The following is a 57,671-nucleotide window of genomic DNA, read 5'->3' as shown; positions in this document are numbered from 1 at the left end:
CAGGTCCCACAGCGCGCCGTGCAAAGCGGACTGGTTGATGAGTTTGGCACCATTGACGACACCGTGGGGGGTGACACCTCACGCTTTAGTTTGTCGGGTAGCTGGCATCAAGATTTCGCTAACGGCAGTTTGCGTGCCCGAGGTTACTGGATCGACTACGAGTTGGACTTGTTTTCGAATTTCACGTATTTCCTGGACGATCCGGTCAATGGCGATCAGTTTGAGCAGGTCGATGATCGGCAGGTTTTTGGCGGCGATCTGGTTTGGGAATTCCCACGGAAAGGTCGGCATAGTCAAAGCGTCGGGTTGATGATCCGTCACGATGACATTGACGAAGTGGGACTGTTTCGTACCAGCGAACGCCAGCGCCTGAGCACCGTACGTCAAGACACCGTTTCTCAAACGAGCGTGGGTGCGTACTACGATCTGAACACCGAGTGGAACGAACAATGGCGCACAAGTGTTGGACTGCGTGCCGATTACTATCACTTCGACGTAGAGCGCAGCACCCTCGATGTCAACACTGGGAGTGATAGCGAACTATTGATTACCCCTAAACTCAACGTGATTTACGGTTTCAGCGATAGCACAGAGGCATTCTTCAGTGCGGGTCGCGCGTTTCATAGTAACGACGCGCGCGGGGTTACGATTGTGACGGATCCGGTCACAGGGGATCCAGCGGAACGGGTTGATCCACTGGTTGCGTCGGACGGTGCAGAGATCGGGTTTCGCACGGTGCTGGATCAACGTTTGAATGTATCCGCGTCGCTTTGGTACTTAGAGCTTGAATCCGAGCTGCTATTTGTCGGCGATGCAGGTAACACCGAAGCCAGCCGTCCAAGCCGGCGCTACGGTCTCGAGATTCCGCTTTACTATCGATTCAACGATATCTGGACAGTGGATGTCGAGCTCTCGCTAAGCCGAGCACAATTTAAAGGAGACGATCCCGGTGGGGACGAAATTCCAGGGTCGCTCGATCGCGTGGTGTCAGCCGGTATATCGGCGCAAACCCGAACCGGCTGGTACGGCAGCGCGCGTATGCGTCATTTTGGAAAGCGACCGCTGATCGAAGACAACAGTGTGCAATCCGATCCATCCACCGTGTTTAATATGAGCGTCGGCTACCGCGTCAATAACTGGGACTTGAGACTCGACGTGCTCAATCTCTTTGATGAGACCGACGATGACATCACCTACTTCTACACATCCCGTCTCCCCGGAGAGCCAGCCGAGGGCGTAGACGATATTCACTACCACCCTATGGAATCGCGTTCACTGCGTGCCCATATCACCTGGCGTTTTTAAGCTCGAAACGGCTTTACTGGGCCTAGTCAGTGCGCCGTAACAGGGCCGGCAACCCGGCTTGCCGTCTGAACAGGATTCGGCCCCTGCGCGTTGATCACGCGCAGGGGTCGGTTTCGTTTGGAAGATCACCGCGATTTCAGCCATCCTACCCGCGCGAACACACCGTTCTGCGGTTTAGGCTACACTTTGCCAATGAGGCAAAAAATTCTTCTTACTATAGTTTGTGTGCTTACCGTGCTGGCGGCCAGCACAGGCCATCTCGACGCGCTTGGCAAAGAGACGGCTGAAAACGCCTTTCAACGAGCGCTGGTGACATTCGCCGCGGCCCGTACGCTTAACGGCGTCATTTCTGTTGCGCAGGGCACAGAAGTGGCGATTGAGCCGGCCGGTGTTGGCGTCAATTTTTCCGTTGGCCAAATACTCGATCCGGTTAATGATTTGGTCGAGCGATTTTCGTCCGTCATGCTCGTTGCGACCAGTGCGCTGGGTTTGCAGAACATTCTGTTGAATATCAGTAAGTGGTGGGTGGTCACCGGCTTTTTGGTGGCGTCGGCCCTGTTTTTGTTGATCTCCACCTGGTCGTCAGGCGTTGGTCGTTGGAAGGCAGTGGCACTGCGCGTGTTGCTGGTATCGGTGGCGATTCGATTTGCCTTACCAGTTATGATCATTGGCACCAATATGGTGTTTGATCTGTTTTTGGATCAGCAGCACCAGGCTGCTACGCAGGCGCTTGAAACGACGAGTGTCGAAGTGCGTGAATTTAGCGAACAAAGCCGTCCACCACCCCCGGCCGATCAGTCCCTTCGTGAAAAAATCGGTACTTTTCTCGACGACTCGTTGGACCGAGTGAACGTGACCGAAAAACTTGAGCAGCTACGAGACCGCTTATCGAATGCGAGCGAGCACATCATCAATCTCATTGTGATCTTTGTGCTACAAACCATCATTTTGCCCATTTTGTTCCTGTATCTGCTGGTCAATGGGCTTAAAGCGATTGGTGTGCGAACGTTCGGACACTGAAATAGGAGAATACGGCATGAAATTTTTTAAGGAATGGGTGGCACTGGCTGTGATGTTGGCGATAACCATCCCGTTAACTGCCGACAATAGTGCACCCAAGGAACCGTCGGCTGTTGTTCGTTTATCCGAACCGGTGGAGTCCGATGAACACGCCGAAACATTTGGCGACAAATTGGATAAATCGATGGTCGTGCAATCACTGCATTCGGTGCTCGAGGCGGCTGACCATCATCTCGATAATCCATTCGCCTTGCGCGTGGCCGTAAAAAAGGTGTGTCAGAAAAAAGGTTGCTTTTTCGTTGCTCAAGACGGTGAAGCCACGATTCGAGTTGCGTTTAAAGACTATGGTTTTTTCGTACCGACCGACATCGCGGGTAAAACGGTCACGTTAGTTGGTGTGCTCAAAGCGCGGGCATTGACCGAAGACGAGGCGGCGCACTATTCGAGCGATCTTGGCGAGGAAGGCAGTATTCGGGCGGGGCTCATGCATGAAATTGAAGCTACCCTCGTGCAGGTTCCACGCGGCTAACGTTTTCGCGGCATGCCGCGCACACTTAGTCCGTATGATCGCCGGTCCAGCGTGCGCCCACAATGTGACCATCGTGCCGCCCTGTGACATCGCGCGCAGTGCCCCCTTTCCCCTCATTGAACGACCAGGCGGCCGATAACCCTTCAACATTGGACGACAGCGCGCTCGACAGAGAGTGTTGTATATCGCGTTCTGAACGCGCCTGTGACCAGACGCGCACTTCATCGATGCGTCCATAGAAACTTGACGGTGTGTGCTGCCGACCGCCGATACGAAACTCGTTCTTGTAGCGGTGGGCGTCGCCAATGACGGATGAAACCGGTTGCGATTGAATACGTACGCCATTGATATAAAAATGGATCTGATCGGGTGTTCTTACCATGGCGAGGTGAGACCACGTGTGGTGAGCAAGTCGGTAACGAGTAGGCACCCATCCCATCCAGCCGTGTTCTGTTGCCAAGGTCCAGTGGAGCGAGCCATCGGGACGCACCGCGATTTGGTATTCGCCTTCTTTATTTACCAGCATGCGCAAATCGAGTGGTGTTTGTCCATACTCAAATGGTTTTGGCCACACCCACATTTCAAGGGTAAAGGACGACCGCATGGCGAGCCCCTGCGGTTGCGCACACAGCACATGATCATCATTGCCTGCAAAGATCAGGGCGCCACGGCTAAGGTGACCGGGAGTGGGCAGAGTCTCTATCGGTGGTGGATGAAGCGCCAGGGCGAGTCGCGCGCGCCGTCCGATGTGGTCAAATGACCGGTCACCGCGCAAACTACGAGCGACAGACTGTGCGTCAGGTTGATTTTGGAACAGTTTGGCGACGGGTTCGCGCAGCGTGTTCTTGGCTTGGTGAAACGCGAGACGATGCGCCACCTGTTCGCGTAAGGCGCGGCTATCGAAACGCTGGACGGTTCCATCCGCAAAGCTGGCGACCAACTGACGTGGGTCACTCGAAAAGTACAGGTCCACAACCGATGCGTCGCTAACCGGCTGCAAATTGAGGACCGGTCGGCGCGTCGCGACATTCCATATCCAAAGTTCGGCGTCGGACGATCCGGCGGCAATCAGGCTTGCATCGGGTGAGAAGGCGAGAGCGGACACGCTGCCCATCCGCTCGGAAAATGGCCCGACTGGCGCCAGCGAATGCGCATCCAGGATCTCTATGGAGCCGTCGCTCCACCCTGTGGCCAGTTTTTCGCCAGATTTAGTGAGCGCGAGCGAGCGTATCGTCGCGTCTGTGCGTTCGAATACGTGCTCAACCTGATCGGAACCGATGTTTTGCCTGAAGAGCGTGTGCGAATCTGCGAAGATGATCGCGAACGTGTCAGGCGTAAAGCGCGCATGACGAATCGGAGAACTCAATGGCAGCGTGCGGTGCTCGCCCGAGTGCAGGTCAGTGACAGTGAGCTTGCCATTATCCGTTAGCGTCGACAGAAATTGACTGTCATGGGAAAAACTCAGCGCCCTCACGTCCACATCGTCGACAGTCAAAGTATCCGTATGCTCAAGAGTGAGCGCATCCAGTATCAACACACGACCCCGCTCACCCATTGCCAGGTACCGGCCGTCGCCGGACCGCGTGAACGTGGTGGCGTCCATGGCGCCAATGGGCGCCTGATCGAACAATGCCAAGGTGCTGCTATCGTAACGACGCAGCAGGCCAAACTCGTCGAGCGTGTCAATGTAATCCGAATTGGTTTGGTGTGATAGCCATCGCCCCTTTGCATGGTCGTGTCGCGTAATCGACGAATCGAATAACCGAGTGCCATCAGCAAACTGTACGGCAATCCAACGACCAGAGCGATCTGTGTGCACGTGTATAGGTGTGGACTGTATACCAAGTAAAACGGTTGGTTCTGTCACGCCACGCGTGTCGTGAATTCGCAGCGAGCCATCCTCGCTGGCAACGACCAAGCGCTGTCCGTCCGCGCTAAACACGATGGCGGGCGCGCCTTTTCGATGGCCGCTGAATCGTTCAAGCACACGCGTCGATGCGGCTTCTCGCAGCCGTATCGTATTGCCGCTTTCGGACGTGGCAACCTGTGTGCCGTTTGGGGAAAGGGCAATAGCGTGGAGCGAATACGCATCGGCTCGTGAAATACGCTCACCGGTGCCGGCGTAGAGGTGATACGCAGTTTGACTTGTGGGCAAAAACACAACACCAATAAAATTGCCTTCGCCGGTCATCGTGATGCGCTTGCCGCCTGCCGGTAGCGGAATTTCGATGCGCTCGCGGTTTGCGCCGACATTGATCTCAAGCAGGTTGTCGTACAAAATCGCCGCGCGGCGACCATCGCGTGTCACGGCAACATCGATTGGTTTTCGTCGGAGCGGCTGAGTGTCCCGTAGAACCGGCGGGCCGGCACGCGACAACTGCCAAAATTCCAATTGTTGCGATGGTCGTGCAATCACTGCATGTTGGGCGTCCAAGGATAGCGCGGCTGCTTGGATTTTCGATTCACCCAAACGATCCGTTTTGAAATAGGTCTGGTCGGCTGTGCCTGCACCTTGGTGCCACAGCAGCGTGCTGTCTGTGCGCAATGCAAGTAAGGCACCGTCGGACCGGACACCGGTGGCGAGAATAGTGGAGTCCTTGAGCGAAATCATGGAGTCGTCGAGTTGACTGGCCATTAACGACCAAGCGAAGTGGCGATCATCATTCTCTAGACGCCCGAGCAGGCGCGCCGCACTCGCTCCGTCACGGTTATCGAGTGCTTCTTTTGCGTTTTGCAACGTAGTGCGATGAATTTCGTTAATCGCGATGGCGCGTTCCGCCTCAGCGACACGCTGTGCGTCGATGGCACGCTGCATTTGATAGGTTGAAAAGAGCGTCGCGCCAACCAGCCCGACGCCGGCCAATATTCCCAGGCTGACAGCGATTGGGTTGCGGCTGTAAAAACGCCCGAGTCGATACAGCATCGTGGCGGGACGCGCCTCAACGGGGCGGCGCTCGAGGTGACGATTAAGATCGGCCGCCAAGTCGTCTGCTGAGGCGTAGCGCGCTTCCGGTGCCTTACGCAGCGCCTTGAGAACGATATTATCCAGGTCGCCACGACACGTTGGATGCGTGGTGCTTGGCCGAACGGGCTCATCATCAACAATGGCCTGCGCCAACGCCAACAGCTCATCCGAGTCAGGCGAGTACGGTAGCCGCCCGGTTAGGAGCTTGTTGAGCAGCACTCCCAGTGAATAGATATCGGAGGTCGTCGTAATGGTGCCGTGCTGAACCTGCTCAGGGCTAGCGTACTGGGGAGTGAGCATGCTTTGCCCCAGCACGGTTTGGACGGCTTGCTCTTCCAGTCGCGTACCAATCAGTTTGGCAATACCAAAATCCAGCAATTTGGGCTCGCCGTTTGGTGTTACTAAAATATTGTCCGGCTTAATATCGCGATGCACGATCAGGTTGCGGTGGGCGTATTGCACGGCGCTGCACACCTGACAAAAGAGCGCGATACGTCGCGATGTACTCAACGCGTTCTGCTCGCAATAGGCATCAATGGGTAACCCTTCGACATATTCCATGACGACGTAGGGTGCGCCGTTCGATGTCGTGCCCCCATCGAGTAGGCGCGCAATGTGGGGATGATTGAGGTTCGCGAGCATTTGCCGCTCGGCCAGAAAGCGTTCGCGTAAATGATGGCCTGATAGGCCATGCATGACTTTGATCGCCACCGAACTTTCATAGCTCTCATCACGGCGCGCGGCTAACCAGACGGTACCCATGCCGCCATGCCCAATTTCGCGCACGATCTCATACGCGCCGATACGCGCGCCTGTTTGAATTTCTCGATCAAACAATTGAGAGGCGGTTGCGGTAATCGCTTCGCCCACAAACGTGAGATTTGTCTTTGCAGACTCAGCCTCGAGCAGCGCCTCCAACTCAAGACGCAGTTCGGGGTCATCGGCCAGCTCTGTGCGGATAAAATCCTCGCGCGCCGCGCCGTCAAGACCCGATGCGTGTGCGTAAAGCGATTTGAGGCGCTGCCAGCGTTGAGTACTGTTGCTATTGTCTGCCAATGAACGTCCGTTGTGTTCAAGTAGGGTGGAGCCCTCGAGCGTCGATCAGACAGCTCGATGGCTAAATACTACCCGATTTGGATCGCTTGACCCCGATTCTGGCCATGTGATTCGTTCCTGCTGTCCAATATTCACCGTATTCAGTGCAGCATTTACCACTGCCTGCCGCATCGCCGCTGCTACACTTTTAGGCGTTGCCGCTCATCACACAGTCGTTGAGGATCCGACCATGAGTCAGAAAATTGAACATGCCCGAGCGCTTTACATGGAGGGTATTCGTGATGGCAACGCGCGAGAAGCCGTTACCCGGTACACCGGCGATCGATACACGCAGCATTCCACCGGTGTTCGTGATGGGGTAGAGGGCTTTGTTGAGTTTTTCGAACCGTTTATTGCCCGCAATCCGATTCGCGATATCACTATTCTCAGGGCGTTTGAGGACGGCTCCCATGTGTTTGTTCATGCCTATCAGAGTTTGAATAATGGCGAGGCCGAGTGGGTCACCATGGATTTTTTTGATACGGACGAACACGACAAGATTATCGAACATTGGGACGTCATCGCCGCGTTTGACGGGACCACGCCGTCGGGTCATACGCAAATTGATGGTGAGACGGTCGTCGAGCACGTCGACGAAACCGATGCGAACAAAGAAATTGTGCGAGACATGATTCATGATGTCTTGATGCGCGAGGGGCGTCCGGAGCGCGCGGCTACGTATATTCACCCCGACTGCATCCAGCATAGCTTAACCCTCAAAGATGGATTGCACGCTTTTGAAACCATGCTGGGGGAGGCGGATCGCTCGTGGTATGACGAGGTGGTCTTACTCATCGGCTCTGGTCATTTCGTGGCGACGCTGAGTCGAGTCACTCAGGGCGATCAACTCTATGCGCAAACGGATCTGTACCGACTCGCAGATGGGAAAATAGTCGAGCATTGGGATGCATCTGAGCCCGTTCCGCCGCAGCAAGAATGGGCCAACAGCGGCAAGTTTTGATTTTGTAATTCACAAGGGCATAAAGGGAGAATTCGAATGAACAAGTGGTTGATTATTGTCGGCGCGGTGATGCTGTCGGCGTGTTCGACAATGGAATCTGAGGCACCGATGAAAGCGACAACGCAGAGCGAGCAAACGCTGGCTGTCGCTAAAGCGTTTTTAATGGCGGCAGGATCAGGTGATATGAATACGTTGAACAACCTCATGCGCGACGATTTTGTGTGGCACAACGAGGGTGATACGGCGCTACCTTGGATTGGCACCTGGGCCTCGAAAGAAGTGGTGCTCAATGAGTTCCTTCCAAAATTCGGTGCTGGCCTAAAGGTCACAAGCTGGTCAACCGACTACGAATTTGCCAATGGAGATCAGGCGGTGTTTATCGGGACGATGAACGCCATTGCCAATCACTCTGGCGTGGATACCGATACGTTCAGTTGGGCCGTTCGCGTCCACGTCGTCGACGATAAGGTGAAAAGTTGGAATTGGTTTGAGGACAGCTTCGCGGTGTCGAAGGCCTGGCACGCCACGCCGTAAATGACGACGCGCTGTCGCGCCGTTAGTCCAACCCAGCGCGGTGTCCGGTAACACGGGCATCGCGCTTTTTTTTGCACACTTGGTGCCGGTGACTACGTGCTCTTTGGTTACATCCCGGGCGAGGAGGAATTGGCGACTACACGCTGTATGATCCGTTTTCGAGCGCGGTTACGCCTATAGAATTAGCCATGCACAAAGCCGTATAAGGGGAACGGATGTGATGAATAAGCTACTGATTCTATTGATTTGCGTAAGCGCTATCGGCTTGGTAAAGGCAGATCAGCGGGCACCGGACGGTGGCGGTGTTGTCGAAGGGGTATTGCCACAGGATCACATCAGTCCGGCACAGCGTGATTCGATTCAGACGATGCTCAATCGCCACATCGAGCGACTGAAGCAAGACGGTAAGCTGGCTGAGCGACAGGCCGGCAGCGTGTCCTTCGACTGGCCGCTGGCTGCGGCTCCCTCACTCAATGACTACGGTTTCCACGGCATTTCAAATTTCGTTGATCAAAATCCCACTTTCCCAAATGCCTTATTGGACTACAACTGTGGCGCGCGCTCTTACGACCTGACTTCCGGTTACAATCACCAGGGGGTCGACTTTTTCACTTGGCCGTTTGCCTGGAATAAAATGGACGCCGATCAGGTGGCCGTTGTGGCGGCCGCTGCGGGCACGATCATCGGAAGATCAGACGGCAATTTCGATCGCAACTGCGGGTTTAACAACGATCCCTGGAACGCGGTGTTTATCCAACACGCCGATGGCTCTATTGCGTGGTATGGCCACTTAAAAAATGGCTCGGTGATCGACAAAGCGGTGGGCGAGACGGTGGTGTCGGGCGAAAGGCTGGGTATTATCGGCAGTTCGGGAAGCTCAACCGGGCCGCATTTGCACCTTGAAGTGTACGATGCCAACAATAATTTAATTGAACCGTATGCAGGTGTTTGCAACAGCCTTAACGTGGATTCTTGGTGGGCGGAGCAGCGCGAGTATTACGATTCGGCGATTAATGCAATGCGCACCGGAACGGCACCGCCGGCCTTTCAAACTTGCCCGACGCCGACCATTACCAACACTCGCAACACCTTTATACCGGGTGAGACCATTTACCTGTCGGTCTATTATCGCGATCAACTCAATACACAAACCACGAACTACCGAGTGCGCAAACCGGATGGCAGTTTGCTGTTTAACTGGGATCATAATAGCGATGCGCCACACTATGCCGCGTCCTATTGGTATTGGACGGGTAACTTGATCGGTCAACCCTTGGGCACCTGGACGTTCGAAGCCGATTACGAGGGCGAAACGTATAGTCGCGAATTTGACCTCATCGCCGCTGGCCTCGACAGCGATGGAGACGGTGTAGCGGATCAGGAAGACAACTGCATTGATCGCGCGAATGCCGGCCAGCAAGACAGCAATGGGGATGGGTATGGCAATGCCTGTGACGCCGATCTTAATAACGACGGCATTGTCAATTTCCTGGATATTTCGGCATTCTCCACGGCGTTTTTGTCAACTCTGGAAGACGCGGACTTTAACAGCGATGGCGTGGTGAATTTCCTCGATTTGCCGTTTTTGCAGCAAATGTTCTTAGGACCGCCTGGACCCAGTGCGTACAACTAGCGTCGCGCGATTGCCACCGGCGGCAATCGTCTTTGGTGTCAATCGGATGCACTCAACGAGCCACATTTCGCTGAGTGCATCGATTGTTCAAAGGCTTAGAATCGCGCCTCGAGCTGAAGCGCAAAGGTGCGAGGTGCGCTGGCGCGGGCAAATTCGGGTTCGTTTGAGGTGAGCAGTGGATCAAACGGCGTGAGCGTGAGAATGTTGTCTTCGTCCAGCAGATTTCGGCCGGTTACGTAAATGCCGTATCGTTCGTTTTCCCAACCCGCGCGCAGATTGACCAGCACGCGTCGGTCGATTGCGCGTTCGGTCTGCGGGCGGTCCGCGCGTGGGAACGATGACGAATTGTAGTTAGCATTCAGATTTAAGATGAAGCCATCGTCTGTGCGTCGCGTGTAGCCCAGGGCGACCGTTCGTTTCGGTGCGAAGAAAAATTCATTGCCGGCCAAATCGAGCACCAAACCGTCGACGTTAACGAAAAAATCGTTAAATCGCGTGTCGGCAAAACCGATGGAACCATAGAGTTCGGTGTTGCGATCCAGTTTGTACCGCGATTCCACTTCGAAACCGTAAATCCGCGAGCTACCTGCATTTTGTGTTTCGCGATCAAAGACGTTTCCGGTTAACTGAACGCTGACTTGCTGATCTTCCCAGTCGATGTAAAAGACATTGGCATTGACCGTGAGCGCGCGGTCCAACCATTGACTGCGGTAGGCCAGTTCATAATTCCAAATGAACTCCTGATCGAAATTAAACGACGCTGCACGTGCTGGGTTAACTCCGACGCCGCCCGATCGGTAGCCACGCTGAGCTGTGAGGCTCACGCTTTGATTATCGGCGAAGTCCCAGCCGACGCCGAGCTTTGGCAAAAATGCGTCGAACGATGGCGATTGAGTGGTAACCGGTTCAGAGGTGGCTCGCTCGGCCTCTGCTACCAGAAAATCATTGATGAGGCTCACCAATGGGCCAAACGGATTGCCAATGGCGACCGGGTCAGGCAGCGAGTTGCGGTCTGCGATAATTTCATTACCGGTGGTGATGACCTGTTCTTCTTGATCCAAGCGAAAGCCGCCGTAGAGCGTAAACCGATCGCTCAGTGCATACGAAAAGTCGGCAAAGAGTGCCATCGAATCGATTTCAACGGGGTTGTCGCTGACGGCACGGATGGTCACAGGGTTGGTGTAAAACGCAGACAGGGCTTGTGCTGTGGCTAAATCCACACTGAGAATAGTGACCAACTGATTGACCAAACCCAAATCCTCAATGACATCGAGATTGAGTACCGCGTCAGCAATACGATTTGGTGTATCGATGTTGGCAAAGTAGCCACCGAACACGGCCTTAAGGCGGTCGCCATCATACGCAAATCGGAGCTCTTGTGTTGTGGTGGTGGTATCGGAGTCGGAAACGCTAAACTCGGTATCGACGGCCGTTCGGTCACCATCGCCCTCAAAGATTCGAGCGGTGTCGTTAACCGCCGTGATCGATGTGAGCGAAAAGCGCTCGGAAAAATCATAGTCGATGGTCAATACGCCAATACTAAGCTCAACCTCGTCGCGCGTGTCGCGATTGGCGAACATCAGGCGCTGTTCACGTGCATCGGGGACTTCGAGCGAAAACAAGGAGTCGCCAAACTCACGATCGTCGTAGGTATACGACAGTAACACGCGTAGGTCATCGATCTGAGATGGTTCCCACAACAGTTTGCCGCGAAGCGTCACCGTCTCGCGCTCGTCCGGAAAATCGTTTCGCGTCACGTTCGTAATAAAGCCCTCACCCACCGACGATTCAGCGGACAGGCGAAATGCGAACTGGTCTTCAACGATCGGACCACCGAATGCACCGGACAGCCGTCGTGAACCGTCTTTGGTGCCAAAAATTGCTCGGGCGCGCCCGGACCATTCATAGCCTGGGTCCACAGTGTTTAAGATGATGGCGCCGGCCAACGCGTTCCGGCCCTGTAACGTAGACTGAGGGCCGCGAAAGATCTCGACTTGCTGAAGATCCCACACATCGAGCGGACCGGCGAGCGTGGCATCTCGTGGAAGAGGTGAGCCGTCCACATAGATCGTGGCTAGGTCGGCCAGTCCAGCGCCACTTACGTTAAGACTGTCGATGCCGCGTATGGTAAAACGTGACCCTTCAGTCGTGGCTAGATTGGCGGTGCGATCGATCACGTCTTTTACATCGAGGATGTCCTGACGCTCCAACTCGACCTCATCGAATATCGCCACACTGGTTTGAGTATCCTGCTGAGAGCGGGTGATTTTCTCACCCGTAACCAGCACTTCTTCGAGTTTGTCGTCGGCCGGAGGTTCGCTCGTTTGAGCGAACGCCATATTTGCGCACCACACCGCCGCCGCAAGCGCGAAAAATTTTGCTCTAAGCATTTGTTTTCTCGATTAAAAAAGAAGGGAATGATAATGATTATCATTTAGACTATCATCGTCAGGTTAGGGGTACAAGTGGTGTGCCGGTGTGACGCCAGTGACCTTCGAACGATTCACACAACATTGCGGCATGCCGGTTATTCACCCTCTTAGTTAGTAACGAGTTCTTAAATTTCCATGGTGAAAGCCAAAACATCAATCAGCCGCTGGCACGTCACATCGCGCGTGTTCGCGGCTATTCTGTTCGGGTTCATTCTCACCAACACCAACGGTGTGATGCTCACGTTTTTATTGCCCGGTGATAAGCTTTCGGGCATCACCACCTCGGCGCTACTGAGCTGGACGATTTATGCGGCCATTGTGTTGTGGGTGTTTGCGGTGGAGCGACTTCGCACTGTTTGGTTAGGACTTACCGGCGCGATCGTATCGACTTCGTTGTTGTCAGTGGCTTTGTTCTTTATGGAAAAACACTCATGATCGGCACATTTCGACAATCGATGACGTGGTTGCATACCTGGGCAGGTTTGGTGTTCTGCTGGATTTTATATTTCATGTTTGTCACCGGCACGCTGGGCTACTTCGACACGGAAATTGACCGATGGATGATGCCCGAGCGCGAATGGGGTGAGATCATTCCTCTTTCGGAGAGTGTCGACATTGGTCGCGCGCGATTAGAGCAAGAAGCATCGGGTGCCGACTTGTGGATCATTACTCCCGCGGCCGGTCGCGAGCATCCGCATCTGCGCGTGTTTTGGCAGATGCCTGAGGTTGACGAACTGCATGAAGAGGGTGAAGAGCACGACCATGCCGAAATCGTGCGAGGCAATGAGCGATTAGATCAGCAAACCGGTCGCCCCTTGGCCGAAGCGCGTGAAACAGGCGGTGGCCAACTCCTCTACCGTATGCATTATCTGCTGCATTATATCGATCGCGACATTGGCTATCGCATCGTTGGTATTCTCACGATGCTTATGCTGGTGGGCCTTGTCAGCGGCGTGATCGCGCACAAAAAAATCTTTAAAGACTTATTCACATTTCGGCGACGTAAAGGGCAGCGCTCGTGGTTGGATATGCACAACTTGATGAGTGTGTGTTCGCTGCCGTTTCAATTCATGATTACCTACAGTGGTCTTATTTTCGTGGTGACCATGTGGATGCCCTTTATTGCGTTGGGTAGTTACGGCTTTGATATGGGTGCGGCTCGCGAAGCGATAACTAATTTCACTGGCGAAGCACAGCTAGAACGCTCGGGTATTGAAGCGCCGATGGTTGATCTCAATGAGATTGTGGCGTCGGCGTCTGACCGCTGGGGCGAAGAGTCGATCGTGCGCCTTGAAGTGCGCTATCCAGGTGATGACAACGCGCGGGTTACTGCGCACCTAAACAACGGCGTGTCGATCGTTGGGGATAGAGCGGTGTTTAGTGGTACCACAGGCGAACTCATCAAGGTATTGCCCGCGCATGTCAATGGTGGCGTCGCGTTCGGCGCGGTCATGATCGGTCTGCACGAAGGACTATTCGCCGGTCCGGTCTTACGTTGGCTGTATTTCTTTTCGGGTGTGCTCGGTGCCGGCATGGTGGCGACGGGTGCCATCTACTGGTCAGAAAAGCGCAAGCAAAAACTCGCGGGCACCGACCATCGGGGTTACCGGTTTGTTGAGTGCTTAAATATCGGCACAATCATTGGTCTTCCGGTTGGAATCGGTGTGTACTTTTTGGCTAATCGTCTGTTGCCTCTCGATATGATCAATCGGGGTGATTGGGAGGTGCACTGCATGTTTCTCGCCTGGTTGCTGTGCTTCGTTCACGCGATTGTGCGCAAACCTCAGGTCGCCTGGAAAGAGCAGTCGTGGCTGGCAGCGGGTGTCTACTTGCTCATTCCAATTGTGAACGCGCTGACCACCGATTTGAGCCTTCCCGCGACCCTTTCAAGCGGAAACTGGGTGCTCGCAGGTTTCGATTTGACGGCGCTTGGCGTCGGTTTGGCCTTTATTGTGACGGCGTTCTACCTTCAGGCCGGCGGACCAACTCGAAAGTCACGCGCCACACAGGTCGACGCCGCCGTGCCGTCAACGGCGGAGTACAGCCGCGGATGATGCCACTGCTGTTCGGTTCAATGCTAACCTTTGTGGGCACGTTGTTGGTGTGTTTTTCGATGCGCAAGCATTTTCGACAGCTGTTGCCCGCGGTCGAACACACGACGCCCAAAATGCTTGTGCTCCAACTGGCGGGCTATCTGTTGATGTATGGCGGTATCGTGGCTCTGGGTCGACAGTACGACAAAGGCATTGGGCTTGTGGTGTTTTTTGGTGTACTCACCGTCAGCATTTTTTTGATCGCGATGCTGTTGCCAGGCGCAGTGGCGAGAATATCAAAGTTTCGCGCGTAAGCGCCCGCACGCAGGCCTGCTGCTATTTGGTTACGAAAGCCCGTTCCACAACGAAATCCCCCGTCACACCTTGTTGCGGCGACGGACGGAACCCGAGCGTTTCGAGCGCATCACGGGTGTCGTCAAGCATAGCCGCACTGCCACACAGCATTGCGCGATCATGCGTCGGATTGAGCGTTTCGATCTGCAAGGCGTCGCAAATGCCACCATTTAACAGCCCATCTGGAATGCGACCATTGGTGGAATAGGCCTCGCGCGTAACCAACGGTAAATATCGTAGTTGCTTGCTCACCAGTTCGCCGAGGTAATCATCGTTTGGCAACGTGTTTTCGATGTAGTCTTTGTAGGCCAAATCGCTGACACGGCGCACACCATGCACGAGCACCACCGATTCAAACCGCTCGTAGGTTTCCAGATCACGGATAATAGACAAAAAGGGAGCCAGGCCGGTGCCTGTAGCGAGTAAGAACAGCCGTTTACCTGGTCGCAGATCGTCGATTACCAAAGTGCCCACAGCTTTTTTACTGATCAGCACTTGGTGGCCCGGTTCGAGTCGCTGCAGCCGGGAAGTGAGCGCGCCATCGGCCACTTTAATACTGAAAAATTCCAGGTGATCCTCGTGATTGGCACTGGCGATACTGTAGGCGCGCATGACGGGCTTCTGGTCGTTGTTCTGCAGTCCGATCATAACGAAATGGCCGTTTTGAAATCGAAAGCTCTGATCGCGGGTCGTGCGAAAGCTAAACAGCGTGTCGTTCCAGTGATGCACATCGAGCACCTGCACGGCGGAGTGAGCGGCCATAGAGACGATTCCTTTTAAAATTAGAGGGTGACGCTGAAACCATCAAATAATAACGATTCTCATTTGCATTTACAACGACGGGGCGCCAAGGCTGTGTCGCCTGATGATCTACCCGCACGGCAGTCGGCGCGGTTGCGCCCCGGTCGGTCATGGGAGTTGGGTCTGCGATGAGGGAAAAGGGTGAGGATAATCGCATGTTAGAAGAGGGTAGTGATTCGACTGAAAAGTGGAGCGGAGCAGGTATGAAGAAAACACTGTTGATTGGTCTAGTGCTGCTAGGGTGCGTTGTGACTGTCACGGCGCAAGATGAGGCCGAACTCGAGCAGGCGATCGAGCTACTTCGCCAACAGGGCATGAACCCGACCCAGCTCGAGCAGCTTGAACAACAGCTTCGCAGCTTGCAGGCGGTGGAAGCCCAGCGTAACCAGCAGCGCAAGGATCAGGCGGCCAGTCGAGCGCGTCAGCGCCTCGAGCAGTCGCGCAGCGAACAGAGGGCCCTGGCGGAGTCGTTGAAGGCGAAGCCAAACACCGTGATGCTGGGCATCGGCGCTCACCGGGCGGCGCTCACCGTTCGCGCCTGTTCCGCAACCTCTCATGAAAGACCAGGGCTGCAGGTTGTTGCAGAAGCGATTGCCGAAGGCTCATTTCGCGGTGAGTCTGTGGTGTTGAGTATGATCAAAGCCCATCCCCTGGGCGCGCCGGGCGCGGTGCGCGATGAGTTTTTTTTGTATCAGATGCAAATTGAACCGGAAGAAGCCTCACTGTCGTTTCAAGAAGTTGTCCGTCGTCGCGACAAAGCACTCAGCGCGTACTCCACTGAGAAACAACAAGAGGCCATGGCGCGATACCCGATAACCGACGATATGACGCTTGATGAGCTCAACGCGCAGATGGCAAAACAACAAGCGGCGATGGATGCTGTTCGACACGACGTATCAAAACGCGAAATCAAAAAGGCCCTTTCGCACGGCACAATCACTGCACAAAAAGGCATTATCGAGTTTCAAAGCACAGGCTTGTACTCGGCGAGCAATGGCAAAACACCCGACGTGTTTTTTGACCTTGAGTCGGCTCAAATTCGAGCTGTGGCGCAGTGCGCGCCGCAATGACGATGCGGGTGTGGTGGCGCCATAAAGTGTGGCCGTATTGATGGTAAGTTGATGTAACGTGACGCGAACTGTTCTTATTGCAATGTTTTTATCTGGCCTCGTGCTAGTGGGTGGGCACGCCCAAGCCGCCTGGACCATTACGCAGTATGAAGTCGTCGAAGAATCCAAGGGCTCGCTCGACCCGTCGCAGATATTGGCGATCGAGACAACGATGAATCGATACGCGCAGTACTTTGAGAAACAGGGCTGGCCGCAACCGCGACACGAGCATCTCAATGATACGGGCGATGCGTTTGTTGTGGTGGTGAAAAACTATGCACTCTTTGGCGGAGAGGGCCCTCCGCGAGCGGCCACTGACTGCCACAATCCGGCGCTTAATACTGAAATTCAAATCGATCCTCGCTGGTGGGGGCGATTTCCGCGCAAAGACTGGCAAGATCTAGCGCATGAGATATTTCATACTATTCAATATAACTATCCGCCCTTTAATCGAGATTGTCGGCAGTCAGAGCTCGGTCATTGGGTGATGGAAGGCACGGCCGAGGCGGTAGGTGTCGATGTGGCCCGAGCGGTGCTGGGTGTTGAGCCTTACCATTTTTGCCAGATTGGCCTGCGCGACTACAACGAGCCGCTCTATATCGAAAAAAATCAAAAAGGTTCGATTTGTCCATCGGACACGTATGCAACGAGTTCGTTTTGGCGGTTTCTGGGCGAGTGGCAGGCGCTGAAAAAACCACCGCGCGCCTGGTCGAAGGCGACGCCCGACTATCGCTATCTCCAAGCGTTGTTTCGCGATAAACCGATTACCTTCAGCGTTGTGAATGAGTACACATGGCTCGATCAGTCACTACGCGAAACATTTGGGTTTGGATTAAAGCGTGCGTATAGCGCATTCGCCGGCACGTTCATTGGTTTCTACCAACATCGTGAAGAACGCTATCCACCACTATCGAGCAGCAGCGAGCAGGGGTGGATGAAGGAGGTCTATGGTGGTTGCCAGGAAGTCACTGTATCGGCCAAACCATTCAATGCAGCGCTTGAGGTCCAATCGTTAGCGGCACGCTGTATAAAGGCCCACTTTCTCGAGCCCGGTCAGCATCAGTTAGAAATTGTTGCGACCGGACCGCCTGAGCGGTTGAACGCACTGAGCATCTCACTTGATGCGGGGTTGCAGCGCGTTGAAGCGCTGCTCGAACCCGAGGCTGCGCCCACACGCGCGCGCTTTAGCTTCACGGTTAACGTGACGGTCGCCGGTTCGCGCTATCTGATTGTAACCAATGTGGATAAGCAGCCAGCAAATACGCAGACAGCGAATATTGTGTTGGATTTCGTCTCGACGTTGTCCGGTTCGACATCCGCTGCAGCGACAACATCCGACAAGTCGGAACACCGAGACACATCGCAACCAAAAAAAGAGCAATCCCACTCGGCGTTTTCCGAAGAGTCGGCACAAAATCGCAACGCGAGTAGCTGGCGCGGCTCGGTGTATCAACGACGGCTCGGCTCTACCTGCGAGGATGCGTTCACAAAACGGGTGTGTGGAGAACATACCCAAATCAAGCTACGGCTGGAGGCAAACAGTATCACGGCGCTTACGGGCGCAACGGATAACCTATCCATCGGCACAGCCGTCAATCGAGCGGCACAGGTCGATGGGACGACCGTGACCGATCTTTTGTCTCAGACGCGCGCGCTTGCCGAAACGGAAGGGTCGGAAGTGACGATATCGATGCCATTGGTCCGATACGGATTCACCGGCCAGGTCGACAATGCCTACATTCAAATGAATAAGGCGCTGTCTGATCGAGAGGGCTATGACTACTTTGACACGCGCGGACCGGAGTGGATGGGTGAGTGCCAGGGTGGTCAACATGCTTTTTCGGGCAAAGTCACAATTGAGCAGGCGTCTGAAACGCTGTTGCGCGGGCGTTTTGAGGCGGACGTGGTCGAGCCAGGTCTTCGTGGCAAGTACTTTTGCCGCACGATGCCGGTATATCGATCAATCAGCGGCACATTTACGATTGCCAATCCACGTCTGCGCAATGAAAAAGACGATCGTGTGCTCGCCGAGGGCGATATCGACCACGTGATCAATGAGGTTGCTGAGCAAGTGCCGGGTGTCGTCACGCCAGAATTGCGCGATTCGATCGCGGCGCGCGCTCAGCGGGCACAGAGAGAGAAAGCGGAGCGGCGTCGGGCGAAAGCCGAGGCGGCGGCATTGGCCGCCGCCACCTGTGATTGCAGTTGTCAGCTTGCCGGACAGACAGTCGCCAAACCTGGCTGTTACGAAGAATGCGAGGCCAGTTATCAACAGTGTCAACATCCCTCTGCCGCACAGATTAGACAGCTTTACACTGTGCTGCGGCCGGCGTCGGAAGAAGAGACCATCGAATTCGCGCAACTGCGCGAACAGTTATTGATTTATTTGGAGCAAGAACCCAAGCAGTACGTGCGGGATACCTGGGTGCAGCAGTTCGACAACGCGCCGCACTTTATGAAGCGGCAGCTATTCGATCAAGTGAAGGATCGATATGCCCCTTCGCGTTAACACTTCGTCGAGCACGATTTACACACACGGTTTTTCAAGGTAGCGTGGTGCCAACAGGATTCATGGCGGACTTTCGTTTGCCACATGCCTAAGGAGGGCATCGCCTTGACGCAACTCAATTCAATCGAGCGACATCAACTGGCTCGCATCGCAGGTGTGGCGTTACTGCTTACGATAGTGATCGGTATCGCGGCCTCTATTTTTATCTCGAAAGGCATCGACATAAATCTGTCGGCCGATATAGAAGCCACCGCACAAAACATGCTGGCGGCCGAATCGCGCTTAATGGCCAAAGCGTATCTCGGCGTATTGATGTTCTGTCTTGAGGCTGCCTTTTGCGTGGCGCTGTATTTGCTGCTGCGCCGCGAAGGACCTTTTCTTGCCGGCTGGAGCTTGTTTGCGAGTTTGGCAGCCGCGGTGCTCGTATTGCTCGGAGCGGTTGCTGCGGCGAACGCCTCCCAACTGGCTGGCAATGCCGCGTTTTCAACCCTTGCCAGCGACTCACAGCGACTGTTACTCGCCGGACTGCAAGCGACCAACGACTACACGTCCTTTCATCTGTCGATTATCCTCTCGTCGCTCGCTAAGGCTGGCTTTTTCTATCTGTTTTTCAAGTCTCGTCTTATTCCCCTACTCATATCAGGGTGGGGGATATTTGCATCATTGTTTGTCGCCACAACTATCGTTGCGCGTGATTTTGTTCCGGCGCTGGGTCATATGGCGGTAACCATGAGTTTTATGCTGTCCAATTTGCTAGCCTTGGCGGCGCTTAGCCTTTATCTGATTTTAAAAGGCGTCCGTGCTTAATTTCGATAGGCCGTTCTGATGTTTTGATCCTGACATTTCATTAGGTGTATGGCCACGAGTCAATAGAGATGTGTACGAATGGCAGTAGTCGGCTTTTACTTTGGGAGTCCAAGTTGAAAAGCGAAAGTCGCTCGGAATTCAAACTCGTCTTCTTCAATTTCTTCGTTTAGCATTGAAACTTTATTTCGTTTGTACGGTACTCCTATTCTGAACTGTTTGGTTTTTCCGAGTTTAAAATCAATGAAAGGCGTAATTGCCTGAGTGCGTTCGATCCGATCGATGCAAATGGACGGCTCCGAGTTGCAGTCTTTTTGTTCGTACGCGATGCCAAAGTTTATCGATGGGTCAAAAAAGCTCTCTAGGAATTCTTTTTTTTGCTGTGGTCCATCTAGGCTTAGTTTTCTAATTTTTGTAGCCCAGGTGATTCCAAAGCCATTATATTGAGCGGCCCTTTGGCCCTCTTCAGCCGTGGCTTTCTCGTCGCTATGGTTGTATATCAATGAAATTTGATTTTTCTCGGAGAGCCGCCAGTCAAATGCTAACGACACATTTCGCGATTTTAGAGTATGCTCATTGTCATTGAGGTTGTTATTGTTGGCGTCGAAATTTCCTTCTCCAATGACCGGAAAAAACGAGCCCGAGTAAGACAGTGTGACGATGGGTAACTTTGTGTTTAGTAGTTCTTCTACAAAGACAGTGTAAAGCCGGGTGCCTGTGCTCGAATCGATACTGGCGATTCGTTTCTCTATTGATGAAATCAGTGTCCGAAGGCTCTCTAATTCGGTCGGTTCTGTCGAGTGTCTATTGGCGATAATATAATGTTGTTCCAAGACCAAATAGGCATTGCTCGTCAAACCGGTAAGCGTAAATTTATCCGTGTTGGTTAGGTCTGGAAAGGATAGATCCGTAAATTTAATGTCCAAATTGATCGCACATTCTACTACAGTCACGGCGTGACTCAGATTGACCGCTTCACTCGAGCTTGGTGGACGAATCGGTTGCGCGGCGCGCCCGGCACCGCCCGCTGGTTTACGGTCAGCGTAGTCAATTAACTCTAAAGTGGCTGACTCATAGTCTCTGTTGTTCAGCGACGCTTGGTCGCAGTCGAGCGCCTGTCCGTTCTTCAATAGGTGTTTAACTTCTTCGTTTAAGTCCGTCTTGCGTTTTTCAAGTACCGCCGCGAGTCGGTCAGCATTTGTTGAATCAAACTGATTCGTCATGGACTTTCTTATGCGATTTCTCGCAGTGGCCGTATTAAACGGATTGTATTGTACCGCGACACCAAGCGAGGATACGCTGTCTTTTTGGCTCAAACGAAATTTCGTTTGGGAGAATATGGGTGATATGTCCTTAAATAGAAAGGGTGCCCAAGTGATGCTTGCGCCTTTGTTTGCCACGTCCAGAGTTGAGTCGAGGTAATCACTGCCCGAGATTTTTACCTCGCTAAAGAGATCGACATGCGGATTGTCAATAGTGAGCCACGATTCGTTGTAGGAAGGAGTTTGGGCAGTAGCCAGTATAGCGCTCCCCATGGAAAATGCGATTACACCGATGCGTCGGAACGTGCCGATAATTTCATACTTCATTGTAAGTGACTCGATTTGAGGGTTGTGGTTTTGCGCCACACTTTTCCGGCGGCAAGCGGTTTTTGTCTGCCGAGAAATTTCACTTTGCCATTGGGGATTCTCAAATAGGCGCCGATTGCTGGAATATTCTCTCCGGTCCATACTGCGAATTGAAGATCTTGGCCTACAGATAGTTGGCGTTTAATTGTGAATACAATTACTCCGTTGATCATCTCTTTGGACGTGGTTAACAAGAACTCATAGTCGAGGGTGACTAGATTAAGAACAGCGAATACATCGTTTTCACTGCGTATAATCAGTTCGGGCCATTTAGATGCGGTTGCGATATCATTGATCTCTTCTCGTACATCTGCTGTGACTATTGTCCCAGGTCCAAGATCTCGAATTGGCATGACAATCTCCTTTCATTTTGGCGCTTGGGTTTGAACAGATTGCGCTGTGTTGTGGCGAGCTCTCATTGTTCTGTCCTGCTATGCTTTGATCATTTTAGATAGTTAAGTGCGATCTTGTTCGACGATTCCTCTCACTTATCGAGATTCGATTTTCACGCCTGGTCGGATAGACCATTCCGGGGCGTGGTCAGTCGGTCCCCATTTTGGCCTGGTGAGACTAAGCCTTAGGCAGACTGTTCGGCGGTTTCGCCATTCGCGCTATCGCGCCAATGGTACGCGACTCTCTCGTTCGAGGTCGGACTGAAGCATATTAAATAAGTGGTGGTCGTTGTCTGAGAAATTTGACGCAAGTTCGAGTAACTCGCGGTAACTGTTCGCTTTTGACGTATCGCCTAGCGCATGAGACAGTTGTGCGGAAATCAGAGCGGCTCTGGCCCACGTCACAATATTGATCCCGCGCCCTACGAAGAACATGGGCTCGGCGAAGGCCTGACCGCGATGGTTGGCTAGCCATTCATAATGAACCAGCGCCTCTTCGAATTCCGCCTCCTCCTTTAGCATAAACGCCAAACTTTCGCGGGCCTGGTAGTAGCCGTACTCTTCGACCAGTGCTCTGACAATGGTTTTGGCTTCTTGAGGCTGGCCTTTGGCGAATCGGATTTCGGCGAGCGGTAGGTTTAAGTAGGCTTGATGGCGAAGGGAATCGCGAATCGCAGGGTGTGCAAAGGTGGTTTGAACGAGGGCCTCGGACTCCGTAACCAACCCTAGACGTGTCCCGTATTTGGCAAGTAATGAGATTTGGGGTACGTGGGGTAGGTCGTTAATTTTCGTTGGATCACGAACCAAATCGATGGCGATCTGCAGGCCGAGTTTGGCTTGCTCGCGGCTCTCTTCAATCGGGCGCGCATCGAACACGGCCGCGAGACGGCTGAGCTGTATCGCCAGCAGCGTACCGCCGTCAGCGGGCTCCTCCCATGCCGGCACATTGGTTTCATCCAGCGCCTTTTGGGTTTGACCGCGATCGAGATAAAACCCCAATACCTTAGAGGATGGGCGGCCGATGTCCTTGTTGCGCAGTCCGTCACGAAACAAAAGCGTTTCGGCTTCGTCATAGCGATTCGCCACGATCAATGCATCCACCAGGCCGTAATTGTAGTAGTCGTTGGCAAACACTCTCGATTTGCGAAAACTGTTAATCGACGCGTCTACTTGATTGAGGCCAAGCTGTGCGTACGCCAGGTGATAGTGATTGACCCAGTCCGTGGGCAAAGCGTTTACACCTTGTCCGTAATAAAACGCCGCTCGTTCAAAATCGTTGAATAGGAACCACTCGACGTTACCGCGGTTGTACCAGCCTCGAGGAACGGCGGGATATAAGTCGACCATTTTTTGCCAGGCCGCTCGGGTGTCGATGGGATCGTCAAACCATGAGAGCTGCGCCTCAACATAAATTTTGTCTCGATCGGTGATGCGCGCCGGAAGACTCAGTGCTGTGTTCCAGTGATATTCGGCCTTATCGCGATTGGCGTGGCTGCCGTAATACAGTCGCCCAAGCAGAATGTGCGCGGCGGCAAAATCGGGATCTTTGCTTATCGCCTCAAGCGCCAGCTCGATGGCCTCGGGCTTTTTGTCTTTATCGCGATTTTCTAATGCGCTGATGTACGCGCGCAGTGCCTGAAGGTCCGGTGTCGTCACGTCGGCCAATGAGGCCTGATGTGCGCGGATAGACTGTTCGGTTTCACCAAACTGTGTTCGCAAACTGCGTGCGATTACGTCGATGTGCGGACCGACTTCGTCAAGCGAACGAATATCAATGCGGCCAAGATCGCGGCTATGAGCCCGGGCAACATCGATCGAAGTAAGTTGATAAACGAGTGTGTCGTCTTGCGCGGTCAGTTTTGTCAGCACAACCGCTTGCGCATCAGTTTCGTGAGCGATGTCGATGGCTGCATCGACGTCGAATGTGCGTTTGCCCGACATGGACAGCCTTCGACGTGCGTCCACGATGTTCTGTTCCGGCACGACACCTATGCTGGTCGACTGTTCGAGCGCGGTGCGCAGGGATAAATCAAAAATCTCGCGATCCAATGGATCCACCGAATTGGACTCGGACAGAATGGCAATTCGTTCTATTGGCGCTACCGTGTGGTCGTCATGCTGGGTGTCGATGAACAACCAGAGTCCCATCGCCAAAAGGGCGGCAGCAACGCCCGTCCAAACAAGCCGTTTTGGTGAATCAGGGGGCGCTTGATCGATGTCGATGACCGTGACCGGCTGGCGAAGAATGTAACCCTGTCCATGCACAGTCTCCACGTACTCGGGGTGACGCGCGCTGTCGCCAAAGGCCTTGCGTAGATTGCTAATGCACTTGGTCAGCGATTCATCGCCCACCACCACCCCGTCCCACACATTGTTGAGCAATGTGTCGCGGGACACTAAGCGACCGGGTTGTGCCGCTAACTCGATCAGTACCTGAAGCGATTTGCGTTCCAGATGGGTGACCGAATCGTCAGGACCGACCATCTGCCCAATATCAGGAAAAACCTGATATTTACCGATCTCGTAAATCTGGTTACTTGGCAGCTCGCGCGACTGAGACATCGTTTTCTTGTAGGGATTTCGATGAACTAGGTTAACACTGCGCATTGACCAGGAAAATACGTCGCACAGATATCCGCAGTGCTCAAAAATGGTGCAAACCCGTGTTTTCCTAACTTATTCAGAATTTCTTCAGACATTTTTCAGGTGTTGCGGTGGCCGCATGGGCGTAATGACACCCATTGATTCGGTTTGTCAGCGTTGCAGGTGCTGCCCATCGAATCGTTGGTGGTAACAAGCAACAACCTGGGGGTATTGATGAAGAACATAGCGACTGGTGCAACGCCGCAAAACGTAGTGAGACGGCATTTTGGTGCGTCAACACGACCATCCATGAGTGGGGTGGTCGAGCATCAACAGCACAACAACACGGCGACCATGGTGGCGGCAATCGAACGCGGGGATACGGCCGCTGAAAAATGGCTGGCGGAGCGATTTGAGCGCGTACTGAGACCGAGACTGTACGCCATGACAATCGACAAAGAGCGGCAGGCGGATCTGTTTCAGGAAGCATTCCTCTGTGTATTGCTGCGCCTTCGCGAAGGGCGACTGAAAGACCCACGCAAGCTAGACGGCTACATATCAAGAACGGCGCTGTTTCTTCTTTACGCCGACATTCGGCGAACCAGTCGCTTATCGCTTATGGCCGATTCCGACGAGCTGGGCGAACGAGCGGCGATACTGCCCGATGCGATGGAGCAAATCGAACAGACAGAGCTCCGCCACTCACTACAGGACGCGGTCGGCAAACTGAGGATGACGCGCGATCGACAATTACTGTCGCTGGCCGGATTTGATGAGCGACCGAAAACGCAGGTATGCGCCGTGCTCGAGTTGAGTAATGCCCACTACGACCGTGTGATTCATCGAGCACGAGCCCGGGCCAAGAAGATTCTGCTTGATGAGCACGCCGTGGTGGTGCGCGAGTGGGTAACGGTTGACGCCGGCGAGAATCAGGAGGCACATTTGGTGTGAATAGCGCAGAGTCAAAATCAAGGACGATTTTGCTGGTCACCGTGTTTGTTGCTCTGCTCGCGGTTTGCTTGGTGATGATTCACCTATTGCGCTCACCGCGCATCAGCGGGCGATCAGAAGTTGATATCATCGATCAGTTCGTCGTGATGCGCATTGAATCGATTGAGCGCGGCGTACGCCAAGGACCCACACCGCTCTATGTGCGGCTGGAAGCTTCGCGACATCCGCAAGGGCGTGGGCCGTACTTTCGAGTGGGGGAGGCACGATTGGATCGCGACAGCGCGAATCACCCTGCGCATAGTCAGCATGCGTTCATAAACGTAGTGCTAACGTCCGATCTGCATTGGCCACAGGCCGGTGGTACGTACAGCTGGTTTTTATCGTTGTACTCATCCCCCGATGCGGTGCAGCCACTGGACCGCGTGGCATTGCCCGGGCGGTACGTGTTTGTTCGGCGCGAACGGCAAAATGCCATGTTGAAATGAGAGGCTGAATGCGTTCTTGGCACTGATACAGAAATAGGGTGGAATTGAACGAGGAGTTTGGCGTCCGATCACTCTGTATTGCAGGTGGCCAGCAGGCGCAGACCATTAGAAGAGCAACCTGCGGGTGCGAGCGACATTGATGCGAGTGACGGTGTGGCTGTCGACGAATCAATGTCTTAATAAGTCTAAATAATCGAAATTGTCCAGGAGAACGAACATGTCGAATCACAACTGTCCCGAAAAAAGACTGCATTTACTATGGACTCGTCTTGGCGAAGATGAGTCTTTCTACAATGCGTTTATAGCGGATGCTAACGCCGCAGTGTCAAATTCATCACTCGCCACTCTTTTCGATCCGCCTGCATTCCCAGACAATCATGAGCTGACTGGAAATGCCTTCCCAACACAGGCGCAATTTGCGGCTGCGGCAGCAGAATTGGAAAGTGATGGATTGATTGAGACGCCTTCAGAAGTCGATTCTCAGACCTATGATAGTTATTTGGAACTCGATCATGATCATGACTAATTCTGACTAGTTTTAGATGAACACGGTTTATCAGAACGTCAGAATGCCTCATGCAGGGAGCGATCTCATCTGAGAGAGCGCGGCACCCTGATTCATCCAGGAGAACAACATGTCAACCTATGATTGCCCGGAGCCTCGGCTGTATTTTCTTTGGTCTTTGCTTGCGGATAACGCAGCGTTCTACAACGCCTTTAAAAGTAACCCACGTCAGGCGGTTATCGATTTTGCGCTAACGGATTTTCTTGATCCGGCTCAGTTCGGTGCCAGTCACGCTATTCCGCCGGAGCAGTTTCCGGCGCAAAGTGATTTTCGGCGTGGCGCGATGAATATCGCGGGCGAGTTTTCTGCCGCGGACGGTGGACAAATCGTGGCAACGCAAACCTATACGCATTACCTGCTTGTCGACGGCAGCGACTAGAACGAGATTTTCTGTCGTGTCTAAACTGCGACGAGCGCAGGATGTTCGTGTTCGCATCGGGCAGCGGCTCGCGGTGAGTATGGCGAACATAATCGCCGCGCGCTATGAAAAAACGCCAGCCGTCGATATCGCTATTTCGAGCGTGGTGTGCGGCGACGAGGTGGCGTGTTCGCTGCCCGTCGTCGCGGTCGTGCACGATCTCCCGTCCGGCGAGTGGGTGGATGAGTTGTCCGTGCGCGAGTGGTTGGGCGTGAATGTGGGTCAGCTCGATGCGCTCAAACAGGCCGGTGTGCTCATTAGTGATGATGCCGACCCATGGCTCACGCTGCTTCGACAGCGGGACAACGCGCTGACTCGCTCGGGTTGGAATACGCGAGCACTTCACAACTATGCTGCATCCCGATGGCAAGGCGTTACGCAGCCGGTACGCGAGACCGATGACAAGCCGGCACGCAGTGCCAATACGCGCGCAGCGTTTAAACGCCAAGCCCAAGCGCATGGCGCCGCGCCTGCGGCCTTTCATTCGCGTGATGGCATCGGGTCTCAAATCTCCTTGGCGCCACCTTCTCCGTCCAGTGCGCTAACGGAACTATTGGCGCGTCGGGAAACGGTGCGCTTATTTGATGAGTCCACGCCGCTTACGCAGGCACATCTTTCCAGTGTCTTGCGCTATATGGCGGGCGTTCAAGGTGAGATGGACGCGGGCGGTGGCTTTACACTGCTGAAAAAATTCAATCCATCCGGAGGTGCATTGCATGCGCTTGAGGTGTATCCGTTCGTGCTTAATGTCGAGGCACTCGACTGCGGATTTTATCATTACCGTGCGAGCGATCACTCGCTAACCCCTCTGACGCGGCTCGATCGCGATAACGCCAAACAGATCGCGATTGACTATTTGGCGGGCCAAACTTGGTACGGTTCGGCACACTGCCTGTTTTTTATCACCGCCCGGTTTGATCGCAGCTTTTGGAAATATCGGCAGCACGATAAGGCGTTACACAGCCTGTTTGTTGACGCCGGCCATATCAGCCAAACACTCTACCTGTTAAGCACAGAGCTCGGACTGGGGTCTTTCGTTTCGCTTGCGATGAACGATAAAGACCTTGAGCACGCCCTCGATCTTGATTTTACCCAAGAGGGCCTGATCGCGGCGTGTGGGGTGGGCGTTCGGAAAGCGTCGTCGGATGACGATAGCTATACCTTTCACTATACGCCACGTTGATAGCCCAAGCGCGACGTTCTCGTTAGTCCGCTTTCCTGGCCGCTGTAGGTCGTTGCAATTACGCCGCGCCACTGGCTTTACCCCCTGAGATCCTTGGCATCGCGAGCAATCGTTCGTTTTGGCATACAGATTGTTCGTGCGCTGAGAGAAAACCCGATCGTTGATCACTTTGATAGTAGTTGATTAACGCAAGGAGCAAGGCATGAGTACGGAAGAGCAAATACGGATCGTGATCGGGCAGCCCGGTGCCGATCTTTCGCCAGTTAAGCGGTTTTGGTACGACGTATACGTGACTGAGATGGGTCGCCACGTTGAGTCGGCGAATCACGAACGTCGAGAATTAGACGATCCGCGTGCAGCGTCTGGGATTCTGATCGTGGCGCAAGCGGATGATCGAGTGGTCGGTACGCTGATCTGCACAGCGTCGACCTCGGGAAACCTGGGGGAGTATGAGTCGTTTTATGAAATGAGTGCGCTGGGGGCGATACATCCGACGTCGACGGCGATCGTGACAAAACTCATGGTGACGCCGGAGTACCGACACACCTCGCTAAGTGTGCGAATTGCCTGCGAACTGTATCGCCTCGCGGTGCCGATGGGATTGCATCACGCCATTATCGATTGCAACGATCATTTGTTGCCGATGTTCCAGCGACTTGGGTTTACCCAGTGGCGGGAACCGGCGCAGCATCCAGACTATGGCCGGGTCAATATTCTAAAACTCGATTGTTTGGATATGGCTCACCTTGAGCGCGTGCAGTCACCGTTGGTGCCCATCGCTCGCCGGACCATTCCTAAACTATTATCCACTCAACAAGGAGCCTATGCATGAGCGCATTTGACGAGATTAAAACGTGTTTCGATCGCGCCCTGGCGCGTTTCGAGAAGCGCCGACCTATTCGCACTTTACTGAACGGGGACGCCACGGCCGCGCAGTATTGCGCGATATTGCGCGAGATTTATTTTCACACGCGTGAAAACCCACAAATTCAGGCGTTGGCGACCGTGCGCTTTCGCGGCGATCAGCGCCAGAACGTGAAACGGTTCTTTCAGCACGCCACGGCGGAAATCGGTCACGATCAACTGGCGCTCAATGACCTTCAGGCAATGGGGCAGGATGTATCGATGTTGCCTTCGCTTAATCCGGCACCGGCCACCGCAGGGCTCACGGCTTATGGGTTCTACACCAGTTGGCACTTGAATCCGGTGGCGTATCTTGGCTATCTGTTTTTTCTTGAGTTCATGCCTACTAGCAGTGGTGAGCGCTACGCCAAAGAGTTGGCCAAAGCGGGCGTTCCGCAGGAGGCGATGTCGTTCTTACTTGAGCATGCCCATGTGGATGTGGCCCACAATCGGCTGATGATGCAGTACATTAATTCACTCGTTTGGCGTGAGGAAGACATCCAGTCCGTGAAATACGCCATTCGCGCAACGGGCGATTTATACGCCGCTATGCTCGATCAGGCGATGTTTGACGAGGGGGGCAGTGAGGGCTGGGGGTGCTGCGCCGGACGAATACTGTTTTCTTCGAAGCGCCTAGGGCGCTCACTGGTGGTTATCCGGCGGGTGGCGAATGGCGCGGATGATTGCGCTGATGATCAGCACACGATCGGAGGCATAAAAAAACCGTCTCGCATTGACGCGAGACGGTTTTCGCTTTTCTTGCGCGCGCAATCGGCTCTTATTCACTCAATAATTTAATTGCACACAGCCGTTAAGGCGCTAGGCCCTGGTTCCGTCAAAAACAGCGTGGAAAAGAAGCTGATGTCCAGGAAGTTAACGCTACCGTCACCATTGAGATCGTAAAGCGCATTGGTGGATAAAAACGCGTTCGACAGCGCGGCGAAGTCAACAAAGTTGGTGGCGCAGTCGTTGTTAAAGTCGGCGTCGCAGGCATTGCCATAGCCATCGCTATCGGCGTCTAGCTGCGAGGCGTTGGCCGTGAGCGTGCAGTTGTCGCTTCCGTCATCGGCGCCGTCCCCATCGCTGTCGGGCAGCGCTATGCCCTCGATCGTGCCACTACGATTAAAAACCATTCGTGAATCGGAGATTAATCCCAACGGTGTGGTTAGATCCTGTGTTTGGTCAAGATCGAAGACGAGTTGATTGCCCGCAATCCGGAAGGAACCCGATTCGGTGAAAGGAGGCGTAATCTCGAATTGGTCGGCGAAGAAAACAGACACAACAATATCGCCGAGCAAGTCGATACTCACTAGTTGTCCACCCTCAAACGTCAGTCCTGAGCCGGTCACGTTGGCAACGCTGAGGCGATAAGACCAACCGAATTCATTATTCGGATTGCGAGGCCCGAAGATGGGACTCACGTCGGTGCCGTCCAGTTCAAACGTAAGATCGCTGGGACCCACGATACTCTGACCTGTGGCGCTTACCAGCGCGTCATCGTACGACATGAGGCCGAAATCGAAAAAACCAAAGTCCGCGTCGGTAATGGTTTTGTTCTCGACGGTGAAAATGGCTTCTTCGGCATACACCGATGCCTCTGACAGCGGTTCAGCAACCAGCATGACATACAGGCCCGAATTGGCATCGAAATAATACGGATAGTCGAATTGTTTGCTGCCGGGCTGATCGGTGTTAGGCTCCACCACTTCGTTGTTGAGCTCGGATAGCGAAATAAACCCTGTGCCGTCGGTGCCGCTCAGTGCGACATCGCCAGCAGCGGCACTGAGGCCAAGCGCTAGCGCGGCGGCGCTCAGCAAGCGTTTAAGAAATGTGTTGATCGTCATTGGATGCTCTCTCCCTAATTGCGGCTGACGCATTAACCGCCCGCCATTCTAGCGATTAGTATTAGGGTCGCGGGGGCAATTTAACCGCGCATGAGGCGGTTTGGGCGCAGCTTGAAAATCGATACCGATCGAATGATAATGATTCTCATTCTCAAGTCAATAAGGCGCTTCCTCATGTTTACCTTTAAACATGAACACGCAGCAATGGCCGACCCTCTCCCGCACCAAGTACTCAGAGCGAATCGCTCGAGAGGCGTTGCGTTTGCGTGTGTCTTCGCCGTTTCGTTCGCGGCATCAGCCCAGCGCGATGATGGCACGGATTCATCGCGAGATGGCGACCCGGTGTTAGAGGAAGTAGTGGTCTATGGCGAAAAGGACACGCGTTCGCTTCAAGATACGCTGTCGAGTGTCGGTGTCGTGTCGGCCAAGGATATTGAAGACACCGGCGTGCTCGATTTTAAAGAAGCGTTTCGGTTGGTTGCCAACGTGCGGGACGGCAGCGGATTGGAAAACGGGTTTGTAATCCGTGGTATCAATTCCGAGGGAATCGGCTTGTCGAATGGCGGCACGCCATTGGCGTCTCTGTATATCGATGGTGCCGTACAAACGCCTTCGGGCTCACGCCGAGGCGCGCGCGGCTTGTGGGATATTGAGCAAATTGAGGTGCTCCGAGGCCCTCAGTCCACGTTGTCCGGTCGTAATTCGCTCGCCGGGGCGATTCAGATTGTGTCAAAAGACCCAACCTATGATCATGAAGGAGCGTTACGCGTAAGTACCGATGATCAGAATTTTCGCGAGTGGGCGATCGTTCAGTCTGGGCCCATTCTTCAGGATCAATTTGCGGCGCGGCTGTCTCATCAGTCGGTGGAAAACGACACACTCATTGACTTTCAAAATCTGGACCTCGACCAGCAACCAAATAAAGGGGAGTACCAACAAACTCGCCTGAAACTGTTGTTGGAGCCGCGGCTTCTCCCGAAGTTTGCGGCACGCTATACCGGGGCGTTGTCGACCGACGAACCCGGCGCGCCCACGGTGACCAGCGCTGGCGGGTTTGACTTTGAAGATCGAGTTAATCGCGGTAATTTCGAGTTTCGTGAGACCGAAGTGCAAAATCATACGTTGCAATTGACGTATGAGATCAACGACAAATTGAAACTAACGTCCCAGTCCACTATTTCAGACGACGAGACGGATCGCGCCTTTTTTGTATTTGTCCCGTCCAGTGGCCGTGTTGAACAGCGCACAGATGGGCAAATTGAGTTTTCCAATATCGCTCATGAGCTGCGGCTTAATTATGAGCAGCCTGGCGGCCGAACTCGCGGCGTTCTTGGTGCCTTTATTTTCGAACAAGATCTTCTAAACAGCACGACCGCCCAGTTTATCTCCGGGCAGTCCACCTTGTTTGGCGCGGATATCGTTGAGAAGAATCGCGCCATTTTCGGGCAGTTTGATTGGGCGATCAATGACAAGTGGACGGTCACTGTTGGCGGTCGATACGATGAAGGGGAATTTACAGGCTCATTGTTTAGCGGTGATCCACAAAACCCGATTGAGCGTGAAAACCCCGACAGTGACTACTCGGTGTTTTTGCCAAAATTTGGCGTCCAGTACTACATTACCGAAGACGTTTCCGTTGGGGCAACGTACCAAGAGGGTTTTCGTGCAGGTGGTGCCGGCATTACGCAGAATACGGTGTTTTTTTATGATCCTGAGTCGACCCGTTCGTATGAGCTCGCCTTGCGTTCAATGTGGCTTGATAGCCGCCTGAGATTGAATGCCAATGCGTTTTTCACCGACTGGGTTGATCAGCAGATTACGGTGCAGGTCAGCGAGTTCCCGGGCGATGAGATCACCGAGAACTTGGGCGGTAGTGAGATGGCGGGCGCTGAATTTGAACTGCAGTTTGCGTTTACCCCGGAGCTCACTTTGGCCGTGTCGGCCGGCTTGTTGCGAACCCGCATAACGCGCGCAAGATCGAGCAATCAGGCGATCGGCGAGTCAGCAGGTGACTCATTTTCCGAAGCCCCAGAGCGCACGGCGTCGTTCAATCTGAATTATCGTCACCCAAACGGATTTTTCTTTTCAGTTGATAGCGAATCGACCGAAGAATATTTCAGCCGCATTCCCAATAATCCACTCAACCGAATTGATCGGTACTTTGTTCTCAATGCGCGTGCCGGTTACGAATGGGCGTCGGGTAAGGTCACGCTTCAGGTCGACAATGCATTTGATCGTACGTACCTTTTGGGTGTGGATGAGTTTGGGACGGGCGTGCTGGGACTCCCGCGGACAGTGGGCCTAACGGCCACCTTGTACTGGTGATCGTGATGACCAAAAAGATGACAGCCCTTTTGGTACTCAGCCTGATGTATGGTGGTTTAGCTGTTGTGATTCCCGCTAACGCCGAGCCGGTTGTTAGTTTAGAGATTCAGCCGCGCATCGCACTTGAGCGCACGTCATTACCCAATGGCGCGCCCACTCAGCATACGTTTACGTTCACCCTAAGTGAACCGTTGGCGGCGGGTGAAACCGTCAGTGTCGACTTGCGTTCCAACATACGGCAAGCGATTAACCAATATGACCTGTTTACGATCAGTGTTGATGGCATGTTGTTTCCTACGGATGCCCAATTTGGCGGTGACTTCACCGTTATTCGCTATACGCTTACTGATCAACACGCGACATTACAACTCAACGGATTCGCCGATGAAGTGGATGACGACGGTACCGGTGGTGGCGGCACGTCAAACCCAGATTGTGACGTGAACACAGGCGTGGGGTGTGAGAGTCCGCCTGAGCTTATCTTCTCAATGGAAAACTGTCAGGGCTGCATGATCGATCCCGATACGTCTGAAGTAGAGACGTTCTTTTACGACGACCCGTTTGATTTACCCCGTGATGTCACGCTGTACGCGGCACGAAGTGATTTGATCGAAGAGTCGGGCAATGAATTGGTGCTCGAACTGCACGTGTTCGCGCCTGTGCCACCGCAAGGCGCGACCGCCACGATCTTAACAGACTCGGCGTTCGGCATTAGCGAGTTTGACTTAGCGTCAGCCAGTGGAGACAACCTCTCTATGCTGACCCCTCTGCCGGACGAAGATGGCTTCACGGTGACGCTCCAACCGAAGCCCAATCCGTTCGGGGGGTCGTACTTCATCACGCTGCCGGTGTTTGACGATTTTATCGACGAGGGCTGTGAGCGCATCGCCTTTTCGCTCGGTGCCGTGCCCGGGTATGTCATACGTCCAAGCGAAGTCGAGGATAACCTGGTCACCGTTCGAGACAACGCCGCACAGCCGCGCGAAAACTGCCGATCAACGAATCCTGACCCCGATCCCGATCCCGATCCCGATCCTGATCCTGATCCTGATCCTGATCCAGACCCAGACCCAGACCCAGACCCAGACCCAGACCCAGACCCGGACCCGGACCCGGACCCTGATCCGGACCCCGATCCTGATCCCGATCCCGATCCGACACCAGATCCCGACCCGATTGTGGATGACCCGCCGGCGGCCCCGCCTGAGAATTTCAGCTCTGAAGCCAGCGGTATCGGTGCCGTGACCTTACCCGCGCTGCTTGCACTGATCGCGCTGGCTGTCGCTCGAATTCGACGACGGAGGTTGTAATTCGAATCCGACTCGGCGTAAGACCTGGCGTTTGTCGGTCGTGGTATTGGACGGGGCGATGAGTGGGTGATCGAGAGACTGACGCGTTGACTCGACCCACGCTGTCGCACGCCTGACAGACGATTGTCCGGTCGCACCACAGGGCTTGTACGCGGCTACTCCGTGCGTTTAGGCTAGGCGAATCGAGTCAACGGGCGGAGTCGATATGTCGGTGTCGAGGGCCGTACTCAGCGGATGCGCCGAGGGCGAATTGTTGGTGTGCGACGAAGGGCTGAGTTTCTGGGGCGGTGTCGATCCCGCCACAAGCCGAATTCAGGACGCTCATCATCCACAACATGATCAACGGCTAGCGGGGCGCATCGTGATGATGCCCGGTGGTCGCGGTTCGTGTGGCGGTGGCGGGGTGCTCATGGAGCTGGCTCTTTCCGGTCAGGCGCCTGCCGCGCTTATCTTTCGCGAACCGGAAACGATCTTAACGCTCGGTGCCGTGATCACCCGGAGTGTGTTCGATACGACAGTGCCCATCATTCGACTTTCTGACGACGATTACGCCGAGCTGTCTATGCACACCCAGTTGACGCTCACAAACGAAGGCATTGAGGCAGGGTCCATGCGGATCAACTTTGCCTCTACCGAACAGCACGACGTGACGCTGTCCGCGTACGATCAGCGACTGCTCGCCGGTCGTGAAGGCGAGGCCGCTCGCCTTGCTATGCAGGTGCTCATTGATATCGCGCGTGTGCAGGGAGCGCCAAAGTTGCGAAACGTGACCGGTGTGCACATCGATGGTTGTATCTACGTCGGACCGGCCTACTTGCGTTTTGCTGAGCGCATGTTGTCGCTGGGTGCAAAAGTGCGCTTACCGACAACACTCAATGCCATTTCGGTTGATCACGTCCATTGGCGTGAACAGGGCGTTGAGCCGGAGTTTGGTCAGGCCGCCAGTCGGCTTGCTGACTGTTACATTGAAATGGGCGCGCAACCGACTTATACCTGCGCGCCCTATTTACTCGATAATGCGCCCAATAAAGGAGACATAGTGGGTTGGGGTGAATCCAACGCAGTCCTGTTTGCCAATTCTGTGCTCGGTGCGCGGACAGCCAAAACACCCGACTTTATGGACCTCTGCATCGCCGTTACCGGTCGAGTGCCCGATACCAGCATGTACCTTAGTGAGAACCGCCAGCCTGGGCGCGTGGTTCAAATCAAACGACCCGAGGGAGCGGATGATTTATTTTGGCCGATGGCGGGTTGGCTGGTTGGCGCCGCGTCGCCCGACCACATTCCGTTTGTGCAGGGGCTGGAGCACTGCCAGCCGACGATGGATGACCTCAAAGCGTTTTGCGCGGCCGTTGGCACGACCTCATCCGCACCGCTGGTGCATATTGCCGGCGTCACGCCGGAGGCGGACAGCTGTGAGGTCGCGAACCTCACTGTGGTGACTGTTTCGCGACGCGACATGCAGCGCGCGTGGCGACAGTTCAACGATATTGAGACGGACATCGATTTGGTGGCCATGGGTAGCCCTCATTTTTCGGCCGACGAGTGTGCGGCGTTTTTGGCGGCCCTTGACGGTCGTCGAGTGCACGAGCGCGTTGATGTCATGATTACCGCCGGTCGCGCGATCATCAATGCGGTACAACAAAATGGTGTGGCTCAACAGCTGAAAGCCGCAGGCGTGCGCATTGTGCCGGATGTGTGTTGGTGCTCCATTACAGAACCTCTGTTTCCGCCTGAGGCCCGTACCGTGCTGACCAATTCAGCTAAGTATGCACACTACGGGCCGGGGCTAAGCGGCAGGGATGTGAGGTTGGCAAGCTTGGCGTCGTGTGCAGAAGCGGCGGTGAGTGGGGTTGCGCCTGAGGCACCCGCGTGGCTAGCAAGCGCCTGAAACCATCGTGTCTCGGTCACAGGTTGCGTGCCACACGGCGACGTCGCCGCGAACTCGATACCACTCTTTTGGGCTGATCAATGATGGATGAGGAGCGCTTGGTGTGCCTGTACTTTTTTGCGCAAGGTTGAATTGTTTATGGGCCGTTGTCGTCCTCACCGCCTGTGGTGACGCTACGGATGCGGTGCCGCGTGGCCCGTATTTTGTGGCGTCAACCAACGTGGAGATTGCCACTGCCTTCGAAGAGGTATCCGACGACGACCTGCATCGGTATCTGCTCGGAATTCCCAAGCAAAATGGACAGCCCCGTTTTCTCACCGATATTTTGAAGCATCCTGAAGCGGCATGGATTACAAACGTACGGGTGCCCGATAATCCAGCCGTCTACGGTCCGGCGAACGATCGTTATGTGCCCGTCGTATCCTACGTCGTTTATCCTTCCACCGAGCCCGCGGCCAGCAACCGCTATTCATTTCCTTACCACAACTCGCGATACGGTGAGTTTGAGCATATGCTGGAGCCGGAAGAGGAGCCGGACATTCAGGGGAGACGGGCCGGCGCAAAATATCCGCTGATTGTGTTGTCTCATGGTTCCGGCGCCCACGGTTTTTACGATGTTGGTCACGCCCATCAATTAGCGAGCCATGGGTATATAGTGGCCGTTATTACCTACGGCGATGATCGTTTCGGGTATGGCGATGAACGTCGGCCGCATCGCGCTTTCTTAAGGCCATTAGTCACCGGTGCGGTGGTGGATTCACTGCTCATGAGCGCCGCGTTCGGCCCCTCTATTGACCCGAATCGCATCGGCATTTCCGGCCATAGTTTCGGTGGTTTCACCGGGCTCGCGATGGCCGGCGGCAAATATCAATCTCACCCGGATTCGTTTGTTGACGATCGCGTTCGGGCGGTTGTCGCCGCGGCGCCCTGGACAGGTAATCGCTACGACGGGCACGATGTTTATGCGTTTGGCGAGAACAATCAGACTCTGCAGAATGTGACTGCGCCGGTGTTAACGGTGTTTGGCACGAACGATCAGGTTACGCCCTCCGCGTTCATCCTTCCGGCCATGACGCAATTGGCCGGTCCGCGGTATGTCGTGGAGCTCGTAGATCAGCCGCATGTGTTCGAAGGCGGGTCGTGGGCGGATCGGGATAATTGGGAGCTGCTGTTTTTCAAGGCGTACTTGAAAGACGACGACGAGGCGCTGCGTGCCCTTCGGCGCGCGGAGAACATGGTGGGGGGTGGCGATGACCGTCAGCTGTTTGAGTATCAAAAATAACGCCGAGTGATTAAGGTGTGCGCGTGGCAATAACTCAGTTACACAATGTGGTTGTATTCGGTGCCGGGTCTATCGGTTGCTATCTAGGCGGTTTGCTTTTGCATGCCGGTTTATCCGTGCAGTTTATCGGTCGAGAACGGGTGCGTGAGACGCTCACTACGCGGGGTTTGACGCTAACGCACTACGCTAATCGTCCGCTGCGTTTAAAGCCGGAACAGCTCCTGGTCTATTTGGATCCACACGGTCTGACCAGTCCGGATATCGTATTGGTCACGGTTAAATCGCAGGACACGGCAGAGGCGGGACGCGCACTGCAGTCATTGGTCGGCCCAGACACACTCGTGATCAGTTTTCAAAATGGCATGGGCAATGCAGAACGGTTGCGCGAGTCGTTGCCCGGCGTTGAGGTATTGAGCGCGATGGTGCCGTTTAACGTCACCAGTACCGGGCCCGGGCAATGGCACTGCGGCACCGAAGGGGAACTGTGCATTGCCCAAAGCCAATCGGGCCGACTGCAAAACCTTCAACAGGCCTTCGTACGCAGTGGGCAAAAATGTGATCTGATCGATGATATCGCCGCGGTTCAATGGGGGAAGCTGCTCGTCAATCTGAACAACGCATTAAACGCTTTGTCGGGCGGCACATTATTCGAGGGACTGATGCAGCGCGACTATCGCCGGGCGTTGGCACTTATGATTGAGGAGGGGCTGGATATTGTTCGGTGCGCGGGTATCGAGCCGCATCGGTTCGGCCGTGCTTCCCCCGATAATATGATTCGCATACTGCGCTTGCCCGATATTGTGTATCGACTCATTATGAACCGTATTTTAAAGATCGATAAGAGCGCGCGCTCATCAATGCTGGACGACCTTGAGATGGGGCGACCATCCGAAGTCGATTATTTGCAAGGACAAATCGTCGAGCTTGCCAGCCAGATCGGTGTCGAGGCGCCGGTCAATCAGCGCGTGCTGGAATTGACGCGGGCGGCGTTCGACGGCAGTGCCTCGCCCCGTTTGTCCGGCCGAGCGCTGTACCAGCAGCTCGCCAAGTGACCGGTCGGGCACGCAGTGGCGACGCACGATTTACGCGCCCTTACGCGTAGAGCGTGCCGTCACGCTGACCGCAGTTGGGGTCTGATACCGTCACCAAGCTCAAGGCCCTTAGCGCCTACGTCCAATCGCTAAACGCCTCGTCACGTGTCCACAGTACGCTTGGTGGACTCGCCGTGTTGAGGGCGACGCTCCAAACTCGTGCCACGACAAGTCCGCTGCTGTGGAAGTGGGGTTTTGTATGTCTCGTCGTAGGCCGAGGCTCACGGACAGGCCGCGAGCGCACTCGGACCCGGTTCGCGCAGATACAGCTGCGTAAACAAAAAGACGTCTGTGAAGTTGACGATCGCATCGCCGTTTAGATCGGTGTCGCCAACAGTTTGAAACTGCGAGGACAGCAGCGAGAAGTCGATAAAATTTGTGCTGCAGTCGTTATTAAAGTCGGCATCACAGGCGTTACCAAAACCATCATCGTCGGAGTCGAGTTGGTCGGCGTTGTCTACCAGCTGGCAGTTGTCTTCTGAATCGATCACGCCATCGCCATCGCCATCGACACCGCCTGCCGCATAGACGAGGCCGCCAACGATGTGCTCGATGAACACGGGGTCGCTATAGCTGGCAACGGTGTGACCCCCACCGGTATACCACGCTCTCCCACCGTCATAGTCATGATACCAAGCGATGGGGTGGTCGCTGCCCATGTTGCCACCGGCGTAGGTGGATTCGTCTAGCGTCAGCAGCACATTGACGCTGCCTCGCGGATTTTGATTGAAGTTGTACCACTCATCGGTGCGTGTCCAAGTGGTCGACAGCATATTGGTCGATGAATGAGTGGCGTCTTCGACCAGCAGGGTAGCTTGCTGCACGGCGGGGTGGCTGTCGAAATAGGCACCGACCAGTCCACCATACCAAGGCCATGAGTATTCGGTGTCGGACGCCGAGTGTATTCCGACATAGCCGCCACCAGACTGTATATAAGCTTCGAACGCGGCTTGCTGTTGGTCGTTGAAGATGTTGCCCGATGTCATCACAAAGGCGACCACAGCATAGTTGGCCAAATTACTCGCATTGATATCGTCCGCATTATCCGAATCCTCCACGATAAAGCCTCTCAATTGTGCCGCGCTGCGAATCGCCGATACGGCAAACGGGATTGAGCCGTGGTAGAAACCTGAAGTTTTGGTTAACAGCAGAATGCGTTGCGCGTCGCCTTGAGCGAGAGTCGGTGTTGAGCCCAGCGTCACAATGACGCTGAATAACCAAGTGAATCGAATGCGACGTGTCATGATCGTACAGTGTTACGTTGTAGTAAACGGGTAGTGAAAACGCTAGCACGAAGAACACCCGCGCTCTGTGTAGAAAATACGCTACAAACGTGAACAATGTTGACGCAGATGGTGTGGCGATCGAGCGGTTGGGCAGGTGTTGTGTCGCTCGAGCGAACGGACAATACGCATGGAAAAATGGATTCTGGCAGTTATGTCTCACGCGTGGTCGGGTTTTGTTAAACGCGCTGTTATATTTAAGTCAAATGACTACCAAGAATGAACGAAATGCGATCATTTTAAAATTCTGTGATTGATTCGACGACCCGCCACGCCTACACTCTGAGACACAATAATAAACAATCATCGGAAGTGTGCTGCCAGACTTCCGCAGGTTGTGGCTTTTGTAAATGAGCGCAATCGAATTGTGCCAGAAATAATAATGACAACACTGGACGAGGCCTAACCGCAAAGTGCGGGCTCAATAAACTAACGATACCGAACCCTGGCGTTTGGGATGGAGGATAAGCGTGTATTCAACTATGTCTTTGCCTGAAAGTGGGCGAGCGTTTCGACATGCAGTGATTGCTGCAAGCGTTGCGTGTCTATTCGTACTCATGATTGGTTCAGTGCAGGCGGCTGAACAGTCAATCAATGCTGTGGCCGTCAGTCCAGTTGCATCGGTGCCTGCACCCGATCATGCGGATAAGCTGGCCAACAACGGCGTCTACATTGTGACGTTCAAAGCGCCATCAATCGCGCAATATAGCGGCGGTGTGGCGGGCCTTAAAGCCACCAACCCTCGCGTCAACGGTTTGACTACGCTCGATGCCAAAAGCGACGACGTTCAGGCCTACAACGGCTATTTGTCGCAGCAGCGTGTGGCGTTCTCTCAAGAGATGCGAAGCGCCATCAAGCGTAATGCCAAAGTGATTTTTGATTATCGCTTTGCCCAAAACGGTGTGGCGATGCGCTTGTCGCCTCAGGAAGCCGCGAGTTTGGCGAGTATCGCGAGCGTGGCGTCGGTCAAAGCCGATGTGCTGTATCCGCTCAATACGGACAGTGGACCCACCTTCATCGGTGCGCCATCGCTTTGGGATGGCAGCGCTGACCCGGCCAGCATTGGCTCACTGGGTGAAGGTACGGTGATTGGTGTCATCGACAGCGGAATTAATTCCGACCACCCATCGTTTGCCGCCACAGGCGGTGACGGTTACACGCACACCAACCCATTGGGTTCCGGGAATTTCACAGGTCGATGTGCACTGCCAGCGGGTGATCCGCTCTTTTTTGGTGGATGTAACGACAAGCTGATTGGTGCACACGACTTTGTTGACGCCGTTCAGTCAGAAGAAGGCAACGATGGTCCGGAAGACGAAAACGGCCACGGTAGCCATACGGCGAGTACCGCTGGCGGTAACTTTGTCGACACCGTTTTTGACGCACCCACCATCAGTCTCAATCTCGGTATTTCGGGCGTAGCCCCGCATGCCAACGTGATTGCCTGCGATGCGTGTTACACCAACTCTGCGGGCCAAGGGCTGTGTCCTGGTAGCGCGACTTCCGCGTGTGTGAACGCGCTGATCGCGGATGGTGTCGATGTCATCAACTACTCGATCGGTGGTGGCGTAAACCCATGGTCCGATACAGTCTCACAGGGTTTTCTGTCCGCGACGGATGCGGGTGTGTACGTGGCCGCCTCGGCCGGTAACAGCGGCCCTGGTGCGTCCACGTTGGGCCACCAAGAGCCTTGGGTGTCGACGACAGGAGCGAGTACGCACGACAGTGGCGCTCGCGGAAATGCACTGATTGGACTCGGCAGTGATGGCGGTGCCTTGGCCGACATAAACGGTCTGGGTGTTACCGCGGGTTATGGTCCTGCACCGATACGGTATGCCGGTGATTTTCCAAACCCCAACGATCCAGGCGGCGATCCGGCGCAATGCTTGCAGCCGTATCCAGCTGGCACGTTCAGTGGTGAGATCATTGTGTGTGATCGCGGCGCTATCGCTCGCGTGGCCAAAGGCCAGAACGTGCTGGCAGGTGGTGCGGGCGGTTTCGTACTCGCCAACACGCCGGCTGAGGGTGAATCGATCGTGGCCGATGGTCACTTCTTGCCGGGTGTGCACATCGGCGTTAGTGCGGGCGATACGCTTCGTGGGTGGCTCGCGGCCAACACCAATACCGTGGCGGAAATTACCGGCACTCAGCCCACAGCGAATCCCGCCATTGGCGACATCATGGCATCGTTCAGTTCGCGTGGACCCAACTCGTCGAACAATGTGATCAAGCCGGATATCACCGCACCGGGTGTGGGAATCTATGCGGCAGTCAACAACGGGGCCAACCCGCCTGAATACGGCACGTTGTCGGGCACTTCGATGTCGAGCCCGCACAATGCCGGTTCGGGTGCGCTGATGTCGGCCATTCACCCGTCTTGGACACCGCACGAAATTAAGTCGGCCATTATGATGACAGCCGTCAATGACGGTATTCGCAAAGAAGACGGTGTGACGCCAACCGATCCGTTTGATCGTGGTGCAGGTCGCATTGATTTGACCAAAGCCGCGCTGACGGCGTTGGTCATGGACGAAACAACCGCAAACTTTACGGCTGCGAACCCCAATGCCGGGGGCGACCCACGCACACTGAACTTGCCGAGCATGCAAGACGACACCTGTGCAGGGTCGTGCTCCTGGACGCGTACATTTGACTCAGTGGCGAACACCACAACGTCTTGGACGGTGAGCTCACCTCAGAGCAGCGGTTTGTCGATGAGTTTCTCGCCATCAAGCTTCAGCATTGCGGCGGGCGGTTCGCAGGCCGTAACCATTACCGCGCAAACCACAGGCGTGGCGGATCAGGCATGGAGTTTCGACGAGGTTATCCTCACCGAGAGCACCGGCACGTATCCAGAACTGTCTCTTCCCGTAGCGGTCTTTGCGAGCGCTTCGACCAATGCGGCGCTGATCAATAAGGGTGTGAGCGACACCGAAGTGAATAGCGGAGAGACGGTAACGTACACCATTGATCTGACCAACACATCGAGTACGCAATCGTATACGGTGACCGATGCCTTGCCAGCGGGTGCGACCTACGTGCCCGGTAGCGCGAACCAGTCGGTAACCGACGGCACGACTTCGAGTGCGTTTGCGTTCAACGCGGGCAGTAATGAACTGTCGTGGACCGGTTCGCTCGATGGCGTGACGCTGTCGATCGGCCCGTCTCCGGCTCCATTGGGCTACGTGTCGCTTGCCGGACAAGGCGTGACACCGGCTGGTTGCCCGGGCAACTGCGACGACGGCGGTTTCTTAGTCGATGGTCTTGATTTCACCTACTTGGGCCAATCCTATACCGACGGCATTTGGTCGGTGAACGGCGTGTTCGAGCTCGGTACGGCAAGTGGTATTGCGGCTTCCGCGACCAACCAAAACCTGCCGTCCAATGCCGGACCCAATAATGTGTTAGCGCCGTTTTGGACCGATATGAACCTGACTGACGGCGGTAACTGGTATCAAGCGGTTATCAATAATGGTCCTGACAGTTACTACGTGTTGTCGTGGGAAGACGTGCCGCGATTTAACGATCCAACTACTTATAGCTTCCAAATTTGGCTTGAGCAGGGTGGATCCAACGTCTGGTTTGTTTACGATCGCATTCCGGCGATTCCGGCGGGCTTGACGGTTGGCTTTGAAGACGCCAACGCCAACAACGGCGCTAGCTACTACTTCAATGGCGCCGGTACGGCACCCGTCGTCGGCACCGATCTGGGCGTGATGACCGGCGCTGGTGGATCGGCCTCATTGACGTTCCAGGCCGTGCTCACGGGCGCGCAGGACGACGTGATCACCAACGTGGTTGAGGCGGATGGAAGCACTGAAAGCGGCAGCGCTATTGCCGCTACATTGATCGCGTTTGCCGGTGTTGATACCGATGGTGACGGCGTGTTTGATTCCGCCGATAACTGCACGCTGGTCTCGAATGCCTCGCAGCTCGACACCAATGGTGATGGATTCGGTAACGCGTGTGACCCCGACCTCAATAATGACGGAATCATCAACTTCCTGGATATCAGCTTGTTCTCTCAGGCCTTTGGTCCAGGTACGGGTGATGCCGACTTCAATGGGGACGGTAACGTCAACTTCCTGGATTATTCGATTGTACCGGGCTACTTCGGTCAGCCTCCTGGTCCAAGCGGACTTAATCCCTGAGCCTCAGACGGCTCATCCCAATAAGGAAAACCCCACTTCGGTGGGGTTTTCTTTTTCCAGCGGTTGACGAGTGCGTCGAGGCCAGTTGCCGGGTGAGCGAGAGAGTGCGCTTCATGCGTATTGGAGTTTGGCGTGGCGATGCGCATGGGATGATTGAAATTAGGCGTCAAGTGCGCAATAGTTTTTGCCGACTATTGGTTGATTGTAGGGAGTGATTGGCGGTGATTCGAGTTGGCTCTGTCCTTTCGTGTTGTGCGATATTGGCCCTGTGCCTCGCGAGCGGCTGCACGCCTTTTGCCGATCGCTATGCAATCAATGTGGGCGGCGAACAGTATGCAGCGACCTACGGCACCCTGTATGACGCTGAGCAATATGTGACCGGCGGTGCCGTCGGCGAAATGGCCACCGTGAAAGGTTCGCCGGAGTTTACGCTCTTTAGTACTTATCGCGAGGGTGATTTCACGGTACGACTGCCTGTCAGCAACGACACTTACGATGTCACTTTTTATTTTGCTGAGCCACATGACGTGAATGGCGGCGAGCGTGTGTTTGACGTGCTGGCAGAGGGCGAGATCGTCATCGACAATCTCGACGTAATGGCGTTTCGTGATGGCAAGACGCTCTCGGCGCTGACTATCGTGACACCCGACATTGTGATTACCGACAACGAGCTGACGATCGAATTCGTCGCGGCCGAAGGCGTTCCCTTACTTAATGCGCTCTCGCTGCAGCGCAAACGACCGCGCACCGACGAGTGGACGCTGGTGTGGCAGGATGAGTTTGATGGCGTCGAACTGAATGCGAATAACTGGACCCCCAATGTTTGGGACGCACGTCGGGTTAATGACGAAAATCAAACGTACACCGCTCGCGATAAGAACCTTCGTGTCGAAGATGGTTACCTTGTTATCGAAGCGCACCACGAGCAGTACAACAACGCGGAGTACACGTCAGGACGCATTCATTCGTCGGGCAAAGCGGACTTTCTGTATGGTCGAATTGAAGTGCGGGCGAAACTCCCATCGGGGCAGGGCACGTGGCCGGCTATTTGGATGTTGTCGAGTGACCCGTTCAAGTACGCTACCCGATGCGCAAGTGACGCTGAGTGGCAGGGAAATCCGGACTGTGATGCCTGGCCGAACTCGGGTGAAATCGACATTCTTGAACACGTTGGCTATCAAATGAATCATGTGCACGGCACCGTGCACAATAAAGCGTACTATTGGATCAATTGGGAACAACGCAAGGGACGAATTCTGCTCGATGATGTCGACAAACACTTTCACGTTTATGCGCTCGAATGGTCCCCCGAGCGCATTGATATGTTTGTTAACGATTCGCTGTATTTTACCTATATAAACAACCACACAGATTGGCAGCAGTGGCCCTTTGATCATCCATTTCATCTGATTATGAATATCGCAGTGGGCGGCTATTGGGGTCGTGCAGGTGGGCCTATCGACAACACGATTTTCCCGCAACGGATGCTCGTTGACTACGCCCGTGTCTATCGACGCAATTGACGTTAAGCATCTGAAGAGAGCTCCGCCGGGATGCCGGTGAGGGCTCAATAATGTTAATTAGAGTCCTCGAGTGGATTGCGCACCCATTGGCGTGAGTCGCCGTTTCGATTCTGTTCTGAAACTCGGATACATAGCAATGAACTACATACCATCGAAAAGCCCGATGCTTGCACTGTGGAACAAGCTCGGCGGCTCAGCGCCTGGACGCTGGCTGTTTGGCCGCATCGTAAGCTTTTCTGCCCCGTATTTCGGCTCAATAAAACCTCGCTTTGTCGAGGTGAGGCCCGGTCGCGTGGAGGTGGCCGTGGCCAATCGTCGTGCTGTGCGAAATCATCTCAAAACGGTGCATGCGATTGCGATGTGCAACGCGGCGGAATTAGCCGGTGGCGTGTGTCTCGATGTGTCGTTGCATGCCGATTTTCGCTGGATCCCCGTGGGTATGACCGTGCGATACCAAAAAATGGCTAAGACCGATTTGACGGCGGTCTGCGAAGTGGCGTCTTACGATTGGGCATCGCCGCAAGACGTGGTTATGCCGGTTGGTGTGTTCGACACCAACGGCGAGGAAGTTTTCCACGCTGATATTACAATGCGCGTGTCGTCGCGCGGGTAGTCCGGCGCGCTGATACACGTCTATTATTTTGTTACGTAGTTGGGGCGGGGTGGTAAGTTCTCGGGTTGGTAGTCGTCACTCGCTTTGACTTGCGTGGCGACGGTTTTGTGCACCGGGCACGAATCGGTAATCGGTCGATTGTTTTTCCCATAGGCTTTCCACATGCCCGTAAAGCAGTCGTGTACGTGCCCTGGCACTTTTGGATTGACGTGTTTGTCCATATAGCTTTTTTTGAATTTGAGTCCATGCCGGGCGCCACAGCCAATCATCCACTTTAGTGCGATATCCGATAGTTCCATTTTGACGCAGCCACCACCAACATCGGAGTGTGAGCCTGAAAACCACATTTCACGCACGCGTTCATCGCCGTTCCATCGCAACACCGGGAAAAAGCGACGCACTTCATCAACCGCCATCGCGTGATAACCCGCTCTCACGTTGGGGCTGAGCAGCTTGTCGCTGTAGTTCGGATCATTCGTCGCTTTGACCGTGTCCCAAACGCCGACCATTTCGATTGGCACGTCGAAGAAGCGACCAGCCTTCTTCATGGCATTCGCGCTTTTCTTGTCCCGGTTCAAGTACATTTCCCATCCCGTGTCGACATCGGATGCTTTTTTAGGTAGACCGCTGTGAGCCAGTAAACCGCTCAAGCGTCGCGCGGCATAAGCACCGCGACTGAAGCCAACAATAAACAGCTTGTACTGTTCGGGCGTCAACGAGTCATCCGCATAACAACGTCGCAAAAACCGATACGCGCCGAGAATGCGCTTGTCGAGACCATAGCCATAGATGCCACCCGGAAGTGCTTCCCAGGCGCGCGTGCCGGCGCCACTTTCGTAGTGCTGGACCTGCCCGCGTTTCATCAGAGCGGATAAGAACTTGACGACATTGGTGCCGGTGACCGAGCCATCGGGTTGCCGTTCTGGCTCATTCCAGGTGCCGTCCAAGCCGACGATAATATTGCGTGTGTTGGCCATGCTCCTACTCCTGTCCAGTGCGCGCCATCGGGTCCCACTCCTCTTCGTCCTCCTCGTCCTCCTGGGGCGAATTACACCACCATTCAACCGTTTGAGGGACGTAGAGGCCAAGGGTCACGAACGATGCCAGCAGCAGGCCGGCGTTGGTGTGATACTCCACGCGAAACAGCGTGTTGTCCTCACATTTTTCGATTGCAAAGGGGCGCCACGCAAAGCCATACAACGATCCGTGAAAAGTCTCGCTGCCGTGGAGAGCCTCGGGCGTCGAGGAGCCCGCGCCTTCTAACTCAAACGTTGAGCACGCCGACAGCGTGGTCAGCGATGCGATCAGGATCAGCAGACGAAACAGCGTGGGCATGATGGCACTCCAGTAAGAATTGATTTTCGCTAGTGTAATCGCAGACGGCAAGTGGGTCCAAGTGCCGACCCGCTTCTCCACACGCATGGGTTACGTTACAGTTAGGCTCTGCGCCAAACCGATGGACCCCAGTGTGTATGATCTCAAACATCTCTTAGGCATCGCCCGCGACGGATTCAGCGATATGGTGCCTGCTCTGCGTCAGGCCTTCAATGAGCGCCGCGACGATGATCGACTGGATGCAGTGTTTGGGTCCTCACCGCGGCACCGCATAGTGGGCCTCACCATCGGCGGCTTGATCATTGGCGAGATCGTCACGGTATTGTTTCCGGCCATTGTGGTGGATGCCTACATCATCAATGAATACGTTAATTGGTCGGCGATGATAATCGGTATGGCCTTTGCCGTGTTGTTTCGACGCTATTTGTTCGTGTCAGGAAAAGCGACGCGCGACGACTTTCCATGGCTAGCGGCGTCACTTATTCCAGCAGCAATCGTCATCGCGCTCATCGCGTTTGGTCGCCAGCTGTTTGATGGTTCGCTCAGCTTCATCGAGGACGCACCGCGAATTGCGAACATCGCCACCATCCTGGTTGCGCTCGCTCACTCAGTGGGGGTCGTGGCTGCACTGACGATTGCGGTAGCGGCGCTGTGTTTTAGTCGCGATTGGCTAAAAGCACTGATGGACTTGGCGGTTCAGCTGCTCGTGTTCAAGATTATGGTCTGGGTGACTGTGTTGGTTGTTATTGAAATCAGTATTGTCGGGCGAATTCTAGCCGGCGTGCTCGAGGGTGCGTTTGGTATTCGTTTGCCGGCATGGTTGCCCGAAACGGCCGATCAGGTTACGTTGGCGGCGCTGCTGCTCACGGCCTACTGCGCCATAATCGGCGCAGTGTGGACCGTCTGTCGTCAACAGTTTGGCACACTGCTTGATACGGGCGAAGTGCGCATTGTGACGGTATTGAGGAAAATGGCGTCCAAGCCGTCGAAGAAGAAAACCAAAAGGCAGGCCGAAAAAAGTCGCGCCGAGTGACGCGATGTGAGTCGACTCACCGCACAGTGTGGTTGGGTGGTCGGAGACAGAGCGCGTTGATTGTTGGGCATGGTGCCTGGCTGGCCGGGCGTTTATACTTTGTCCGTAACAGTGCAGAGACCGTGTGGACAGGAAAATGAACTTGCTATACGGATTCGGTCCTATCGGTTTACGGTCGAGGTTGACCCTACACTACTGCAACAAAAGGAGTAAGACGATGTCGGAAGAGACGCCGTCCCGACTCGAGTTTCAATTTGTCCGGCTACGCGAAGAGATTAGCTACGAGGCCAATTTAATCGTGCAACGTACGAGCTGGTTCGTCGGTGCGCAGGCCTTTTTCTTCGCGTCGCTGGCGGTTGGTCTGGATCCGACGGCAACGGAGCGCACGGTCAAAGTCAGTTTGCTGTTCCCGCTCATACCGTATTTATCGATCATGGTCTGCATTTTGACCATCCTATCTGTCAGCGCAGCGGTGGCGTCCGCAACGGTATACCGTGATCGCCTCGAAGATTTCGTTCAAGAGCATCGCGAATTTGAATTTCTGTGGCGCAAGCCACCCAAACTCATCTACCACTTCGGGCTGCTCAGCACCCAAGTGCTGCCCTTCGTGTTTTTGGCGGCGTGGATTTACTTGCTGTTTTCGCCCAACGTGTAGTGGGCGTCGATATCCAGATGCTCGAGTCGAACGCGAAGCGTGGGTGGATCGTCTTGCGCGCCGGTCAGTAACGCGGCGGCTTGCTCAGCAAAATACACCGAGCGGTGTTGGCCACCCGTACAGCCAAATCCGATGGCGAGTTCATCGCTATACTGTTTTGCGGCGAATGCTGGAATGGTGTCAAGCGCGGTCCGTTGAACACCGTTAAAAAAGGCGCGCGCATCGGGTTCCTTCTCTAAAAAAGCAATCACCGCGGCATCCTTGCCATTGAGTGGCTTGAGTTTATCGATGCGTCCTGGGTTGGTGATGCCTCGGCAATCGAAGATGAAATTGGGCCGCTCCAGGTATTTCGGGAACGTGTCTCGATATTTCATCGAGAAACTGAAAATATTAACGATCACTGTCGATGGCTCTCCGAATCTTGGCTCGCAGTTGAAAACAGTCAAGCCCTTTGGGCCAATGGTCGAGAATATACGCACAGTTGCGCAACGCATACGGAATCGAGTCGCGAAAATACTGTTTACCCTGGCCCAGGCCGAGCTTTCCATACGCACCGAGATTTTGAAGGGCACGGACCAGCACAAACACGCTGAAATTGCGCATAAAATGGGATTCGTCAACCGGCTTATGCAATTTCAGACGGCCCAGGTAGTAGTCCACCAGTTCTTCGCGCAGTGCAAACGGTAAATTGGCTTTTGACTGAAAAAGCAGAGACGCCAGGTCATACTGGAGCGGTCCTTCTCGACCGGATTGGTAATCAATGAAAAAGGGCTCATCATCGCAAATCATAATGTTGCGCGACTGGAAATCTCGGAACATGAAAAAGCCCCGCTCGAAGGCATCACAATATTCTTCGAGCTCTTCGATGTCTCCGCTAAGATCATCGGTATCCGACCAAAGATCGATGCGTGTTAGAAATTCCGTGCAGAAATAATCGACGTCTTTTGATACGGCATCTTTGCTAAACAGCGCACCTTGGTAACACAACGCTGTATCGATGGTTTGGAGCCCCTCGAGCTGAAAGCGAATGAGGCCATCAATCGACTTGCGGTAAAGCGCGACGGTTTCTGCAGGGATGGTTTGCTCTTGACGTGTCGAGACGAGCCGGTCCATCAGTGTTTCATCCCCAAGATCGGATTCGAGATACGCCGTACTGCCGTTGTCCGCCAATATTTCGGGCACACTGAGCCCGATGGAGTGAAACGCGTTCGAAAACCCGATGAATGCCCTGTTCTCGTCCAGCTCCTCATTGATGATACCGACGACCGTTGCACCGCCTTCGAGCGTCAGTCGATAGATTCGTCGAGCCGACGCATGCGCGCGCATCGCGGTGGCGTGGGCCACACGCGTATCGAGTTCTTGCTCGGCGAGCTCAATGAGAAGTTGCTGGTCTGTAGTCACAACAGCCTGGACGAAGCGAAAGGGCCAAAAGCATACCAACGATTGGCGGGCGCGTTAAGCAACAACGTGTCGGTCGTGTCGAAAAACGACACGATTGGGCCCGCATAGGATGGCATCGTATTCCCAGCTCGGCGGGGAATCGGTGTGTCCGTATCCGGTGGGGCAACGGGAAATTCCAGCTCAGGGGACCACCGCAGGCCTCAAGCGCTGAAAGGTCACGAGAAATCGTACATGGGTGACGCAGGCAGAGCGTGAACCGCACGCACCGTGTGGCCGCACGACTACGACGCTGGGGTTATAATGGTCTATATTGGGGCGCGCCTCGCAATCGCGAGACCGCAGCATTAGGCGTTATCGGTGTATCAGCGACTTACTCTGTCGAAAAGGATGAACAATATGACCGCACCCTATCCGATTGGACAGCCCGGCGTCGCCTGGGGTGAAGTGGAAAAGAGTCAGTGGCTAGCCGTTCAAACGCTTAAGCGCTCCTATGACGAAGAGGTGCTTCAGCCTTTGGCGCAGCTCGATTCGATGTACACCGTTTCTCAATACGGCGCGTTGAGCATCGATTCTGAGCGATACCCATTGTTCGGGGTTCGATCACCAATGCAACCGAGTAACCCTTGGGTACTGATTACTGGCGGCGTTCACGGTTACGAAACCAGCGGCGTACAGGGCGCGCTGCGATTCTTACTGACACGTGGGGCCGACTACATCGAGCGAATCAATTTGATGGTTGCACCGTGTGTTAGTCCGTGGGGTTACGAAACCATTAATCGGTGGAATCCCTATGCGATGGATCCCAATCGCTCGTTTTATGACGACAGTCCCGCCGAGGAAGCTGCTCTGCTTATGCGGTGGGTGAAATCAATCGGCGCGTCGATGCGAGTACATATCGATTTGCATGAGACAACCGACACCGACAACTCGGAATTTCGTCCGGCGCTTGCTGCGCGCGATGCGCGTCATCAATTGGTGTGGGATATACCCGATGGCTTTTACACGGTCGGTAGCACTGAGCGCCCGCAGGCTGAATTTCAGCGAGCCGTTATCCAATCGGTTGAGCAGGTGACGCATATCGCACCGCCGGATGCTAACAACTGCATTATTGGCGAGCCCTTACAGCAACATGGGGTTATTCACTATGCGGCGACCCAACTTGGACTGTGTATGGGCTTTACCGATGCGCGCTACGTCACCACGACCGAAGTGTATCCGGACAGTGATCGGGTTGATGATGAAAATTGCATTGACGCTCAAGTGGCGGCGGTGACCGGGGCGCTGGATTACGTACTGTCATTATCCGAGCATGATTAGCCCGCGTCGAAAAAAAGGACGCTGGGTATTTGTTAGTGAGCGCTCGTGACCGCTCCCGAGCCGCCACGGCCACGCTCGGTGTCATACGACGCGTTGGTCGACGATCTTGTTGGATTGAACTGGCGTGCACTCAAAACCCTTTGGTGGTCGGTTACACAGCCTAAGGCCTACAGTCGAGCCGCCTGGCACGATGATTGGCAAAACCGCTATACGCCCTCGTTTAGAGTGTGGTTCACGCTGGTCGCGATCTTGTTTTTCTTCCAGTTCTTTTGGGCCGCGGATGACAGTGCGCTTATTGCGCTGTTTGCCAGTCAGATCGAGAGGTCTGGCGCGCTGTTGTCCGAGGGCGTGACATCACTCGACGCAAGTCGTTTCTTCGCCCGCGTCAATTTTTCGATTCTGCCAATCGTGTCGGCGCTGTGTCTATTCTTACTGGGTTGTTTATGGCGCGCCTGGGGCGAGCCTGTGCCCATCGTCGTGCGGATCCGGTATGTGTTTGCAGTGGTGATACCCAGCACCGCACTGACGCTACCGTTCTTTTGGTTTCTGGGTAACGCACAAGCGGAGTCCGCTCTGTTTTACGTGATCGTTTCGTGGCTGATACCGCCACCGATCGATGCGATGATGGCCGGGCGTGGTCCCCTCGCATCATTGCGGGGGCTGGCGCGATGGTGGCGCGCCGTAGCACTAAGTGGCGGCATTCTTGCGGCTATGTACGCCAGCGCGTTGATTTCGATGTTCTTGTCCGTGCAGTACATTCACTGGCGCTTTCCTCCCTAGGGCGTAACCGGTGCGCATCGTGGCGCCAAGTGCGGCCCACGCTGCGCTGAACTAGCGCTGTTCAACGGTTGCGCCGATCGGAGAGCCAGGCGGTGGGGTGACGGTGGGCGCTGTTGTCGATTCTCCTTCAAGCGCTGCCTCAATCCTGTTCGTCATCCATCGATTGTGTACATGCCATAGTCGATCATCCGAGTGAGCGGCATTGAAATAGTCGCGACAGCGTTCCAGTGCCTCTTGGGCCGCTGCCTTTACTCCAGGTGTTGCGGTGTCCCCGTTGAGCAACCGAGCCAGCGCATTGATGATGGCGCGCTGCGCACGTCGCTGCACTTCGCCTTCGCGCGACGGCAGACGCGTCGATTCGACGCCAAATGCGATTAACCCGTCGAGTACATTGCGCAGGCCGAAGCCGAACTCGCTGGCGTCTTGCGCGTGTAGGCGCTCGCCGCGTGTGGGCTCAAGAAGCACCTCTAGCGTGAGGGCGATGGCGGCGTCCGCTGGCGCGAACTGGTCAAAGAGCTGACGGGTCTTGCGATCAAACGACTCGCGGTCGCGCTCAAAACCCGGGGGTCGTGGTGAAATGAGCGTGACCAGTGATTCAGGCAAAACGAGCTCGCTCGGGGTTAGGGTGTTGAGTAGTGCGGCCAGTGCTTCTCGTTGCGCGCCCGGTGATGCGGGTCGAAATCCTGGCTGATCGTCACCTTTGAGATCATAACGATAGTAGCCACCACCCAATACCTTGCCAGCGGCATGAAGCTGAAACCGATGCAGGAGATACATTGGCACCAACACTTCCTCTAGCGTTGCCATGGGCCGATCGGGCGCAATGTTGCTGGCTGAAAAACGGTCAATGACAATGCGACGAATCGTCATAAGGCGATTGAGTTCAACAACCGGATCGGCACCGTTATCCCACAGGTTGGCGTCGATATGGGCGCTGCCGACATGACGACCATCGCGATCCGCAACGTACTTCAATCCTGAGCGCAAGGTATCGCGCAATATCTGCGCGCGCGCTGCGGCGTCATCGATGCCATCCGGAAAGTCTTGATATCCCCACAGCACGGCGCGTTTGTCCCACTCACCGATTCCTTCATCGTAGGCGTTGCTCAAATCAATTTCGCCGTCGTCATCGAGCTCGATAAGGGGAAACGGATAGTCCATTACCGAGGCGCGGTCATCAACACTGGCCGCGAAGTTGTGTTCAAGTCCGATTGTATGGCCTACCTCGTGCGCGGAGAGTTGCCGAATTCGCGCGAGCGAGAAGTCCTCCATGGCCTGGCTACTCGATTCCTCTGCGTACGGGGCAAGCAGTCCCTCGGCGAGTAGAAAATCCTGACGCACGCGCAAAGAGCCCAGTGAGACGTGCCCTTTTAGAATCTCACCGGTCCTGGGATCGATGACGGACGCACCGTATGACCAGCCACGCGTAGATCGGTGCACCCATTGGATAACGTTATACCGCACGTCCATTGGGTCGGCATCCGCCGGCAGCATCTCCACTTTAAACGCGTTGCGATAGCCAGCGGTTTCAAAGGCTTCGTTCCACCAACGGGCGCCATCAAGCAGTGCGCTGCGCACGGGCTCGGGTGCGCCCCGATCCAGGTAGTACACGATCGGCTCGACTGGCTCGCTCCAGTCCGCTTCCGGCTGTTTCTTCTCGAGTCGGTGACGGCGTGTGAAGGCACTTTGGATGCGTTCGTTGATGGGCACTGCATAATCCGCGAAGCGCCCGCCATACGACGGATTGAGGTAGCCGGCGCGTGGATCATACGGTAACGGTGCATAGCCGGGCGGAGGCAACCGGATAAAGGAATGATGGGTGTGAACTGTTACGGCGCGTGGGTCGGGCACAACGCTAGCCAAAAGAGTGCCTTTCGGTTCACCCGTGAGAGTTAGGATGGCCTCAAACTCGGTGTTATCCGGAAAGGCGCGTGTACGCGGCATGTAGATCGCAGAGCGACTCGCGTCCACCTTATATTGGCCAAGCTCCATGCTACCAAGCCACGCGCTCAACGACATCGCATCACGCAATAGAAACGGTGTGGCGTCAACGGTGATGCGCGAGTCGTCTGAGTCTTCAATAGTGAAGCCCCAAATCACGGAGCTTGCAAACGACTGCCTCACAGCGCTTTGTTCGTCGCGATTAGACGAATTGGCACGGTAGCCCAGGTTTTCCTCGATCAGCAAAATTTTGTTGCCAGCGCGATAAAACGACACGAGTTTGGTATCGCCGAGTCGACCGCGATCGGCGCCAATGTCGTTCGAGCCGATTCCGCGCGCTAAGGATGTTTGATAGATGAACGGGGACTCGAGTTCGTCGATATGAAGCAGGATGCGTCCGGTGTGTTCATCCCACACAAAATCGAAAAAGCCGCTGTGACCGACAGCCTCTGGTGGGGCCGCCTGTGGTGATGATGCCGGTGAGGCCACGCAGCCAATCAGCGATAGTAGGAGGAATGTACTGACAAATCTAAACATAGTGTCGAATCCTGTTTGGCGTGCCGATGGTGCTGGAACAGCCGGACTGCTCAGCGACGAGCGACGCGCTCAATTGTTGCGCTGCTCTCACCGAGAAACGAGTTAAGGCGCTATTTTCGCGTGAGCTTGAGAAGGCGCGCACCGTCGAGGTCTTCTAGCACCCACAGTTCGCCGTTTGGGCCCTGTTCGATTTCACGAATGCGCTTGTCCATCGCAAATCGCTCTTCCTCTTTCGCACCATCGTCAAACGTCACGCGGATGAGGGCGCGCGAACGCAGCCCGGGAATAAAGGCGGAACCTTGCCACTCTTCGAACATCTCGCCCGAGTAAAAGATCAAACCGGCGGGCGCGATGGTGGGTACCCAGTAGACGGCCGGTGCTTCGAGATCGGGGCGTGTGTCGTGATTCGGAATGGGGTCGCCATTGTAATGCTCGCCATTTGACACGAGTGGATAGCCGTAGTTTTTACCCGGCAACACTCTGTTCAATTCGTCACCGTCGCGCGGACCCATCTCCGAATTCCAAAGTTGGCCCTCGTCGTCAAACGCCAGACCGAGCGGATTGCGATGGCCCAAAGACCAAATTTCTGCGGTGACGTCGCCACGCTCGGCAAATGGGTTGTCATCTGGAACGCGGCCGTCATCAAACAGCCGCACAATTTTGCCTAGGTTGCCGGTCATGTGTTGGGCGGGATCAAACTTTTGCCGTTCGCCTGACGCGATGAACAAATAGCCGTCTTGATCAAATGCCATACGGTGACCGTAGTGCCCGTCGTCGGTAACTTTCGGATTTTGACGCCAGATCACTTGCACATCGCGAAGGTGCGGGTTGTTGCGACGGTCAAATTCAAGGCGCCCGCGTGCAACCGCAGCCCCCCGCGTATTCCCTCGACCAGACTCGGCGTAGCTCACATAGACCCATTTATTTTTGGCAAAGTCGGGGTGGAGTACCACATCGCCGAGTCCGCCTTGTCCGCGGTAGTCGACGTCAGGGATATTCTCTACCGGACGCGATTTTTCGCCGTCTTGTGTGGTGACATACAAACGGCCGCGTTTTTCGGTCACGAGCATGCGACCATCCGGCATGAAAGTCATAGCCCACGGTTCGTTGAAGGTTGTGATGGTTTCGACATGAAAAGGCAGCTCAGCGTCCGCTGCGGCAGGGAGGCTGGCCATTAACACTAGTGCGGCGATTCGGAACACAGCGAAATTCCTTTGCGAAAATTTGGAAAACCTCATTATGAGGGTGGCGTTAGCAAGGTCAAGTCGCATTGCGGCGACCTCTCGATGAGCCGTCGAGCGCACGCGATAAGTCACTCTTGGAGCGCCTTGACTCGAACAGAACTCACGAGGACTTCACTGCGTTCTCACGCACGATTCATTTCGTCTGATCGTCGATGTCGTGCGAGCAATCAGTGTTTCACTTCGCGATCACGATTTGGTCACCATTGCGTCACAGTTAGGCCTTCATTCTCGCGTTCGTAACCTAATCGGAGTGAGTTATGAAACTACTACATTTTTTTCGTAAGCCTTTTTCGTTGTTGTTGGTCGCGATGATGGCAGTCACCGCTACACCCGCTTATGCCGACGGGCATGGCAAGCAGAATGGTAAGTCGAATCGTGTCATGCAAAAGGACATTATCGATGTCGCTGTGGGTGCTGGCTCATTTGATACGCTCGCCGCGGCACTTACAGCGGCTGGGCTGGTTGACACGCTTAAGGGTGACGGTCCTTTCACCGTGTTTGCCCCAACCGACGAGGCATTTGCCAAGTTACCAGAGGGTACCGTCGAGTCTCTGCTCAAGCCCGAGAATAAAGATAAGCTCATTGCGGTGCTGACCTATCATGTGGTGCCGGGCAACGTGATGGCCAAGGATGTTGTTAAGCTTGATTCGGCTGCGACGGTCAACGGCGCTACAGTCCAAATTGCTGTACAAGACGGTGGCGTCAAAGTGGACGATGCGAACGTGATCAAAACGGATATCCCTGCCAGTAATGGGGTGATTCACGTGATCGATTCGGTGATATTGCCCGACTGATTCGAACCCGCCAATGGGGCGCTAGGTAAAAAGGCACGGCGGCCGGGCTATCGGCCGCCGTTTGTCCTGTTTGCATGATCGCGCGGCGTTTCTATAGGCCGCACCCGCAAAGGTTGCCGCGTCCAGAGG

At 54.8% G+C, this 57,671-nt stretch carries 46 protein-coding genes (1 of these 46 running past the window's edge); 32 read left to right on the top strand and 14 right to left on the bottom strand.

Features of this window, described 5'->3' with window-relative positions; genetic code table 11:
* The 3 genes from AAF465_10575 to AAF465_10565 form a co-directional block, all read left to right on the top strand.
* Nucleotides 1-1,305: the 3' portion of a TonB-dependent receptor gene (locus AAF465_10575; protein ID MEM7083169.1), read on the top strand. 765 nt of this gene lie to the left of the window's left edge; only the last 1,305 of its 2,070 coding nucleotides appear in the window; the start codon falls outside the window, past its left edge; its stop codon occupies nt 1,303-1,305.
* Nucleotides 1,306-1,530: 225 nt separating this feature from the next.
* The gene (locus AAF465_10570) at nt 1,531-2,325 is read left to right on the top strand and encodes a hypothetical protein (protein ID MEM7083168.1); all 795 of its coding nucleotides are present in this window, start codon (nt 1,531-1,533) and stop codon (nt 2,323-2,325) included.
* Between the two features lie 16 nt (nt 2,326-2,341).
* Nucleotides 2,342-2,854 carry a DUF4920 domain-containing protein gene (locus AAF465_10565; GenBank protein MEM7083167.1) on the top strand — a complete coding sequence of 171 codons (513 nt, stop codon included), beginning with the start codon at nt 2,342-2,344 and terminating at the stop codon, nt 2,852-2,854.
* 25 nt (nt 2,855-2,879) lie between these two features.
* Here AAF465_10565 and AAF465_10560 read toward each other — a convergent pair whose 3' ends face one another.
* Nucleotides 2,880-6,875, bottom strand: coding sequence for a protein kinase (locus AAF465_10560; GenBank protein ID MEM7083166.1), 3,996 nt, complete (start codon nt 6,873-6,875; stop codon nt 2,880-2,882).
* A 229-nt stretch (nt 6,876-7,104) separates the two neighbouring features.
* Here AAF465_10560 and AAF465_10555 point away from each other — a divergent pair, with 229 nt between their 5' ends.
* The 3 genes from AAF465_10555 to AAF465_10545 all read left to right on the top strand — a co-directional run bounded on the left by AAF465_10555 (nt 7,105) and on the right by AAF465_10545 (nt 10,042).
* Nucleotides 7,105-7,875, top strand: coding sequence for a nuclear transport factor 2 family protein (locus tag AAF465_10555; GenBank protein ID MEM7083165.1), 771 nt, complete (start codon nt 7,105-7,107; stop codon nt 7,873-7,875).
* A gap of 36 nt (nt 7,876-7,911) precedes the next feature.
* On the top strand, nt 7,912-8,409 hold the full coding sequence (locus tag AAF465_10550; protein MEM7083164.1) for a nuclear transport factor 2 family protein: 498 nt from the start codon (nt 7,912-7,914) through the stop codon (nt 8,407-8,409).
* Nucleotides 8,410-8,629: 220 nt separating this feature from the next.
* A complete protein-coding gene (locus AAF465_10545) occupies nt 8,630-10,042 on the top strand; it encodes a peptidoglycan DD-metalloendopeptidase family protein (protein ID MEM7083163.1) in 1,413 nt (470 codons plus the stop codon).
* A gap of 95 nt (nt 10,043-10,137) precedes the next feature.
* On the opposite strand, the gene AAF465_10540 is transcribed toward AAF465_10545, so the two are convergent.
* Complete coding sequence (locus AAF465_10540) at nt 10,138-12,432, bottom strand: TonB-dependent receptor (GenBank protein ID MEM7083162.1); 2,295 nt, start codon at nt 12,430-12,432, stop codon at nt 10,138-10,140.
* 177 nt (nt 12,433-12,609) lie between these two features.
* On the opposite strand from AAF465_10540, the gene AAF465_10535 reads away from it, so the two are divergent.
* The 3 genes from AAF465_10535 to AAF465_10525 are packed head-to-tail and all read left to right on the top strand — an operon-like array spanning nt 12,610 to nt 14,821.
* On the top strand, nt 12,610-12,909 hold the full coding sequence (locus tag AAF465_10535) for a hypothetical protein (GenBank protein ID MEM7083161.1): 300 nt from the start codon (nt 12,610-12,612) through the stop codon (nt 12,907-12,909).
* Nucleotides 12,906-14,528 carry a PepSY-associated TM helix domain-containing protein gene (locus tag AAF465_10530; GenBank protein MEM7083160.1) on the top strand — a complete coding sequence of 541 codons (1,623 nt, stop codon included), beginning with the start codon at nt 12,906-12,908 and terminating at the stop codon, nt 14,526-14,528. Before AAF465_10535 ends, AAF465_10530 begins: the two co-directional genes overlap by 4 nt.
* Nucleotides 14,525-14,821, top strand: a complete 297-nt coding sequence (locus tag AAF465_10525; GenBank protein ID MEM7083159.1) for a DUF3325 family protein — start codon at nt 14,525-14,527, stop codon at nt 14,819-14,821. Before AAF465_10530 ends, AAF465_10525 begins: the two co-directional genes overlap by 4 nt.
* 22 nt (nt 14,822-14,843) lie before the next feature.
* On the opposite strand, the gene AAF465_10520 is transcribed toward AAF465_10525, so the two are convergent.
* Entirely contained in the window at nt 14,844-15,623 is a 780-nt protein-coding gene (locus AAF465_10520) for a ferredoxin--NADP reductase (protein MEM7083158.1), read from the bottom strand.
* Between the two features lie 242 nt (nt 15,624-15,865).
* Here AAF465_10520 and AAF465_10515 point away from each other — a divergent pair, with 242 nt between their 5' ends.
* The 3 genes from AAF465_10515 (at nt 15,866) to AAF465_10505 (ending at nt 20,087) form a co-directional block, all read left to right on the top strand.
* Nucleotides 15,866-16,732 carry a hypothetical protein gene (locus AAF465_10515; protein MEM7083157.1) on the top strand — a complete coding sequence of 289 codons (867 nt, stop codon included), beginning with the start codon at nt 15,866-15,868 and terminating at the stop codon, nt 16,730-16,732.
* A gap of 58 nt (nt 16,733-16,790) precedes the next feature.
* Nucleotides 16,791-19,280 carry a hypothetical protein gene (locus AAF465_10510; protein MEM7083156.1) on the top strand — a complete coding sequence of 830 codons (2,490 nt, stop codon included), beginning with the start codon at nt 16,791-16,793 and terminating at the stop codon, nt 19,278-19,280.
* 105 nt (nt 19,281-19,385) lie between these two features.
* Complete coding sequence (locus AAF465_10505; protein ID MEM7083155.1) at nt 19,386-20,087, top strand: DUF4386 domain-containing protein; 702 nt, start codon at nt 19,386-19,388, stop codon at nt 20,085-20,087.
* 95 nt (nt 20,088-20,182) lie between these two features.
* Here AAF465_10505 and AAF465_10500 read toward each other — a convergent pair whose 3' ends face one another.
* From AAF465_10500 to AAF465_10490, 3 genes are all read right to left on the bottom strand, one after another.
* Nucleotides 20,183-21,673 carry a hypothetical protein gene (locus AAF465_10500; GenBank protein ID MEM7083154.1) on the bottom strand — a complete coding sequence of 497 codons (1,491 nt, stop codon included), beginning with the start codon at nt 21,671-21,673 and terminating at the stop codon, nt 20,183-20,185.
* The gene (locus AAF465_10495; protein MEM7083153.1) at nt 21,670-22,065 is read right to left on the bottom strand and encodes a hypothetical protein; all 396 of its coding nucleotides are present in this window, start codon (nt 22,063-22,065) and stop codon (nt 21,670-21,672) included. Before AAF465_10495 ends, AAF465_10500 begins: the two co-directional genes overlap by 4 nt.
* Before the next feature lie 258 nt (nt 22,066-22,323).
* On the bottom strand, nt 22,324-24,666 hold the full coding sequence (locus tag AAF465_10490; GenBank protein ID MEM7083152.1) for a winged helix-turn-helix domain-containing protein: 2,343 nt from the start codon (nt 24,664-24,666) through the stop codon (nt 22,324-22,326).
* Between the two features lie 330 nt (nt 24,667-24,996).
* Here AAF465_10490 and AAF465_10485 point away from each other — a divergent pair, with 330 nt between their 5' ends.
* The 7 genes from AAF465_10485 (at nt 24,997) to AAF465_10455 (ending at nt 29,990) form a co-directional block, all read left to right on the top strand.
* Nucleotides 24,997-25,638: a sigma-70 family RNA polymerase sigma factor gene (locus AAF465_10485; GenBank protein ID MEM7083151.1), complete on the top strand. Its 642-nt coding sequence runs from the start codon at nt 24,997-24,999 to the stop codon at nt 25,636-25,638.
* Nucleotides 25,635-26,123, top strand: a complete 489-nt coding sequence (locus AAF465_10480) for a hypothetical protein (protein ID MEM7083150.1) — start codon at nt 25,635-25,637, stop codon at nt 26,121-26,123. Before AAF465_10485 ends, AAF465_10480 begins: the two co-directional genes overlap by 4 nt.
* A 217-nt stretch (nt 26,124-26,340) precedes the next feature.
* Entirely contained in the window at nt 26,341-26,649 is a 309-nt protein-coding gene (locus tag AAF465_10475; protein ID MEM7083149.1) for a hypothetical protein, read from the top strand.
* A gap of 109 nt (nt 26,650-26,758) precedes the next feature.
* Nucleotides 26,759-27,067: a hypothetical protein gene (locus AAF465_10470; protein MEM7083148.1), complete on the top strand. Its 309-nt coding sequence runs from the start codon at nt 26,759-26,761 to the stop codon at nt 27,065-27,067.
* Nucleotides 27,068-27,083: 16 nt separating this feature from the next.
* Nucleotides 27,084-28,289 carry a putative peptide maturation dehydrogenase gene (locus AAF465_10465; GenBank protein MEM7083147.1) on the top strand — a complete coding sequence of 402 codons (1,206 nt, stop codon included), beginning with the start codon at nt 27,084-27,086 and terminating at the stop codon, nt 28,287-28,289.
* 202 nt (nt 28,290-28,491) lie between these two features.
* Nucleotides 28,492-29,121, top strand: coding sequence for a GNAT family N-acetyltransferase (locus tag AAF465_10460; GenBank protein ID MEM7083146.1), 630 nt, complete (start codon nt 28,492-28,494; stop codon nt 29,119-29,121).
* On the top strand, nt 29,118-29,990 hold the full coding sequence (locus AAF465_10455; protein MEM7083145.1) for an iron-containing redox enzyme family protein: 873 nt from the start codon (nt 29,118-29,120) through the stop codon (nt 29,988-29,990). The genes AAF465_10460 and AAF465_10455 overlap by 4 nt, the downstream gene beginning before the upstream one ends.
* On the opposite strand, the gene AAF465_10450 is transcribed toward AAF465_10455, so the two are convergent.
* Complete coding sequence (locus AAF465_10450) at nt 29,987-31,036, bottom strand: dockerin type I domain-containing protein (GenBank protein ID MEM7083144.1); 1,050 nt, start codon at nt 31,034-31,036, stop codon at nt 29,987-29,989. The two genes, AAF465_10455 and AAF465_10450, sit on opposite strands and share 4 nt — an antisense overlap.
* Nucleotides 31,037-31,210: 174 nt before the next feature.
* On the opposite strand from AAF465_10450, the gene AAF465_10445 reads away from it, so the two are divergent.
* The 5 genes from AAF465_10445 (at nt 31,211) to AAF465_10425 (ending at nt 38,896) form a co-directional block, all read left to right on the top strand.
* On the top strand, nt 31,211-33,361 hold the full coding sequence (locus AAF465_10445) for a TonB-dependent receptor (GenBank protein MEM7083143.1): 2,151 nt from the start codon (nt 31,211-31,213) through the stop codon (nt 33,359-33,361).
* A 17-nt stretch (nt 33,362-33,378) separates the two neighbouring features.
* Nucleotides 33,379-34,671 carry a hypothetical protein gene (locus AAF465_10440; GenBank protein MEM7083142.1) on the top strand — a complete coding sequence of 431 codons (1,293 nt, stop codon included), beginning with the start codon at nt 33,379-33,381 and terminating at the stop codon, nt 34,669-34,671.
* A gap of 205 nt (nt 34,672-34,876) precedes the next feature.
* Nucleotides 34,877-36,562, top strand: a complete 1,686-nt coding sequence (locus AAF465_10435) for an aconitase X (GenBank protein ID MEM7083141.1) — start codon at nt 34,877-34,879, stop codon at nt 36,560-36,562.
* A gap of 103 nt (nt 36,563-36,665) precedes the next feature.
* Nucleotides 36,666-37,844 (top strand): alpha/beta fold hydrolase, encoded by a 1,179-nt coding sequence (locus AAF465_10430; GenBank protein ID MEM7083140.1) that lies wholly within the window; start codon nt 36,666-36,668, stop codon nt 37,842-37,844.
* Nucleotides 37,845-37,867: 23 nt separating this feature from the next.
* Entirely contained in the window at nt 37,868-38,896 is a 1,029-nt protein-coding gene (locus AAF465_10425; GenBank protein MEM7083139.1) for a 2-dehydropantoate 2-reductase, read from the top strand.
* A gap of 260 nt (nt 38,897-39,156) precedes the next feature.
* Here AAF465_10425 and AAF465_10420 read toward each other — a convergent pair whose 3' ends face one another.
* Nucleotides 39,157-40,179: a ThuA domain-containing protein gene (locus AAF465_10420; GenBank protein MEM7083138.1), complete on the bottom strand. Its 1,023-nt coding sequence runs from the start codon at nt 40,177-40,179 to the stop codon at nt 39,157-39,159.
* Nucleotides 40,180-40,688: 509 nt separating this feature from the next.
* Between AAF465_10420 and AAF465_10415 the strand changes: the two genes are divergently transcribed.
* The 3 genes from AAF465_10415 (at nt 40,689) to AAF465_10405 (ending at nt 46,505) form a co-directional block, all read left to right on the top strand.
* Nucleotides 40,689-44,369, top strand: a complete 3,681-nt coding sequence (locus AAF465_10415; protein MEM7083137.1) for a S8 family serine peptidase — start codon at nt 40,689-40,691, stop codon at nt 44,367-44,369.
* Between the two features lie 221 nt (nt 44,370-44,590).
* Nucleotides 44,591-45,892 carry a family 16 glycosylhydrolase gene (locus AAF465_10410; protein ID MEM7083136.1) on the top strand — a complete coding sequence of 434 codons (1,302 nt, stop codon included), beginning with the start codon at nt 44,591-44,593 and terminating at the stop codon, nt 45,890-45,892.
* Nucleotides 45,893-46,028: 136 nt separating this feature from the next.
* On the top strand, nt 46,029-46,505 hold the full coding sequence (locus AAF465_10405; protein ID MEM7083135.1) for a hotdog fold domain-containing protein: 477 nt from the start codon (nt 46,029-46,031) through the stop codon (nt 46,503-46,505).
* A 23-nt stretch (nt 46,506-46,528) separates the two neighbouring features.
* Here the strand turns inward: AAF465_10405 and AAF465_10400 are convergent, their stop codons facing one another.
* On the bottom strand, nt 46,529-47,482 hold the full coding sequence (locus tag AAF465_10400; GenBank protein MEM7083134.1) for a DUF2235 domain-containing protein: 954 nt from the start codon (nt 47,480-47,482) through the stop codon (nt 46,529-46,531).
* A 4-nt stretch (nt 47,483-47,486) separates the two neighbouring features.
* Complete coding sequence (locus tag AAF465_10395) at nt 47,487-47,840, bottom strand: hypothetical protein (GenBank protein MEM7083133.1); 354 nt, start codon at nt 47,838-47,840, stop codon at nt 47,487-47,489.
* A 133-nt stretch (nt 47,841-47,973) separates the two neighbouring features.
* On the opposite strand from AAF465_10395, the gene AAF465_10390 reads away from it, so the two are divergent.
* Complete coding sequence (locus AAF465_10390; protein ID MEM7083132.1) at nt 47,974-48,873, top strand: hypothetical protein; 900 nt, start codon at nt 47,974-47,976, stop codon at nt 48,871-48,873.
* Nucleotides 48,874-49,090: 217 nt separating this feature from the next.
* A complete protein-coding gene (locus AAF465_10385; protein MEM7083131.1) occupies nt 49,091-49,528 on the top strand; it encodes a hypothetical protein in 438 nt (145 codons plus the stop codon).
* On the opposite strand, the gene AAF465_10380 is transcribed toward AAF465_10385, so the two are convergent.
* Both AAF465_10380 and AAF465_10375 read right to left on the bottom strand, forming a co-directional pair.
* Entirely contained in the window at nt 49,501-49,902 is a 402-nt protein-coding gene (locus tag AAF465_10380; GenBank protein ID MEM7083130.1) for an RNase adapter RapZ, read from the bottom strand. The two genes, AAF465_10385 and AAF465_10380, sit on opposite strands and share 28 nt — an antisense overlap.
* Before the next feature lie 16 nt (nt 49,903-49,918).
* Nucleotides 49,919-50,929 (bottom strand): phosphotransferase, encoded by a 1,011-nt coding sequence (locus AAF465_10375; protein ID MEM7083129.1) that lies wholly within the window; start codon nt 50,927-50,929, stop codon nt 49,919-49,921.
* 396 nt (nt 50,930-51,325) lie between these two features.
* On the opposite strand from AAF465_10375, the gene AAF465_10370 reads away from it, so the two are divergent.
* Together AAF465_10370 and AAF465_10365 are read left to right on the top strand one after the other, a co-directional pair.
* The gene (locus tag AAF465_10370; GenBank protein ID MEM7083128.1) at nt 51,326-52,246 is read left to right on the top strand and encodes a M14 family metallocarboxypeptidase; all 921 of its coding nucleotides are present in this window, start codon (nt 51,326-51,328) and stop codon (nt 52,244-52,246) included.
* Between the two features lie 45 nt (nt 52,247-52,291).
* Nucleotides 52,292-53,026, top strand: coding sequence for a hypothetical protein (locus AAF465_10365; protein MEM7083127.1), 735 nt, complete (start codon nt 52,292-52,294; stop codon nt 53,024-53,026).
* 51 nt (nt 53,027-53,077) lie between these two features.
* Here AAF465_10365 and AAF465_10360 read toward each other — a convergent pair whose 3' ends face one another.
* Both AAF465_10360 and AAF465_10355 read right to left on the bottom strand, forming a co-directional pair.
* Entirely contained in the window at nt 53,078-55,504 is a 2,427-nt protein-coding gene (locus AAF465_10360; protein ID MEM7083126.1) for a zinc-dependent metalloprotease, read from the bottom strand.
* Nucleotides 55,505-55,614: 110 nt separating this feature from the next.
* Nucleotides 55,615-56,679, bottom strand: a complete 1,065-nt coding sequence (locus AAF465_10355; protein ID MEM7083125.1) for a PQQ-dependent sugar dehydrogenase — start codon at nt 56,677-56,679, stop codon at nt 55,615-55,617.
* Nucleotides 56,680-57,005: 326 nt separating this feature from the next.
* Here AAF465_10355 and AAF465_10350 point away from each other — a divergent pair, with 326 nt between their 5' ends.
* Entirely contained in the window at nt 57,006-57,542 is a 537-nt protein-coding gene (locus AAF465_10350; protein MEM7083124.1) for a fasciclin domain-containing protein, read from the top strand.
* The last annotated feature ends 129 nt before the right edge of the window (nt 57,543-57,671 follow it).

The organism is Pseudomonadota bacterium, assembly GCA_039028935.1.
In the GTDB taxonomy this organism is placed as follows: Bacteria; Pseudomonadota; Gammaproteobacteria; order Steroidobacterales; family SZUA-146; genus SZUA-146.
This window is presented reverse-complemented; position numbering and strand designations above follow the sequence as displayed.

Coding starts and splice junctions, on each gene's coding strand:
- AAF465_10395 (MEM7083133.1), bottom strand. CDS start 47,840: ATGCCCACGCTGTTTCGTCTGCTGATCCTGATCGCATCGCTGACCACG.
- AAF465_10435 (MEM7083141.1), top strand. CDS start 34,877: ATGTCGGTGTCGAGGGCCGTACTCAGCGGATGCGCCGAGGGCGAATTG.
- AAF465_10460 (MEM7083146.1), top strand. CDS start 28,492: ATGAGTACGGAAGAGCAAATACGGATCGTGATCGGGCAGCCCGGTGCC.
- AAF465_10385 (MEM7083131.1), top strand. CDS start 49,091: ATGTCGGAAGAGACGCCGTCCCGACTCGAGTTTCAATTTGTCCGGCTA.
- AAF465_10350 (MEM7083124.1), top strand. CDS start 57,006: ATGAAACTACTACATTTTTTTCGTAAGCCTTTTTCGTTGTTGTTGGTC.
- AAF465_10530 (MEM7083160.1), top strand. CDS start 12,906: ATGATCGGCACATTTCGACAATCGATGACGTGGTTGCATACCTGGGCA.
- AAF465_10440 (MEM7083142.1), top strand. CDS start 33,379: ATGACAGCCCTTTTGGTACTCAGCCTGATGTATGGTGGTTTAGCTGTT.
- AAF465_10555 (MEM7083165.1), top strand. CDS start 7,105: ATGAGTCAGAAAATTGAACATGCCCGAGCGCTTTACATGGAGGGTATT.
- AAF465_10370 (MEM7083128.1), top strand. CDS start 51,326: ATGACCGCACCCTATCCGATTGGACAGCCCGGCGTCGCCTGGGGTGAA.
- AAF465_10445 (MEM7083143.1), top strand. CDS start 31,211: ATGTTTACCTTTAAACATGAACACGCAGCAATGGCCGACCCTCTCCCG.
- AAF465_10450 (MEM7083144.1), bottom strand. CDS start 31,036: ATGACGATCAACACATTTCTTAAACGCTTGCTGAGCGCCGCCGCGCTA.
- AAF465_10550 (MEM7083164.1), top strand. CDS start 7,912: ATGAACAAGTGGTTGATTATTGTCGGCGCGGTGATGCTGTCGGCGTGT.
- AAF465_10520 (MEM7083158.1), bottom strand. CDS start 15,623: ATGGCCGCTCACTCCGCCGTGCAGGTGCTCGATGTGCATCACTGGAAC.
- AAF465_10525 (MEM7083159.1), top strand. CDS start 14,525: ATGATGCCACTGCTGTTCGGTTCAATGCTAACCTTTGTGGGCACGTTG.
- AAF465_10400 (MEM7083134.1), bottom strand. CDS start 47,482: ATGGCCAACACACGCAATATTATCGTCGGCTTGGACGGCACCTGGAAT.
- AAF465_10355 (MEM7083125.1), bottom strand. CDS start 56,679: ATGGCCAGCCTCCCTGCCGCAGCGGACGCTGAGCTGCCTTTTCATGTC.
- AAF465_10360 (MEM7083126.1), bottom strand. CDS start 55,504: ATGTTTAGATTTGTCAGTACATTCCTCCTACTATCGCTGATTGGCTGC.
- AAF465_10405 (MEM7083135.1), top strand. CDS start 46,029: ATGAACTACATACCATCGAAAAGCCCGATGCTTGCACTGTGGAACAAG.
- AAF465_10380 (MEM7083130.1), bottom strand. CDS start 49,902: ATGAAATATCGAGACACGTTCCCGAAATACCTGGAGCGGCCCAATTTC.
- AAF465_10500 (MEM7083154.1), bottom strand. CDS start 21,673: ATGAAGTATGAAATTATCGGCACGTTCCGACGCATCGGTGTAATCGCA.
- AAF465_10455 (MEM7083145.1), top strand. CDS start 29,118: ATGAGCGCATTTGACGAGATTAAAACGTGTTTCGATCGCGCCCTGGCG.
- AAF465_10490 (MEM7083152.1), bottom strand. CDS start 24,666: ATGTCTCAGTCGCGCGAGCTGCCAAGTAACCAGATTTACGAGATCGGT.
- AAF465_10515 (MEM7083157.1), top strand. CDS start 15,866: ATGAAGAAAACACTGTTGATTGGTCTAGTGCTGCTAGGGTGCGTTGTG.
- AAF465_10565 (MEM7083167.1), top strand. CDS start 2,342: ATGAAATTTTTTAAGGAATGGGTGGCACTGGCTGTGATGTTGGCGATA.
- AAF465_10420 (MEM7083138.1), bottom strand. CDS start 40,179: ATGACACGTCGCATTCGATTCACTTGGTTATTCAGCGTCATTGTGACG.
- AAF465_10535 (MEM7083161.1), top strand. CDS start 12,610: ATGGTGAAAGCCAAAACATCAATCAGCCGCTGGCACGTCACATCGCGC.
- AAF465_10495 (MEM7083153.1), bottom strand. CDS start 22,065: ATGCCAATTCGAGATCTTGGACCTGGGACAATAGTCACAGCAGATGTA.
- AAF465_10540 (MEM7083162.1), bottom strand. CDS start 12,432: ATGCTTAGAGCAAAATTTTTCGCGCTTGCGGCGGCGGTGTGGTGCGCA.
- AAF465_10485 (MEM7083151.1), top strand. CDS start 24,997: ATGAGTGGGGTGGTCGAGCATCAACAGCACAACAACACGGCGACCATG.
- AAF465_10475 (MEM7083149.1), top strand. CDS start 26,341: ATGTCGAATCACAACTGTCCCGAAAAAAGACTGCATTTACTATGGACT.
- AAF465_10470 (MEM7083148.1), top strand. CDS start 26,759: ATGTCAACCTATGATTGCCCGGAGCCTCGGCTGTATTTTCTTTGGTCT.
- AAF465_10545 (MEM7083163.1), top strand. CDS start 8,630: ATGAATAAGCTACTGATTCTATTGATTTGCGTAAGCGCTATCGGCTTG.